The sequence below is a fragment of the Sphingobium sp. Ant17 genome, from assembly GCF_000588875.1.
Lineage (GTDB): Bacteria > Pseudomonadota > Alphaproteobacteria > Sphingomonadales > Sphingomonadaceae > Sphingobium.
In genome coordinates, this window is record NZ_JEMV01000008.1 from 57,672 (window position 1) to 109,474 (window position 51,803).

The 51,803-nt window shown below is 63.5% G+C and carries 46 protein-coding genes, 1 tRNA gene and 5 pseudogenes (1 of these 52 only partly in view); 22 read left to right on the forward strand and 30 right to left on the reverse strand.

All coding sequences use genetic code 11. The annotated features are described in order from the left end of the window. Positions 1-984, forward strand: partial view of a proline--tRNA ligase gene (gene proS, locus BF95_RS05610; protein ID WP_043149912.1) — the 3' portion only. 543 nt of this gene lie to the left of the window's left edge; only the last 984 of its 1,527 coding nucleotides appear in the window; its start codon lies beyond the left edge, outside the window; its stop codon occupies positions 982-984. 9 nt (positions 985-993) lie between these two features. Here proS and BF95_RS05615 read toward each other — a convergent pair whose 3' ends face one another. From BF95_RS05615 to BF95_RS05625, 3 genes are read right to left on the reverse strand one after another with little or no spacing between them, the layout of a single operon-like run. Beyond that, positions 994-1,383, reverse strand: a complete 390-nt coding sequence (locus BF95_RS05615; protein WP_043149914.1) for a nuclear transport factor 2 family protein — start codon at positions 1,381-1,383, stop codon at positions 994-996. A 51-nt stretch (positions 1,384-1,434) separates the two neighbouring features. Beyond that, the gene (locus BF95_RS05620) at positions 1,435-3,738 is read right to left on the reverse strand and encodes a putative bifunctional diguanylate cyclase/phosphodiesterase (RefSeq protein ID WP_235209578.1); all 2,304 of its coding nucleotides are present in this window, start codon (positions 3,736-3,738) and stop codon (positions 1,435-1,437) included. Next, complete coding sequence (locus BF95_RS05625; RefSeq protein WP_235209579.1) at positions 3,735-4,325, reverse strand: cupredoxin domain-containing protein; 591 nt, start codon at positions 4,323-4,325, stop codon at positions 3,735-3,737. Before BF95_RS05625 ends, BF95_RS05620 begins: the two co-directional genes overlap by 4 nt. A 146-nt stretch (positions 4,326-4,471) precedes the next feature. Here BF95_RS05625 and BF95_RS05630 point away from each other — a divergent pair, with 146 nt between their 5' ends. Both BF95_RS05630 and BF95_RS05635 read left to right on the forward strand, forming a co-directional pair. Then, the gene (locus BF95_RS05630; protein ID WP_043149919.1) at positions 4,472-5,344 is read left to right on the forward strand and encodes a DUF3034 family protein; all 873 of its coding nucleotides are present in this window, start codon (positions 4,472-4,474) and stop codon (positions 5,342-5,344) included. Between the two features lie 7 nt (positions 5,345-5,351). Then, on the forward strand, positions 5,352-5,828 hold the full coding sequence (locus BF95_RS05635) for a group I truncated hemoglobin (protein ID WP_327195414.1): 477 nt from the start codon (positions 5,352-5,354) through the stop codon (positions 5,826-5,828). Here the strand turns inward: BF95_RS05635 and BF95_RS05640 are convergent. The 7 genes and pseudogenes from BF95_RS05640 to BF95_RS05670 form a co-directional block, all read right to left on the reverse strand. Then, a tRNA-Arg gene (locus BF95_RS05640) sits at positions 5,829-5,905 on the reverse strand. Positions 5,906-5,977: 72 nt separating this feature from the next. Further along, positions 5,978-6,364, reverse strand: coding sequence for a hypothetical protein (locus tag BF95_RS05645; RefSeq protein WP_043149922.1), 387 nt, complete (start codon positions 6,362-6,364; stop codon positions 5,978-5,980). Positions 6,365-6,421: 57 nt separating this feature from the next. After that, a pseudogene (nth, locus tag BF95_RS05650) lies at positions 6,422-7,112 on the reverse strand (endonuclease III). Positions 7,113-7,131: 19 nt separating this feature from the next. Beyond that, positions 7,132-7,896, reverse strand: coding sequence for a 4-hydroxy-tetrahydrodipicolinate reductase (dapB, locus tag BF95_RS05655; RefSeq protein WP_043149923.1), 765 nt, complete (start codon positions 7,894-7,896; stop codon positions 7,132-7,134). Positions 7,897-7,975: 79 nt separating this feature from the next. Beyond that, complete coding sequence (gene moaB, locus BF95_RS05660) at positions 7,976-8,503, reverse strand: molybdenum cofactor biosynthesis protein B (RefSeq protein ID WP_043149925.1); 528 nt, start codon at positions 8,501-8,503, stop codon at positions 7,976-7,978. After that, positions 8,503-10,290 (reverse strand): lytic transglycosylase domain-containing protein, encoded by a 1,788-nt coding sequence (locus BF95_RS05665; RefSeq protein ID WP_043149926.1) that lies wholly within the window; start codon positions 10,288-10,290, stop codon positions 8,503-8,505. The genes moaB and BF95_RS05665 overlap by 1 nt, the downstream gene beginning before the upstream one ends. Continuing rightward, on the reverse strand, positions 10,287-10,931 hold the full coding sequence (locus BF95_RS05670) for a uracil-DNA glycosylase family protein (RefSeq protein ID WP_235209580.1): 645 nt from the start codon (positions 10,929-10,931) through the stop codon (positions 10,287-10,289). Before BF95_RS05670 ends, BF95_RS05665 begins: the two co-directional genes overlap by 4 nt. 211 nt (positions 10,932-11,142) lie before the next feature. Between BF95_RS05670 and BF95_RS05675 the strand changes: the two genes are divergently transcribed. From BF95_RS05675 to BF95_RS05705, 7 genes and pseudogenes are all read left to right on the forward strand, one after another. Next, positions 11,143-12,795 carry an electron transfer flavoprotein-ubiquinone oxidoreductase gene (locus BF95_RS05675; protein WP_043149928.1) on the forward strand — a complete coding sequence of 551 codons (1,653 nt, stop codon included), beginning with the start codon at positions 11,143-11,145 and terminating at the stop codon, positions 12,793-12,795. A gap of 25 nt (positions 12,796-12,820) precedes the next feature. After that, positions 12,821-14,424: pseudogene (locus tag BF95_RS05680) on the forward strand (tetratricopeptide repeat protein). After that, on the forward strand, positions 14,411-15,292 hold the full coding sequence (locus BF95_RS05685; RefSeq protein WP_043149930.1) for a 4-(cytidine 5'-diphospho)-2-C-methyl-D-erythritol kinase: 882 nt from the start codon (positions 14,411-14,413) through the stop codon (positions 15,290-15,292). The pseudogene BF95_RS05680 and the gene BF95_RS05685 overlap by 14 nt, the downstream one beginning before the upstream one ends. Then, on the forward strand, positions 15,289-16,005 hold the full coding sequence (locus BF95_RS05690; RefSeq protein ID WP_043149932.1) for an N-formylglutamate amidohydrolase: 717 nt from the start codon (positions 15,289-15,291) through the stop codon (positions 16,003-16,005). Before BF95_RS05685 ends, BF95_RS05690 begins: the two co-directional genes overlap by 4 nt. Next, the gene (locus tag BF95_RS05695) at positions 16,002-16,364 is read left to right on the forward strand and encodes a hypothetical protein (protein WP_043149935.1); all 363 of its coding nucleotides are present in this window, start codon (positions 16,002-16,004) and stop codon (positions 16,362-16,364) included. The genes BF95_RS05690 and BF95_RS05695 overlap by 4 nt, the downstream gene beginning before the upstream one ends. Continuing rightward, entirely contained in the window at positions 16,361-17,743 is a 1,383-nt protein-coding gene (locus BF95_RS05700; protein ID WP_043149936.1) for a bifunctional ADP-dependent NAD(P)H-hydrate dehydratase/NAD(P)H-hydrate epimerase, read from the forward strand. The genes BF95_RS05695 and BF95_RS05700 overlap by 4 nt, the downstream gene beginning before the upstream one ends. Continuing rightward, entirely contained in the window at positions 17,740-18,945 is a 1,206-nt protein-coding gene (locus BF95_RS05705; RefSeq protein WP_043149938.1) for a class I SAM-dependent RNA methyltransferase, read from the forward strand. Before BF95_RS05700 ends, BF95_RS05705 begins: the two co-directional genes overlap by 4 nt. 70 nt (positions 18,946-19,015) lie before the next feature. Here the strand turns inward: BF95_RS05705 and BF95_RS05710 are convergent, their stop codons facing one another. The 3 genes from BF95_RS05710 to BF95_RS05720 form a co-directional block, all read right to left on the reverse strand. After that, complete coding sequence (locus BF95_RS05710; RefSeq protein ID WP_043149939.1) at positions 19,016-20,206, reverse strand: decarboxylase; 1,191 nt, start codon at positions 20,204-20,206, stop codon at positions 19,016-19,018. A gap of 147 nt (positions 20,207-20,353) precedes the next feature. Next, complete coding sequence (locus BF95_RS05715) at positions 20,354-21,526, reverse strand: carboxynorspermidine decarboxylase (RefSeq protein ID WP_043149941.1); 1,173 nt, start codon at positions 21,524-21,526, stop codon at positions 20,354-20,356. A gap of 104 nt (positions 21,527-21,630) precedes the next feature. Then, the gene (locus BF95_RS05720; RefSeq protein WP_043150012.1) at positions 21,631-22,836 is read right to left on the reverse strand and encodes a saccharopine dehydrogenase family protein; all 1,206 of its coding nucleotides are present in this window, start codon (positions 22,834-22,836) and stop codon (positions 21,631-21,633) included. Between the two features lie 208 nt (positions 22,837-23,044). On the opposite strand from BF95_RS05720, the gene BF95_RS05725 reads away from it, so the two are divergent. Then, positions 23,045-23,608: a fasciclin domain-containing protein gene (locus BF95_RS05725; RefSeq protein ID WP_043149944.1), complete on the forward strand. Its 564-nt coding sequence runs from the start codon at positions 23,045-23,047 to the stop codon at positions 23,606-23,608. 82 nt (positions 23,609-23,690) lie between these two features. Here BF95_RS05725 and BF95_RS05730 read toward each other — a convergent pair whose 3' ends face one another. Together BF95_RS05730 and BF95_RS05735 are read right to left on the reverse strand one after the other, a co-directional pair. Next, positions 23,691-25,274: a cisplatin damage response ATP-dependent DNA ligase gene (locus tag BF95_RS05730; RefSeq protein WP_043149947.1), complete on the reverse strand. Its 1,584-nt coding sequence runs from the start codon at positions 25,272-25,274 to the stop codon at positions 23,691-23,693. Positions 25,275-25,381: 107 nt separating this feature from the next. Beyond that, positions 25,382-26,377 carry a ligase-associated DNA damage response exonuclease gene (locus BF95_RS05735; protein WP_043149948.1) on the reverse strand — a complete coding sequence of 332 codons (996 nt, stop codon included), beginning with the start codon at positions 26,375-26,377 and terminating at the stop codon, positions 25,382-25,384. Between the two features lie 131 nt (positions 26,378-26,508). On the opposite strand from BF95_RS05735, the pseudogene BF95_RS05740 reads away from it, so the two are divergent. Further along, positions 26,509-27,730: pseudogene (locus BF95_RS05740) on the forward strand (DUF3419 family protein). Continuing rightward, a complete protein-coding gene (locus BF95_RS05745; protein WP_043149950.1) occupies positions 27,727-28,371 on the forward strand; it encodes a class I SAM-dependent methyltransferase in 645 nt (214 codons plus the stop codon). The pseudogene BF95_RS05740 and the gene BF95_RS05745 overlap by 4 nt, the downstream one beginning before the upstream one ends. Before the next feature lie 188 nt (positions 28,372-28,559). Here the strand turns inward: BF95_RS05745 and hemA are convergent, their stop codons facing one another. Beyond that, positions 28,560-29,786: a 5-aminolevulinate synthase gene (hemA, locus tag BF95_RS05750; protein WP_043149952.1), complete on the reverse strand. Its 1,227-nt coding sequence runs from the start codon at positions 29,784-29,786 to the stop codon at positions 28,560-28,562. Between the two features lie 141 nt (positions 29,787-29,927). Continuing rightward, positions 29,928-30,731, reverse strand: a complete 804-nt coding sequence (murI, locus tag BF95_RS05755; protein WP_043149954.1) for a glutamate racemase — start codon at positions 30,729-30,731, stop codon at positions 29,928-29,930. Between the two features lie 100 nt (positions 30,732-30,831). Between murI and plsY the strand changes: the two genes are divergently transcribed. From plsY to topA, 4 genes are all read left to right on the forward strand, one after another. Next, a complete protein-coding gene (gene plsY, locus BF95_RS05760) occupies positions 30,832-31,431 on the forward strand; it encodes a glycerol-3-phosphate 1-O-acyltransferase PlsY (RefSeq protein ID WP_043150014.1) in 600 nt (199 codons plus the stop codon). Next, entirely contained in the window at positions 31,428-32,510 is a 1,083-nt protein-coding gene (gene dprA, locus BF95_RS05765; protein WP_043149956.1) for a DNA-processing protein DprA, read from the forward strand. The genes plsY and dprA overlap by 4 nt, the downstream gene beginning before the upstream one ends. Before the next feature lie 305 nt (positions 32,511-32,815). Then, positions 32,816-33,085, forward strand: a complete 270-nt coding sequence (locus tag BF95_RS05775) for a ribbon-helix-helix domain-containing protein (RefSeq protein WP_043149961.1) — start codon at positions 32,816-32,818, stop codon at positions 33,083-33,085. Between the two features lie 207 nt (positions 33,086-33,292). Further along, positions 33,293-35,881 (forward strand): type I DNA topoisomerase, encoded by a 2,589-nt coding sequence (gene topA / locus BF95_RS05780; protein WP_043149963.1) that lies wholly within the window; start codon positions 33,293-33,295, stop codon positions 35,879-35,881. Positions 35,882-35,891: 10 nt separating this feature from the next. Here the strand turns inward: topA and BF95_RS05785 are convergent, their stop codons facing one another. The 5 genes from BF95_RS05785 to lepB all read right to left on the reverse strand — a co-directional run bounded on the left by BF95_RS05785 (position 35,892) and on the right by lepB (position 39,471). Then, entirely contained in the window at positions 35,892-36,608 is a 717-nt protein-coding gene (locus BF95_RS05785; RefSeq protein ID WP_051519867.1) for a GGDEF domain-containing protein, read from the reverse strand. Between the two features lie 58 nt (positions 36,609-36,666). After that, a complete protein-coding gene (era, locus tag BF95_RS05790; RefSeq protein ID WP_043150018.1) occupies positions 36,667-37,575 on the reverse strand; it encodes a GTPase Era in 909 nt (302 codons plus the stop codon). A gap of 93 nt (positions 37,576-37,668) precedes the next feature. After that, positions 37,669-37,908 carry a GIY-YIG nuclease family protein gene (locus BF95_RS05795; protein WP_051519868.1) on the reverse strand — a complete coding sequence of 80 codons (240 nt, stop codon included), beginning with the start codon at positions 37,906-37,908 and terminating at the stop codon, positions 37,669-37,671. A gap of 43 nt (positions 37,909-37,951) precedes the next feature. Then, positions 37,952-38,635, reverse strand: a complete 684-nt coding sequence (gene rnc / locus BF95_RS05800) for a ribonuclease III (protein WP_037476311.1) — start codon at positions 38,633-38,635, stop codon at positions 37,952-37,954. Further along, positions 38,632-39,471, reverse strand: coding sequence for a signal peptidase I (lepB, locus tag BF95_RS05805; protein WP_043149965.1), 840 nt, complete (start codon positions 39,469-39,471; stop codon positions 38,632-38,634). Before lepB ends, rnc begins: the two co-directional genes overlap by 4 nt. Positions 39,472-39,647: 176 nt before the next feature. Here lepB and pgi point away from each other — a divergent pair. Next, positions 39,648-41,149 (forward strand): annotated as a pseudogene (gene pgi / locus BF95_RS05810) (glucose-6-phosphate isomerase). 188 nt (positions 41,150-41,337) lie between these two features. Continuing rightward, positions 41,338-42,684, forward strand: coding sequence for a glutathione-disulfide reductase (gorA, locus tag BF95_RS05815; RefSeq protein ID WP_043149967.1), 1,347 nt, complete (start codon positions 41,338-41,340; stop codon positions 42,682-42,684). A gap of 53 nt (positions 42,685-42,737) precedes the next feature. Here gorA and BF95_RS05820 read toward each other — a convergent pair whose 3' ends face one another. From BF95_RS05820 to BF95_RS05850, 8 genes and pseudogenes are all read right to left on the reverse strand, one after another. Beyond that, positions 42,738-44,186 (reverse strand): 2-oxo acid dehydrogenase subunit E2, encoded by a 1,449-nt coding sequence (locus BF95_RS05820; RefSeq protein ID WP_043149969.1) that lies wholly within the window; start codon positions 44,184-44,186, stop codon positions 42,738-42,740. Between the two features lie 7 nt (positions 44,187-44,193). Beyond that, a complete protein-coding gene (locus BF95_RS05825; RefSeq protein WP_043149971.1) occupies positions 44,194-45,210 on the reverse strand; it encodes an alpha-ketoacid dehydrogenase subunit beta in 1,017 nt (338 codons plus the stop codon). An 18-nt stretch (positions 45,211-45,228) separates the two neighbouring features. After that, entirely contained in the window at positions 45,229-46,191 is a 963-nt protein-coding gene (locus tag BF95_RS05830) for a thiamine pyrophosphate-dependent dehydrogenase E1 component subunit alpha (protein WP_043149973.1), read from the reverse strand. A 34-nt stretch (positions 46,192-46,225) separates the two neighbouring features. After that, on the reverse strand, positions 46,226-47,434 hold the full coding sequence (locus BF95_RS05835; RefSeq protein ID WP_043149975.1) for an acyl-CoA dehydrogenase family protein: 1,209 nt from the start codon (positions 47,432-47,434) through the stop codon (positions 46,226-46,228). Between the two features lies 1 nt (position 47,435). Next, positions 47,436-48,580 (reverse strand): annotated as a pseudogene (locus tag BF95_RS05840) (thiolase family protein). Between the two features lie 3 nt (positions 48,581-48,583). Then, complete coding sequence (locus BF95_RS05845) at positions 48,584-48,988, reverse strand: Zn-ribbon domain-containing OB-fold protein (protein WP_043149976.1); 405 nt, start codon at positions 48,986-48,988, stop codon at positions 48,584-48,586. A gap of 163 nt (positions 48,989-49,151) precedes the next feature. Then, positions 49,152-49,388, reverse strand: coding sequence for a helix-turn-helix domain-containing protein (locus BF95_RS28785; RefSeq protein ID WP_235209582.1), 237 nt, complete (start codon positions 49,386-49,388; stop codon positions 49,152-49,154). Between the two features lies 1 nt (position 49,389). Continuing rightward, on the reverse strand, positions 49,390-50,046 hold the full coding sequence (locus BF95_RS05850) for a helix-turn-helix transcriptional regulator (protein WP_235209583.1): 657 nt from the start codon (positions 50,044-50,046) through the stop codon (positions 49,390-49,392). Between the two features lie 211 nt (positions 50,047-50,257). On the opposite strand from BF95_RS05850, the gene BF95_RS05855 reads away from it, so the two are divergent. Genes BF95_RS05855 through BF95_RS28795 form a run of 3 tightly spaced genes read left to right on the forward strand, consistent with a single transcriptional unit; the run spans position 50,258 to position 51,730 of the window. After that, entirely contained in the window at positions 50,258-51,469 is a 1,212-nt protein-coding gene (locus tag BF95_RS05855; RefSeq protein WP_161774229.1) for an acyl-CoA dehydrogenase family protein, read from the forward strand. Then, positions 51,420-51,554 (forward strand): Rieske (2Fe-2S) protein, encoded by a 135-nt coding sequence (locus BF95_RS28790; RefSeq protein WP_235209584.1) that lies wholly within the window; start codon positions 51,420-51,422, stop codon positions 51,552-51,554. The genes BF95_RS05855 and BF95_RS28790 overlap by 50 nt, the downstream gene beginning before the upstream one ends. After that, positions 51,536-51,730, forward strand: a complete 195-nt coding sequence (locus tag BF95_RS28795; RefSeq protein WP_235209585.1) for a Rieske (2Fe-2S) protein — start codon at positions 51,536-51,538, stop codon at positions 51,728-51,730. Before BF95_RS28790 ends, BF95_RS28795 begins: the two co-directional genes overlap by 19 nt. The last annotated feature ends 73 nt before the right edge of the window (positions 51,731-51,803 follow it).

The following is a 51,803-nucleotide window of genomic DNA, read 5'->3' on the forward strand; positions in this document are numbered from 1 at the left end:
GCGCTGGAAGAAACGATGAAGATGCTCGAAGTCTATCGTAGCTTCGCCGAGGAATGCGTCGCCATGCCGGTGATCGCGGGTGAGAAGCCCGAAAATGAGCGTTTCCCCGGCGCGGTTGCCACCTATTCGATCGAAGCGATGATGCAGGATGGCAAGGCGCTTCAGGCCGGCACCTCGCATTTCCTGGGCACGACCTTTTCTGCGGCGCAGAATATCAAGTTTCAAAATGCCGAAGGGCAGCAGGAACTGGCCCAGACCACCAGCTGGGGCATGTCGACGCGGATGATCGGTGGCCTTATCATGGTCCATGGCGACGATGATGGACTGCGCGTGCCGCCGCGCGTCGCGCCCTATCAGATCGTTGTCGTGCCGATGCTGCGCGACAATGACGAAGATGCGGCCATCGTTGATTATTGCACCGATCTGGTCGGCCAGTTGAACGCGCTCGACCTCTTTCGTGAGCCGGTTCGTGCGTTGCTCGACAAGCGTCCGGCCAAGGCCGCGACCAAGCGCTGGGGCTGGGTCAAGAAGGGCGCGCCGATCGTCATCGAAGTGGGCGGGCGCGATGTGGCGGGCGGCAATGTCTCGGTCATTCGCCGCGATCGGCTCTATCGCGAAGATGGCAAGCTCGACAGCCAGATCGTGGCGAAGGGGGACTTCGTCGCCGGTGCCACCACCATGCTGGCCGACATTCAGCAAGCGTTGTTCGCCGATGCCAAGGGACGGCTCGACGGCAATATCGATCGCTCGATCAGTTCGTTGGACGCGCTCAAGGCCTATTTCGATGCCAGCGCCAAGCCGGGCTGGGCGCTGGTGCAGTGGAGCAAGCCAACCGGCGATGCGCTCGACAAGGTGGTGCAGTGGCTCAAGGGCGAGAAGCTGACGCTGCGCAACATACCGAGCGATGCGCAGGCAGCGGATGGCGCGTGCATCTTCACGGGCAACACGGCCGTCGAACGCGTGCTCGTCGGTCGCTCTTACTAAGCGGCCCCGTCAGGCGAGAGTGAGGTAAATCTCCGCCTCGATCAGCCAGTCTTCGCCGCTTTGCCGCCATTTGGCGGTATAGACCCCCGATGCCTTTAGTTCTCCGGTCGCGGCGAGAACGCCCTGCCAGTGGCCATGCTCCATCGCGATCGGCTCGACAGTCGATGCCGTAATGCTGTCCGGCGTTCGGGTGTAAACGAGGCGCTCTGCTGCTGCAAACTCGCGCCGCCACGCCAGCATCTGCGCCTTGCGACCCGCGAGAACGGCACTATCCGTCCCCGTCACAAGAATCGCGTCTCGTGCCAGCAGCATTTCGATCGTGCGCAGGTCGGTTTGCGCCAGCGCGCGGTTGAAGCTGGCACGGCGCAGGCGGATGGCGAGGTCGGGGGGCGTGGTCATTGGCGGCGTTCGTAGGTCTTGGCTTCAGCGGATGCAAATGGAAGCCGAACGTCAGGCCGCCATCCTGTCACCCGAAAGCTTTTCGAGTAGCGCCGCGACTTGGCCGGCCGGGATCGGCCGACTGAAGAAATAGCCCTGGATCTGATTGCACCCTTCGGCGCGCAATATCTCCAGTTGCTCGCTACTTTCCACACCTTCGGCTGTGGTTTCGATGCCCAGCGCGTCGGCCAGCGTGGTGATGGCGCGAATGATCGCGGTCGCGCCGTCATGCGCCAACAGATCGACGATGAAGCTGCGATCGATCTTCAACTTGTCGAAGGGGAAGCTGCGCAAATAGCTGAGCGACGAATAGCCCGTGCCGAAATCATCAAGCGCGATCCGCACCCCCAGCGCGCGCAGCGAATGGAGCGAGCCGAGCGTAGCTTCGACATTGTCGATGAACAGGCTTTCGGTGATTTCCAGTTCCAGCCGTTGCGGTGCCAGGCCCGACCGCGCCAGCGCCTGCAACACGATGCTGTTCAGCGTGGCACTGCGGAACTGCACCGGCGAGATATTGACGGCGATGCGGATGTCGTCGGCCCAGGTTGCAGCGATGCGGCAGGCTTCGTGCAACGCCCATTCGCCGATCGGGACGATGAGGCCGGTTTCCTCGGCCAGCGGGATGAACTGGACGGGCGATACCATGCCACGTTCGGGATGGTTCCAACGCAATAGCGCTTCGAACGCCGTCACGCGGTTCTGCGACAGGCCGAACAGGGGTTGGAAATACAGTTCCAGCTCGCCTTTGCGCAGCGCGTCATGCAGGTCGATTTCCATCGCCCGGCGTGTCTGTGCTTCAGCGTCCATCGCGCTTTCAAAGAAGCGATGGCTACCCTTGCCATCATCCTTGGCACGATGTAGCGCGAGGTCGGCATTTTTAAGCAATTCGGTCGCGTCCCGGCCATCTTGCGGCGCGAACACGATGCCGATGCTGGTGCCGGTGACGATTCGATGGCCGTTCACGTCGAACGGTTGCGCCAGTGCTTTGACCAGCGCGCGACCGATCTGATCGGCGTTGCCATTGCCATCGGGCATGATGATGGCAAACTCGTCTCCGCCCAGTCGCGCGACAAGGCCCTGCGGGCAGGTTTCACTCAGCCGCGCGGCGACCTCGCAAAGCAACGCATCGCCGGTCGGATGGCCCAGCGTGTCGTTCACCGACTTGAAATTGTCGAGGTCGAGGCAGAAGAGCGCAAAGTTCGCGTTGCCATGACGGCTCAGTGTCAGTGCAATCTGTTCGCGCAGCAAGGTTCGGTTGGGCAGGCCGGTCAGCGGATCGTGGAAGGCCATATGGGCAATCTGCCGTTCACGTTCTTCCACCGCGTTAACCATGCGATTGAAGCTGCGCGCCAGCCGGCCGATTTCGTCACGGGTCTGAACCGCCACTTGGGCATGCTGACCTGCGCTGACTTTCCGCGCGGCCGCCTCCAGCGCGACGATCGGGCGGGCGAGTCGGCGCGATGCGATGAAAGCACCAGTGATAGCCAGCACCGCGCCCAGCGCACCAAAGCCTAACAAGGCCCATAAAATAGGCGCATAGTCCCGCAACGCGCGCGTCAGGCTATATTCGAGCACCAATATTTGCGGCGCGGATTCGATCAGTGTCGGCACAGCGCGGGCTTGCATCAGGATGCGTTCGCCATTGCGTGCCATTTCCCTGACCGCTCCGGTGCCAATGTTTGAGCCGGCTTGCGGCAGGATGCGGGGACGAAGGTCGATGGAGGAAAGCCGGGCGATCTGCCTGAGGTCGGCTGGTCCCATCGTCCGCGCGAAGATCACCCATCCTGTGAGAACCGGTGCCCGGACCGGCGAGGCTGCAACCATATAGCTTTGCCCGCCCCACCGGGCGATACCCCGTTCCTGGCCCATGTCCAGTGCATCGAATAACTGGTTCTTCTCCATGGCTGACAAGCCCGGCACATGCCCCACAACCGTGCCATCTATGCTGACGAACAGCGCATGTTGTAAATCGAAGCGGCCCTTCAGGCTCTTGAGCGCCGATGTGATTGTCGGCGCATCGCTCGTGCCGACTGCTTCGCGAAACCCGAAGTCGCTTGCCAGCACGTTGCCGGCCTGGGCCATCTGACCAACCTGCATGGCAGCAATCCGGTCGAACAGGGCGCTGCCGACGGCCATCTCCCGCCGGATCGATTGTTCGGCATAATTCTCGATCGCCTTGCGCGTGCCATAAAGCGACAACATCGACACGCCCAGGAAGAGCACACCGTAGAAGAGGGTCATGCGCAGTGTCAGCGTCGATTGCAGTCGCCAGACGGATCGCCGCCATAGTCGCGTCATGGCATGAAGGCGGCTCACCGGGCGCTGCGCAGCGTCAACGGAACCGTCTTGCTGGCCGCACCGCTGCCCGGAATGGGGATGTTAAGCACCAGTTCGTTATCCTTGGTGCGCAGCAAAGGATGCCAGATCGTGACCTTCGCTGTGCCGGTCGCCATTCCCGCAATCCGCGCTGCGCCCGCCGCGTCGCTCTTGGTGGCGAAGGGGGTATCCACAACCTTGATGAATCCGGTCATCTGATCGTGGATATTGCACCCCAGCGCCACGGCACCTGCGGTCTTGAACGTATAACTGCGCGTCTCGTCCTGGCCGAATAATTTGATCTCGAACTTGGCGGGGCGCGAAAAGGAATAGACGTGATGGCGCACCTTATCCTTGTTGGGGAAGCGCACTGTCGCGCCGACGGGCACGACCAGCACATGGGGCACAAAGGCGACATTCTGCTGGATCATGGTGGTGGGCCAGGGAAAGCGGATGGGGCCTGTGGGGATGCCTCCGGCGGGCCGGACGGAAACGACGGCATCGCTCACCGGGCGCCCGGCCGCATCGACCAATTTGAGATTGAGGTCGCCAGCAAGGACTGGCGTGGCCGCACAGGACAACAGCATAAGCGCTAGGCGTGAAATAGGCATAGGCAGGCGTTTAGCGGTAAATATTGAACAATTGCTTATGACCAGACGAAAGGCGCATGCCGATACGCATGCCACTGATCACAGCAAATTTTTCTTAACCATCCTGGGCTAATGCGCGGATCATGATCCGCTTTCTTCTCACCGCCTCTGTGGCGCTTTTTGCTACCTTGTCCCTATCACCTATCGCGAGCGCCAGACCGCTTCGAAATGGCGGCAAGCTTCTGCTTACCAATGGCATCGCGTCGCTTGAAGGCGCGAGCGGGGGCGGTCTGACGCCTTGGGCCGTGATCGCGGGCAACGAAACGGACGAGGGCATCGGCCTGTCCGCCCATGGTACGATGGTCGAGGTCAAGGATTATGACTATTGGAGCGCGGGCATCGCGGTCGGCATTCGGGACCGACTGGAACTCAGCTATGCGCATCAAAATTTCAACACCAACGACATCGGCACCGTGCTCGGCTTGGGCAAGGACTATGCATTTTCGCAGGACATCATAGGGGCGAAGCTCCGGGTTGCGGGCGATCTCGTTTATGACCGGCTGCCCGCCATCGCGGTAGGGGCGCAATATAAGAAAAATGGGCAGGGCGCGATCGTCCGCGCGATTGGCGCGCAGGATGACGAAGGCGTCGATTATTACGCCTCGGTCAGCAAATTATTCCTATCGCGCTCGATCCTGCTGTCGGGCACCGCCCGATTGACCAAGGCGAATCAGATGGGTTTACTCGGCTTTGGCGGCGACAAGCAGGACAGCTACGGCCTGCAATTCGAAGGATCAGCGGCATGGCAATTGTCGCGCCGCGTCGCGATCGGCGGCGAATTTCGCAGCAAGCCCGACAATCTGGGCATTGCGAGAGAGGATGACTGGTTCGACCTGTTTGCGGCGGTTGCGGTGCATCGCAACCTGACAGCTACGGTCGCCTATGCCGATCTCGGGTCGATCGCCACCGTCAAGGGCCAGCGCGGCGTACTCGTATCGCTTCAGGCTGCTTTCTAAGGACTCTATGATGTCACTAATTCTCTCGCTGCTCCTGCTTCAGGCCGCCCCTCATGCCATGCCCGGCGAGGATGCAGTCGATCCCTATGTGCCAAGCGCGGCCCATGCCGGCACAACGCCCTTTACCGGCGACGGTATGGCCCGCGCCTTTCATGGTCAGGAAGGCATTCAGCGCGTCGTCGATGGCATGGTCGTTCGCGCCTATGCCGACCCCATCATCAGCGAGATTTTTGTCGGCCACGACAAGGTGAGGCTCAGCCGGACGCTGTTCGAGCAATTCTGCTACCTGCTGAATGCAGGCTGTTCCTATAGCGGCCGCGATATGGCGAGCGCGCACAAGGATCTGGGCGTGCAGCGGAAAGATATGAACCGCCTGGTCGAACTGCTTCAAGAGGCGATGCGCGAAGAAAAAATCGATTTCCAGGCGCAAAACCGGTTCCTGTCGAAACTCGCGCCGATGCATCATGATGTGGTGAAGCAATAATGGTGCACCCAAGTGGATTCGAACCACTGGCCTTTGCCTTCGGAGGGCAACGCTCTATCCAGCTGAGCTATGGGTGCATGACGCTGGTCAGAAGGGCCGCTTAGCAAAGGCCATACGCCTGCGCCAGCCTCAATTCATCTGCGCCTGTCTTATTTCGTAGCCTTTTCCATCGGCTGAAATTTGCCCAGACCACAGCTCGCGCCCGGTTGCAGGCCAGGCCCTGTGTTCCACAACACGGTGATGATATCGACCGAGCACAGCTGTGAGATACTGGTCCGGTACGAGAAGCGCTTTTCAAAGCCCAGGCTGGGGCAACTGTTGGGCAATATGTTGCGGTAGATTTTGCGGCCGTTCGTGACGAAGTCGATGGTGCGGTCGTCGCGGACATTGGTCGAGCGGATCAGTTGGATCGGGATGCAATTGACCGCCTCGCCCTTCGCCACATAGGGGTCAGGCTTGTCCTTGGCGATGGCCGGGGTCACGGCGGCTGTCAGGGCGAGGCCGAAGGCGAGGTGATAGGCTCGCGAAATGATCATGCTGTCTCTCCTTGGCTTTTGCCGAATCGACGATCTGGCAAGCGCTATCCCGTGCTTTTATTCGCTACCTGCTGAACCGGGCGATAACGGCAATGCGGCAGAGGGTGCTTTTGGTGCGGGAGTCTTGGGCTTGAACCGGCACAGGTCGGCGACGATGCAGCGCCAGCATTCGGGGCGGCGCGCCTTGCACACATAGCGGCCATGCAGGATCAGCCAATGATGCGCGTCGCGCCGAAATGGTCCCGGCACGCGCTTTTCCAGTTTCAGCTCGACCGCCAGCACCGTCTTGCCGGGGGCGAGGCCAGTGCGATTGCCGACGCGGAAGATGTGCGTATCGACGGCGAAGGCTTCCTGCCCGAAAGCGGTGTTGACCACGACATTCGCGGTCTTGCGCCCGACGCCGGGGAGGGTGGTCAGCGTGTCACGATCCTGCGGCACTGTCCCGCCAAAATCGCGGACCAGTATCTCCGACAGGGCAATGACATTCTTCGCCTTGCCGTTGAACAGGCCGATCGTCTTGATATGCTGCTTGAGCGCCTCTTCGCCGAGATCGACCATTTGCTGGGGCGTTGTGACCTCGCGAAACAGGGCACGGGTGGCCTTGTTGACGCCGGCATCGGTCGCCTGCGCCGACAGCACGACCGCGACCAGCAATTGATAGTCGTTGCCATATTCCAGTTCCGTGATCGGCGCCGGATTTGCTTCGGCCAGGCGGCTGAAAAAAGTCGAATATCTGTGCCTTGTTCATGTCATGACTTTCATGGCGGTCAGAGGCCCAGCACGCCTTTCATGTCGTAGCGCCCGGCGGGCTGGTCGGCGAGCCATTGCGCGCCCTTGATCGCGCCGCGCGCGAAGATCGAGCGGTTTTCGGCGCGGTGGCCGATCTCGATGCGCTCGCCCTTGCTGGCGAAGATGACCTGATGGTCGCCCGCCACCGATCCGCCGCGCAAGGCGGCAAAGCCGATCGCACCTTTGGCCCGCGCACCGGTGATGCCGTCGCGGCCGCGCTCGCTATGCGCCGCCAGGTCTATCCCGCGCCCGCGCGCTGCCGCTTCGCCCAGCAGCAATGCGGTCCCAGAAGGCGCATCGACCTTGTGCCGATGATGCATTTCGACAATTTCGATATCCCAGTCGTCGCCAAGGCCCGCAGCCGCCTGTTCCACCAAGGCGGCGAGCAGGTTGACGCCGAGCGATGTATTGCCAGTCTGAAGCACGGGAATGACCCGCGCCGCCTGATCGATCAGCGCGTGATGAACAGCCTCCAGCCCGGTCGTGCCGATCAGGATCGGCTTATGCGCGGCGATGCAGGCATCGAGATGGGCCGAGAGGGCACCGGGGACGGAGAAATCGATCAGCACGTCGCTTGCCTGTGCCAGCGCCACTATATCGGTCGTGATCGCAACGCCCGGCGCAATCTCGCCGCTATCTGTGCGGTCAGTGCCGCCTGCCAAGGTCAAGCCGGCTTCCGTCACGACTGTGGCGATTGCCTGCCCCATGCGGCCCGCGGCCCCGAAAATCCCGATGCTGATCATGAAGACGCCGTCCCTGTTGTGCTGGGACGGCGGATGCCAGAGCGACGCGCTTTTGTCATCCCCGCACGGAAGGGTCTTCTCAGCGCTCGTTGAGGCGCGGCATCAGTTCGACGAAATTGCACGGGCGAAATCGGCTGTCGAGCTGGGTGACCAATATGCCATCCCACGCATCTTTCACCGCGCCGGTGGAGCCGGGCAGGGCGAAGATATAGGTGCCGCGCGCAACGCAGGCGGTGGCGCGGGACTGGATCGTCGATGTGCCGATCTTCTGGTAGCTGAGCCAGCGGAACAGTTCGCCGAAGCCCGGAATTTCCTTATCCTGCACCTGGGCCACCGCTTCGGGCGTGACGTCGCGCCCGGTGACGCCGGTGCCGCCCGTGGTCAGGATCACGTCGATCTCCGGGTCTTCGATCCAGGCGTGCAGCCGCGCCACGATGGCGGACATGTCGTCGCGCTCGACATAGCGGCCAGCGAGAATATGGCCCGCGCTTTCCAGCCGTTCGACCAACGCATCGCCGGAGCGATCATCCGCCAGTCCGCGCGTGTCCGACACTGTCAGTACAGCGATCCGTACAGGCAGGAAGGTGCGGCTTTCGTCGATCGGCATCAGTCCGAACCGCCACCCATGCTGCCGCGGCTATCGACTTTGTTCATCCGCACCAGCTTCATGCCCTTGGATGTGGGGAAGGTCGGCCACAGGCCCTGGGCCATGCCCGTCAGGCAATCTGCGCTGCCCTTGCCCTGGATCTGATACATCCAGTAATTACGCATGACGATGTTCACATAGGCGCGAGTTTCATAATAGGGCAGCGATTCCATGAAGAGCAGCGGGTCGCCCTTGTCCTTCACTTCGCTGTTCCAACGTTCGACCGGTACCGGCCCGGCATTGTATGCCGCCATTACCTTGGGCAGCAGACCGCCGGTCGCGCTCATGTCGCGCAGCGCTTCCAGATAGCGCTGGCCGAATTCCATGTTGGTCGATGGCACGAATAATTGGTCGGCTGACGCCAGCCCCATGTCGCTGCCGGTGCCGGGCCGCACCTGCATCAGGCCGCGGGCACCAGCGCTCGACACGACCTGCGAGCGGAAGCCGGATTCCTGCAGCGTGTGGGCATAGATCAACGCCGGATCGACACGCCAGCCGCCATCGGGCTGCCAGTTGGGAGCGGGAAAGCGGGCGAAACTTTCCGGCTGTTTGCCGGCCGGGCCGTTATGGGCGAGCCAAAGCTGGGTTTCGGGCAGGCTAAGCGCGCTGGCGAGCCGGATCAGCGCGTCATAATGACTGGTGCCACCGATTTTCGCCTGATGCCGTAGCAGTTCCTCAGCGCGGGCCGTTTCGCCGATGGCGCTGAGCGCAATAGCGGCGCGAGCATTGGGGCTGTTCTTGAGCGATTGCCACTCGGACGCGCCAAACCGGCTGGCGACGGGCGCAGCGCCGAGCGGCAGGCCCAAGGATTCGCGCGCGAGCAGGCCGTAGAAGGTCTCGTCAGACCGGCTGGCAAGCCTTAGATAATTTTGGACCTTCTCCGCTTCGCCACACACCATATAGGCGCGCGATGCCCAATAGGCACCGGCTGCCCGCATGTCGGCATTGCCCGCCAGAGCGGCGACGTTGGCGAAGGATGGGGCGGCGGCGCGGCAGTCATTCTGACGCCAGGCAGCCAGACCAGCGGTCCAATGCGCCTGTACGCTCCAATCGCCCCCAGCCCGCGCTTCCAAGGCGCGCGCGGCCATCCGGCGGGCATTGGTATCGTCGCTTTCGATATAATAGGCCCAGGCGACCCGCTCGCGCACTTCACTCAAGCCTTCAGGGGTCAGGCCTGCTTCACCGCTCGCCAGCAGCGCTTCGGCCCCGACGGGATTGTCCGCTTTGATGTACGTCTGGATTTGCCCGGCCAGCGCTTGCGCCAGCATGTCGGCCTTGACCGCTGCAACATATTCGCGGCGGGGGGCAGCGCCCAGCCACACCATCTTCTGTACCTGCGGCAGGGTCGGCAAAATGGTCGCGCCGCGCTTTTGCGCCAGGCGGGAAAGTTGGTCGGCCTTGGGTAGCCAGGCAGCCTTGTTTACCAGATCAAGCAGGTCGAACAGTTCGACCCTCGGCGATCCCTTGGCGAGATAGAGTTCGGAGAGGGCGAGCGGCCGCATAGCATCCTGCGCGTCCAGCGCGTCGATCATCGCCCGCGCGTCGGACCATTTCTGATCGCGCAACGCAACGAAGATGCTGCGATAGCGGGCCTTGTCGCCGTCCGACACGGCCAGCGGCGACGCACTGGCCAACGCCGCCGATGCTGGCGGCAGAGTGTCGGCCGTATCGGCTGAAGCGGAAAAGGCCGTGGCTGCGCCCATTGCGAACAGGGCAAGGCATGTCAGGCGGGTCGCGGCTCGAATCACGGACGGTCTTCCTCGATCAGGCTTTGCAGGGCGCGCCAGCATTGCGCTTTGGCCGCCGGTTGCGTGAGCAACAGGCGCGGGTGAAATGTGGCAGTAACGGGCACAGTGCCGCCATCATGGTTAAATCCGGGTAAAGCATCGGGCGCTTCACCACCGCCCGTCGGTATCAACGCACGGATCGTCCGATCCCCCAGCAAAAGCAGGCGGCGTGGCCGGGCGAGATGGACATGGGTGGCCATGCGCGTCGCGGCACTGGCAATATCGCTGGTTTCTACCATGCCGCCCGGCGGTCGAGCAAAAAACAAGGAAGCCATATAGCAATCCGCGCGGTTGAGGCCAATCGCGCGCAACATCGAATCGAATAAGGCACCGGCACGTTCGGCCAACAGCATGCCCTGTTCGATATCGGCGGGATCGGGCATGTCGGTGACGATCATGAGCGGCGCGTCGATCGGCCCGGTCGGTAAAATCGGGCGGCCCGCCCAACGCCGCTCTGGCTGGCCGGTATCGCTTGCCAGCCAGGTCTGAAAGGCCTGCAGATCCACAGGTTTGGCGACGGGCGGCGCGCTGGGCATATTTGTTTGCGCCGCTGATGCCGTAACGGCGACGGGACGCAGCCAGTTGACGGGCGTTTCCGCCACCGCGCATTCCACGCCGGCTAGCCGCCACCACGCCAGATAGCGTCGGCACTCAGCACCGCTTTATCCTGCATTAATCCCCGCATATGCTCCTAAGGGCCAGAGGTTGACGAGGGGGTCAAGGTGCTTCATCGCCTGTGATGATAGAGTGTTGGAGTAATAAGGCGATCGGATGATCGGGGTGCAGCCCGCCGGACGCCATCATGGAGGGACTATGAGCGAACGGGAATCGATGCCTTATGACATCGTCATCGTCGGCGGAGGACCGGCCGGCCTGTCTGCGGCAATCCGGCTGAAACAGCTTGCGAGCGAAGCGGGTCAGGAACTCGCGGTGTGCGTACTGGAAAAAGGCTCTGAAATCGGCGCACATATTCTGTCGGGCGCGGTGATCGATCCCAAGGCGCTCGACGAATTGCTGCCGCAATGGCGCGACATGGGCTGTTCGCTGGCCGACACGCCAGTGACCGACAACCAGCATTGGTTCCTGTCGAAAGGCGGCAAGATGACCATGCCGCACATCATGACGCCTGGCTGGATGCACAATAAGGGCACCTACACCGGATCGCTGGGCAATCTGTGCCGCTGGCTGGCCGAACAGGCCGAGGGGCTGGGTGTCGAAATCTTCCCCGGCTTTGCCGCCGCCGAAATCCTCTATCATGAAGATGGCAGCGTGAAGGGTGTCGCCACCGGCGACATGGGCGTCGATCGCGAAGGCAAGCATAAGGGCGATTATCAGCCCGGCCTCGAACTCCACGCCAAATATACTTTCTTTGCCGAAGGCGCGCGCGGGCACCTGACCAAGATCCTGAAGCGCCAGTTCGCGCTGGACGCGGACAGCGAGCCGCAGGTCTATGGCCTGGGCATGAAGGAATTGTGGGACATCGATCCCGCGCTGCATCAGCCGGGGTTGGTGATCCATAGCCAGGGCTGGCCGCTGACCGACGCTTATGGCGGTGGGTTCCTCTATCATCAGGCGGGTGGCCAGGTGGCGCTGGGCTTCGTCGTCGGCCTTGGCTATCGCAACCCGCACCTCTATCCGTTCGAGGAATTTCAGCGCTGGAAACAGCATCCCGACATCCGCAAATATCTCGAAGGCGGGCGGCGCGTATCCTATGGCGCGCGCGCGATTAACGAAGGCGGGTGGCAGTCGGTGCCCAAGCTGGACTTCCCCGGCGGCGCGCTGATCGGTTGTTCGGCGGGCTTCGTGAACGTGCCCCGCATTAAGGGGACGCACACCGCCATGAAGTCGGGCATGTTGGCGGCCGAAGCCGCTTTCGCCGCCGTTCAGGCGGGCCGGACGAGCGACAGCCTGGCCGACTATGACGCTGCCGTGCGGTCCAGTTGGATTGCCGATGAGTTGAAGCTGGTCAAGAATGCCGAGCCTCTGCTTGCCAAGTTCGGCGGCACGATCGGCACGTTGCTGGCGGGCATCGACATGTGGATGCGGACGCTCAAAATTGGCCTGCCCTTCACGATGAAGCACAAGCCCGACAATGAGAAGATCTGGCACAAGGACGCCTGCGCCAAGATCGCCTATCCCAAGCCCGATGGCGTGGTCAGCTTCGATCGCCTCTCTTCGGTGTTCCTGTCGAACACCAATCATGAGGAGGACCAGCCGGTTCATCTGCAGCTAAAGGATCCGGCGATCCCGATCAGTTATAATCTGCCGCTTTATGACGAGCCGGCGCAGCGTTATTGTCCGGCAGGCGTCTATGAAGTGGTGGGCAAGGAAGAGGGCAATCCCCGTTTCCAGATCAACGCGCAGAATTGCGTCCACTGCAAGACATGCGATATCAAGGACCCGACCCAGAATATCAATTGGGTCGTACCCGAAGGCGGCGGAGGACCGAATTATCCCAATATGTAAGCGCCTGCTCCTGTCTCTCTCGATGATGATCCCGGCCACCGCCGGGGCATCGGTCGATCCGCAAAGCGCGCTGCACACCTATGCGCAGGCGCGATTGGCGGACAGTGACGGCGCACTCGCCCTGGCCGTTGCCCATTATGGCGCAGCGTTGGCGCGTGACCCCGACAGGGTGGAAATCGCCCAGCGCGCTTATGTCCAGGCGCTGGAGAGCGGGGACAAAGCGCTGGCGCTGCAATCAGCCGCTTTGCTGGACCAGGCGGGGCTTTTACCGCGCGATGGCACGTTGCTGCGGATTGGCGAAGCGCTGGAGCAGCGGGATTGGGCGGCTGCCACGACGCTGACCGACCGGATGGAGCAGGAGGGTAATTTTGCCTTTCTTGGTCCCATCCTGCGGAGCTGGATTGGTGTTGGCGAAGGGCGGGCGGTGCCGCTGGCGATCGACGCGAAGGATCGCTTCGCGGCGTTGGCGCAGCGCTATGTCGATGAGCATCAGGCTTTGTTGGCGTTGAACGCAGGCGATGTCGCAGATGCTGTGGCGCCGCTGCGCCGGGCGATTGCGCTGCGGCCTGCAGATGCGGCGCTGCGCCTGTCCTTGGCGACACACTTGGCAGGACGCAAAGCCAAGGCGGAAGCCTTGCTGTTGCTGCCACCAGGCGGCGCCCATTTCACGCAAGCGCGGGCCGAAATTGCACGACGCAAGATAAAGGCTCCGCCGCTGACCCCGGCTCAGGGCTATGCGCGGCTGCTGGCGCGGCTGGCTGTCGATATCGGATCGGACCGGGAGGGCCTTGGGCTGGCGCTTCGGCTGGCCCGGATTGCGACCTTTGCCGATCCTGGTTCGCCGGAAAATCATATCATTGCGGCCCGGCTGCTGACATCTGCTGGCTTTGCCGGAGCCGCGCTTGCGGAAACAGACAAGGTACCGCCTGCCGGATGGTACGGCGCGCTTGCGCAGGCGGAACGGGTCGACGCGCTGGCTGTCGATGGTCAGATAGATGCGGCGCTGGCACTCGCGCGCACCATGGCCGCGCAACCCGATGCGGAGTCGGAGCGGCACGTGCGGCTGGGCCGCTTGCTTGCCCAGCACCAAGATTTCGATGGCGCGGCAGCGGCGTTTCGCGCGGCGCAGGCCCGTTTTGGCGATGCGGTGGTGCCATGGTCGCTGTTGCTGTTCGAGGGGAGCGCGCTGGAGCAGGGCGAGCGCTGGGACGAGGCGCGGGCGGTGTTGGAACGCGCCGCGGCGCTGGCCCCCAATGAGCCGGTTATCCTCAACTATCTTGGTTATGCGCAGATCGAACGGCGACAAAATGTCACGGAGGCGCTCGACTTGCTCAAGAAGGCGAGCGCGCTCAAGCCGCAAGATCCGTCCATCACCGATTCGCTTGGCTGGGCGCAGTTCGTGACCGGGAACGTCAAAGCCGCCGTTCCGGTACTGGAACGGGCCGCCGCTGGCGCACCCGCCGATACGACGATCAACGAGCATCTGGCGATGCGCTTTGGACGGCTGGTCGCCGCTATGAGGCGCGCTATGCCTGGGGCGCCGCGTCACTTTATGCCGAAGGCGACGTGGCGACGCGGATCGCCGCCAAGACCAAGGAAGGATTGAAGCCCGAATATGCCGCACCATGACGCGGAGCTTGAGGCCGACACGCTTGTCGAAACCGCTTATGCCAAGGTCAATGTCGCGCTGCACGTGCGGGCACGGCGGGACGATGGCTATCATGCGCTGGAAAGCCTGTTCGTCTTTGCCGAACATGGCGACCGGCTGATCGGCCGGGCGACCGACGATGGCGCGATCGATCTGATGATCGACGGGCCGTTTGGCGGCGCGCTGGACGCCGGGCCGGGCAATCTGGTCATGAAGGCGGCGCGGGCGTTGCAATCCTATCTGGGTGAACAGCGCGGCGCGGCGATCCGGCTGACCAAGATATTGCCGGTGGCGTCGGGGATTGGCGGTGGATCGGCCGATGCCGCCGCGACCCTGCGCCTGCTGGTGCGGCTATGGGATGTGCGGATCGACGATGGCGAATTGGCCGCGTTATCGCTCGACCTGGGATCGGACGTGCCGGCCTGCATCGCCAGCGTGACGCAATTGGTCACGGGACGGGGCGAGGGGCTTGCGCGGCATGCGGTCGAGGGGCTGGCGGGCATGGCGATGCTGTTGGTCAATCCTGGCGTAGCCGTGCCGACGGGGCAGGTGTTTGCCGGGTGGGACAGGCAGGATCGCGGAGCGCTCGATGCCGGGAGCTTAAAGGCGCTGATCGAGGCAGGGCGCAATGATTTGCAGGCGTCGGCGATTGCCGTGGCACCGGTGATTGCGCAGGTGCTGACGTGTCTCGAAACGCAATCCGGTTTGACCCTTGCCCGCATGTCGGGATCGGGCGCGACCTGCTTTGCGCTGTTCGAGGATGACGCCGCTTTGGCCGATGCGGCGATGGCGGTGCGCATCGCGTATCCCGATTGGTGGGTGATGGAAACACGGATCGGCGCGGCATGAGCGAGGTCTTTACCCTGATCGAAGCGGGTGGGCTGGACCTGTTGATCATCGCCGATCATGCCTCGGCGCAGGTGCCGGAGGATATTGATCTCGGTATCGATCCTGCGCTGCTCACGAATCATATTGCGATCGACATCGGCGTGGCCGAAGTCAGCCGTCTGCTCGCCGCGCAACTGGGTGGCACGGCGATATTGGGCGGCGTGTCGCGGTTGGTGATCGACCTCAACCGCGAAGAGGATGCGCCTGGCCTGTTGCCGGTGATGAGCGATGGCCACGCCATATCGGGCAATCGCGATGCGGACCTGTCGGATCGGATGCGCCGCTTCTACCACCCGTATCATCAGGCGATCGAGCGGCGATTGGCCACGATGGCCTCGCCCTTCATCCTGTCCGTCCATAGTTTCACACCCCAGCTGGCGAGCGATCCTGACCAGCAACGGCCATGGGAGATCGGCATCCTCTATGGCGCGGACGATCGCGCGGCGCGGATCGCGATTCCCTTGCTGGAGGCGGCGGGGCTTAGGGTCGGCGATCAGCAGCCCTATTCGGGCAAGCTGCTCAATGCGACGATGAACCGCCATGCCGAAGCCAATGGTATCCCCTATCTGGGCATTGAGATGCGACAGGATTTGGTCGCCGACGCAGCGGGGCAGCGGCGTTTTGCCGACCTACTGGGGCCGGCGGTGTTGGCTTGTCAGGGTGCGCTAACATGATGCGTCATGGCTATGGGGCGCTGTTGATGACACTGGCGGCGTGCGATGGCGACCCCTCTGTTTTGGGGAATGAGCCGGACGCTCGCGTTGATGACGGCATGGCGGAATGTGCGATCGGGCCTGATGCGGCGTGGGGGCGGGATTGTGCGATCGAGCGGGCAGGGCAGGCACTGACGATTCGGCATCCCGATGGCGGTTTTCGCCGTTTCACGGTGCTGGACGATGGCCGGGGTTTGGAGGCCGCAGATGGCGCGGAGGAAGCCCAACTGCAGTTGATCGGCAAGGATCAGATCGAGATCCGTATCGGTGGCGATCGTTACCGTTTGCGGGTTCAGGTCGCGGGCTCCGCCACCCAATGACCGGCATACCGATTCTGACCGCTGCGCAGATGCGGGCGGCGGAGCAGGCGGTGTTTGCGTCGAGCGTCCCAGACTATACGCTGATGGAGCGCGCAGGCGCGGCAGCGGCGGCGATCATCTGGCGAGCAGGCGGGCTGCGCGATACGCTGGTCCTGTGTGGGCCAGGCAACAATGGCGGCGATGGTTATGTGATCGCGCGGCTGCTGCGCGAGCGGGGCGTGCCGGTGCGGGTGGCGGCGCTGGGCGAGAGCCGCACGCCGTCGAGCCAGCGCGCTCGTGCTGAATGGAACGGGCCGGTCGAGGATATGGCCGAGGCCGCGCCTTCGACGCAGGTGGTGGATGCGCTATTCGGCACCGGCCTGTCGCGCGGGCTGGACGGGGCGGTTGCCGCGCGATTGGGTGAACTGATCCAGACGGCAAGCCATAGCCATGCCATCGACCTGCCGAGCGGGGTGGAGACGGATAGCGGCGCGCTTCTCTCCGTCGTGCCGCATTTTGGCGTTTGCATCGCGTTGGGTGCGCTCAAGCCCGCGCATCTTCTCTATCCGGCGGCGGGGTGCTTCGATCGACTGATCTACGCGCCGATTGATATCCCCGCGCCGGACCAGGTTCACCGGCTGGAGCCGCCCCGGCTTATGGCACCGGGGGCGGATGCACATAAATATACGCGCGGATTGGTGGCGGTGGTCGGTGGATCGATGTTTGGAGCGGCGCGGCTTGCGGCGCGATCGGCAGCGGTGTCGGGTGCTGGCATGGTTCGACTGTTAGCCATGGATCAGGCGGTGACCGGACCGGATGCCATCATTCATCAGCAGGTGCAGACGGCGGCGGACGTGGCGAAGGCGCTGGACGATGACCGGATCGCCGTTGTGTTGGTTGGGCCGGGGCTGGGACGCGATGCGGTTGCGCGTGACCGGCTGGCGGCAGCGGTGGCGGCGGGCCATCGGCTGGTGCTGGATGCCGACGCGCTGACGCTATTGGCGGTCGACGCCATTCCGCGCGGCGCGATCCTGACTCCGCATGAAGGCGAGTTTCGACGGCTGTTCGGCGACCTGCCCGGCAGCAAGATCGATCGCGCGCGGGCAGCGGCAGCGCAATGCGGCGCGGTCGTTATCTATAAGGGTGCGGACAGCGTGATCGCTGCACCGGATGGACGGGTGGCGGTGGCGGCGGGGGCTTCGACTTGGTTGTCGACCGCCGGGACCGGCGATGTTTTGGCGGGGCTGGTCGCCGGACGACTGGCGGTTACAGGGGATCCCTTTCGCGCGGCGAGCGAGGCGGTATGGCTGCATGGCGATGCCGCGCGGCGGGCCGGCGCGGCGTTCGTTGCCGATGATTTGCCTGATGCGCTGCCAGCGGCTATCGCCACGCGATTGTGACAGAAAGCGACCCAGACATCATCATCCGTATCGCCGCCAAGGGCGATGGCATCACCGCCGATGGCCGCCATGCGGCGCTGACCGCACCGGGCGACCGGCTCCTGCCCGATGGCACAATCCAGCGCGGCCCCCATCATGTCGCGCCGCCCTGCGTCCATTTTCCGGCCTGTGGCGGCTGCGAGTTGCAGCATCTCGATGACGCCAGCCTGTCTGATTTCGTGACCGGGCGGGTGGTCGGGGGGCTCGCCGGACAAGGGGTGACGGCGCAGACGGTGCTACCAGCGCATCTGTCGCCGCCGATGACGCGGCGGCGGGCCTCGCTGCGCGCGGCGCGGTCGGGGCGCAAGATCACCATCGGCTTTGCCGAGGCGGGCAGCCATACGCTGATCGATCTGACCATGTGTACGGTTCTCGACCCGCGCCTGTTCGCACTGCTCGCGCCGTTGCGGGACCTGCTAGGGCTGATCCTGCCGGACAAGCGCGCGGCGCATGTCCGCATGTCGTTGATCGACCAGGGTGTCGATCTGCTGCTGGAAGGCGTGCGGGTCGAGGGGCTGGCAGCGGATGAAGGGCTGGGCGATTTCGCGCGGACGCATGGGCTTGCCCGGCTGACGATCGATGAAGGCGACGGGCCGCAGACACGCTGGGAACCCGAAGCGGCCACGGTGACGTTCGGCGGCGTCGCAGTCGGCTTTCCCGCTTTTTCCTTCTTGCAGGCGACGCCCGATGGCGAAGCGGCGCTCGTCGCGGCGGTGCGCGACGCCATGCCGGAGACGGGGGCGATCGCCGATCTGTTCAGCGGCCTTGGCACCTTCGCGCTGGCGCTGGGCGCGGCGCGGCCCGTCTATGCGGCAGAGGGTGCGCGCGATGTGCTGCTCGCGCTCAAACTGGCTGGACAGCGCGCGCAGCGGCGGATGGTGGCTGACCATCGCGACCTGTTCCGACGTCCGTTGACGCCAGAGGAACTCAACCGCTTTGTCGCCGTCGTGCTGGACCCGCCGCGCGCGGGTGCGCGCGAGCAGGTGATGCAGTTGGCGGCCTCGACCGTGCCGCTGATCGCCTATGTCTCCTGCAATCCGGCGAGCTTCGCGCGTGACGCGGTGCATCTGGTCGCGGGTGGCTACCGCCTGGAGAGCGTGCGCCCGGTAGGGCAATTCCGCTGGTCCACTCATGTCGAGATGGTCGGCATCTTTCGCCGATAAAAAAAGTCCCTCGCCGCAGGGGGAGCGGCGAGGGACTGGCATCCTCTCCAGCAGGGAAACCGAGGTTGGTTTAGCCCAGCTTGATGACGGTTGCGCGACGGCGCGCGGGGACGGCTTCGGCATAGAGGCTGGCCATCGGCGCATCCTCCACTTCGATCGTGGTTTCCGACGTGAAGCCGTTAAAGCCGGTCCGCATGGCCGCGCCATAGGCACCCAGCATACCGATCTCGATATAGTCGCCTACGCCGACATCGGCGGGCAGCATGAACGGACCGACCATATGGTCCATATCGTCGCAGGTCGGGCCATAGAAGGAAAAGCCGGTTTGCTCCGCCAAGCTGTCCTCTTCACGCAGCAGCGCGACGGGGAAGCGCCAACCGATATGCGCCGCATCGAACAAGGCACCATAGGCACCGTCATTGATGTAGAGTTCGGTGCCGCGACGGCGCTCTACCCGAACGATGATGGAGCTATATTCGGCGGACAAGGCCCGGCCGGGTTCGCACCACAATTCGGACGAATAGCTGACCGGCAGGCTTTCAAAACCCCGGTGGATCGCATCGAAATAATTTTCCAGAGCGACTGGCTCCATGCCGGGATAGACCGACGGGAAGCCGCCGCCGACATCGATGATGTCGACCGTGACCGCCGCATCGACGATCGCCGCACGGACGCGTTCGATGGCGTCGCTATAGGCCTGCGGGCTCATCGCCTGGCTGCCGACATGGAAGCAGATGCCCAAAGCATCGGCGGCCTGACGGGTAGCCATCAGCAGATCGCGGGTTTCGCCCAGTTCCGCGCCGAATTTCGACGCCAGGGACAATTCGCTATGCTCGGACGACACGCGCAGACGGACGCACAGTTCCAGATCGGTCGCGTCATTGGTGGCGCGCATGATCTTTTCCAGCTCGTCGATCGTGTCGAGCGAGAAGGTGCGCACGCCATGGACGGCATAGGCTTCGGCAATGGCTTCTTCAGCCTTCACCGGATGCATGAAGCAAAGCTTCGCGTCCGGCAGCGTTTCGGCGACGAGGCGCACTTCCGCGATGGAAGCAACGTCATAGTGCGAGATACCGCTATCCCACAACGTCCGAAGCAAATCGGGCGAGGGGTTCGCCTTTACCGCATAGAGAGAGCGCCCCGGAAACTTCTCGACGAAGAATCGGGCTGCCCGAGCCGCAGCTTGGGGACGAATAAGCGTTACCGGTGCTGCCGGTGTGAGGGCGGTTGCTACCCCCAGCGCGCTAGGATGCTTGTGCAATTCAAGGGACCTCCAGTGTAGTCAAGGTGAAAGAAGCTGCCTTGCGGTGGAAGTCCCATGGGGCAGCGGACGGCCGATATAGTCGGGGGGTCCCCCCTGTAAAGCGCATATGAAAATTTTGTTGCGTGCGCTCGCACGAACCGTGCGTCAGGAGAGACGAGCCTTGAAATCCTGATAGGAAAAGGCCCGGATTTGTTGGAGTTCGTCGGTGGCGGAGTTCCACAGCCAGATGGCGGGCAGGGGGACGCCATTGAAGGTGTTGGTCTTGACCATGGAATAATGGGCCTGGTCAAGGAAGGCGATACGTGCGCCCGGTTCAGCGCCGCCAGGCACGTGATAGTCGCCAATAATGTCCCCAGCAAGGCAGGAGGGACCACCGAGTCGGACCAAAGGTCCTTCGTCAGGTTCATGCAGCATAGCGGGGCGATAAGGGGCCTCGATCACGTCGGGCATGTGGCATGTGGCGGATATGTCGGTGATGGCGACGGGCATGCCGTTGTCGATCACGTCGAGAATTTCACCGACCAAGATGCCTGCGTCGAGCGCCATCGCTTCGCCGGGTTCCAGATAGAGAGTAAGGCCGGTCTTAGCCTTCACGCCCTGGAGAAAGGCCACGAGATCGTCGCGCTGATAATCGGCGCGTGTGATGTGATGGCCGCCGCCAAAGTTCAGCCATTTGAGGGTCGATAGGTGCGGCATGACATGCGGTTCGACCGCCGCCCATGTCCGTTCCAGCGGTGCCAAATCCTGTTCGCACAGGTTATGGAAATGGATGCCGTCGACGCCCGCAAGATGATCGGGCGTCAACTGGCTGATGGGAAAGCCAAGGCGGCTGTGCGGCTGCGACGGGTCATATTTGGCGACCTCGCCCTCCGGGTTTTGCGGGTTGATACGCAGGCCGATGTCGAAATCATGCCCGGCGGCGCGGGCAGCGTCGATTTGCGGCTTGAAGCGGATGATCTGGCCGGGGCTGTTGAAGATGACATGGTCGGAAATCTTGAGGATTTCGGCTAGGTCGTCGGGCTTGTAGGCGGCGCAATAGGTCGCGACTTCGCCTCTATATTCTTCGCGGCCAAGGCGCGCTTCGTACAGACCCGATGCGCACACGCCGTCGAGATATTCGCCCAGGACGCTGCCCAGCGACCACATGGAAAAGGCCTTGAGCGCGCCCAATATCTTGATGCCCGCTCGATCACGGACGTCGGCCAGGATGGCAAGGTTGCGCCGAATCGCGGCCTCATCCACCACGAAGGCGGGCGAGGGGACGCGATACAGGTCGAAATGCGCGAAGGCGGCGGGATCGCCGGCTTTGGTTTCCATGAATCATCCTCCGCCACATCGTCACCCCAGCGAACGCTGGGGTCTCACTTCCTCGTGGCGCAAAAGAAAAGGGAGATCCCAGCATTCGCTGGGATGACGAGGTGTTAAAACGCCAGCGGCGCGTCCAGTTCCTTCACCTGCCAGGGCAGGCCATGCTTTTTGAGCATGTCCATGAACGGATCGGGATCGAACTGTTCGATGTTGAACACACCTTCACCTTTCCACGCGCCCGTCAGCATCATGGCGGCGCCGATCATGGCGGGAACGCCGGTGGTGTAGCTAACCGCCTGGTTGCCGGTTTCGGCATAGGCATCCTCATGATCGCAGACCTGATACAGATAGACGGTCTTGGCCTCGCCATCCTTCACGCCGGTCGCGATGTCGCCGATATTGGTCTTGCCCTTGGTGGTCGAGCCGAGGCTCGATGGTTCGGGCAGCACGGCCTTGAGGAACTGGAGCGGGATGATCTCCTTGCCTTCGTATATGACCGGGTCAATGCGGGTCATGCCGACATTCTGCAGCACTTCGAGATGCTTCAAATAGGCGTCGCCGAAGGTCATCCAAAAACGAATGCGTTTGATTTCCGGATAGAATTTGGCGAGGCTTTCCAACTCCTCATGATACATGAGGTACATATTCTTCTCGCCGACCTGATCGAAGTCGAATGTCTGCTTGTGGCTGAGCGCCGGGCCTTCGACCCATTCGCCCGCTTCCCAGTGACGCGACGGCGCCGTCACTTCGCGGATGTTGATTTCCGGGTTGAAGTTGGTGGCGAAATGCTGGCCATGGTCGCCGCCATTGCAATCGAGAATGTCGAGCGTATCGATCGTATCGAGCAGATGCTTCTTAATGTAGCTGGCGAAGACGCTGGTCACGCCGGGGTCGAACCCGGAGCCAAGCAAAGCCATGATGCCTGCTTCCTTGAAGCGATCCTGATAGGCCCATTGCCAGCCATATTCGAACTTGGGCGTGTCACGCGGTTCGTAATTGGCGGTGTCGAGATAGTCGGTCTTGGTCGCGAGGCACGCGTCCATGATGTTGAGGTCCTGATAGGGCAGGGCGAGATTCACGATCAGCTTGGGCTGCACCTTTTCGATGAGCGCGATGGTGGCCGCGACGTCATCGGCATCGACCTGTGCGACATCGATGGTGACGCCGGTGCGGGCCAGCACCGATTCGGCGACCTTTTCACAACTGACGAGGCGGCGGCTGGCCAGCGTGATGTGCGAGAAAATATCGGGGTTCATCGCCATCTTGTGAACTGCGACAGACCCGACGCCGCCTGCGCCGATGACCAGAACCTTGCTCAAACTCGTCTCCATGTCTTGGATGCGGTGTGCCCGCGAAAACGCCCATATAGGGGCTGCGCGTGACAGCGCCAAGTCAGATGCATGGGGGTGACCGCACCGGGTGTGCGCAGCACATGCCTTAAGGGGCAGTCGCGCAACATTATCCGGTCCGCATGCGTAACAGCAGCGCATCCCTATAAAGTCGATGCGTAGAAGAGGAAGCAAGCCCATGAAATTCTCGAACGTCTCGCTCGCGCTGGCCGCGGCCCTGTTGTCCGTAAGTGGCGCGGCCCTGGCCAATCATCATATGGAAAAGAACCCGATGGTCGGCGGCGCGGCCATGTATCCGACCAAGGACATCGTCGATAACGCCGTCAATTCGAAGGACCACACGACGCTGGTCGCCGCCGTCAAGGCCGCTGGCCTTGTCGATACGCTCAAGAGCGCCGGGCCGTTCACCGTGTTCGCGCCGACCAACGCCGCCTTCGCCAAGCTGCCCGCCGGTACGGTCGACACGCTGGTGAAGCCGGAGAATAAGGCGACGCTGACCAAGATCCTGACCTATCATGTCGTCGCGGGCAAGATGAACGCCGCCGACATCATCGCAGCCGCGCAGGCCGCCGGTGGCAAGGCGACTTTGACCACCGTCGAAGGTCAGCCGCTGACCGCGTGGAAGGATGGCGACGCCGTCTATCTCCAGGATGCCAAGGGCGGCACGTCCAAGGTAACGATCGCCGACGTCAACCAGTCCAATGGCGTTATTCATGTCATCGACACGGTATTGATGCCCTGATCCCTGTCGGGTGACATGAAAGGACGGCGGGCCAGCGACGGGACATTCCCGTCGCTGGCCCGTTTGTGTTGGTGATGCAGGCTCAGCGCACCAGCTTCTTCAATCCCTCCACCGTGTCCGCCTCTGCCGCAGGCTTGTCGTGCCTGATCCTGGCGATGCGCGGGAAGCGCATGGCGAGGCCTGACTTGTGCCGCTTGCTGTCGTGGATACTGTCGAAGGCGACTTCCAGCACCAGCGACTTTTCCACTTCCCGCACCGGGCCGAAGCGCGCTACCGTATTCTGGCGGACGAAGCGGTCGAGCATCTTGAGTTCTTCGTCGGTGAAGCCGCTATAGGCCTTGCCGACCGGATGCAGTTCCCCGTCATCGGTCCAGCATCCGAACGTATAGTCCGAATAGAAGGATGAGCGTTTACCGTGGCCGCGCTGGGCGTACATCATCACGCAGTCGGCGGTTAGCGGATCGCGTTTCCATTTATACCAGAGCGCGGCCTTGCGCCCGGCGACATAGGGGCTGTCGCGGCGCTTGAGCATCACGCCTTCGATCGCGGCGTCGCGGGCGCCGGCGCGAATATCGGCCAGCGCGTCGAAATCGGCGGCGTCGATGATGGCGGACAGGTCGAAGCGGGTGGCGTCGAGCTGCGGCACATAGGCTTCGAGCCGGGCGCGGCGGTCGGTCCAGGTGAGGGCGCGCAGATCCTCGTCGCCATCCAGCAGCAAGTCGTAGAGGCGGACGAAGGCGGGGTAATCGGCCTGCATATTGGCGCTGACGGCTTTGCGGCCGAGCCGTTGTTGCAGGGCGTTGAAGCTGGCTGCCTCGCCGCCCTGAAATTCGCCGCGCACCAGCAATTCGCCGTCCAGCACGGCATGGCCGGTGAAGGCGGCGGCGATTTCGGGGAAGCTCGCGGAAATATCGTCGCCTGCGCGGCTGTAGAGGCGAGTCTCGCTGCCTGTGCCGACGATCTGGATGCGGATGCCGTCCCATTTCCATTCGGCGACATAGTCGCTGAGGTCCACGCTGTCGGCTTCGAGCGGGTGGGCCAGCATGAAGGGGCGGAAGAAGGGGGTGCCCGACGGATCAGGTCGCCCGGTGCGACCCTCCGCCCAGTCGAACAATGCGGCATAGGGCGGGGCTAGGGAATGCCAGACCTGTTCGACGTCATCGACGCCCAGGCCGAACGCCTGCGCGAAACCGGTCTTTGCAAGGCGGGCGGAAATACCGACGCGCAAGCCCCCGGTCGCGAGTTTGAGCAGGGCGAAGCGTCCCGATGCATCGAGATGGTTCATCATCTGCGCCAGAATGTCGGGGGCAGCGGCGCGGCTGGTGGCATGCAGGCGATCGACTACGGTAGCCAGCGTCAGCGTGCCATCATCCAGGTCGGGTGGTTCGTTCGGCGGAGGGGGCCAGAGCAAGGCGACGGTTTCGGCGAGATCGCCGACATAATCGCGGCTCATTTCGTAGAGGACGGGATCGACTCGGGCGCGGATCATCTCCCCGATCGCCGAGGATTTGACCGCCTTGAGGTCGAGATTACCGGTGAGGGCCGCCAGCGCCCAGCCGCGATCCGGATCGGGCGCGGCGCGCAGATAGGCGCCGATCAGTGCCAGCTTGCCATTGCGCGAGCGGGTATAGACGAGCGCGTCGAGCAGTTGGGAGAAGGGTCTCATATATTACATCCGTTCGGGCTGAGCTTGTCGAAGCCCCACCCTTCTCGCGAAGAAGAACGGCCCTTCGACAGGCTCAGGGCGAACGGATTTTTTGGATGCACAGGCCATCACCCTTCCTCCTCCTCATCATCGCGCCCGACCAGCGCCAGCGCACGCGCGCGGATCTGGTGGGTCATGCACCAATGGAGCAGGGCTTCCTCGCGGCCATGGGTGATCCAGGTTTCGGTAGGGGCGACTTCGCGGATGGTGTCGGTCAATTCATCCCAGTCAGCATGGTCGGACAGGATCAGCGGCAGTTCGACATTCTTCTGCCGCGCCCGCTGGCGCACGCGCATCCAGCCGGACGCCATGGCGGTAATGGGGTCGGGTAGGCGGCGGCTCCAGCGGTCGTTAAGCGCAGAGGGTGGCGCAACGACGATCGCGCCGCGCATATCCTTGGCTGCGACGCCGGTGGCGGGGCGCAGGTCGCCCATCTCGACGCCAAGTTCGGCATAGAGCGCGCACATGCGTTCCATCGCGCCGTGGAGATAGATGGGGTCGCTATGCCCGCGCGCGCGCAGTTCGCAGATGACCCGCTGCGCCTTGCCCAGCGCATAGGCACCGACCAGCACGGATCGTTCGGGGTTGGCGTGGAGCGCGGCGAGCAGGCGGTCGATCTCGCTGCCGGTGTCGGGATGGCGGAAGACGGGCAGGCCGAAAGTCGCTTCGGTCACGAAGATGTCGCACGGAACCGGCTCGAACGGTAGGCAGGTCGGGTCCGGGCGGCGCTTGTAATCGCCGGTCACGACGACGCGCTCGCCCGCATGGGTCAGCACGATCTGCGCCGATCCCAGCACATGGCCCGCAGGCACATAGCGGATGGTGACGCCGCCCAGCCGGATTTCCTCGCCATAGCCGACCGGCGTACCCGATGCGGTGCCATAGCGCAGTCCCATGATCGCCAGCGTTTCGCGCGTGGCCCAGACATGGCCATGCCCACCGCGGGCATGATCGGCATGGCCATGGGTTACGAGCGCGCGCTCGCGTGGCATTGATGGGTCGATCCACGCATCGGCGGGGCGGACATAGATGCCGGTGGGGTGGGGTTCGATCCAGTGGGCCATTCCCTCCAGAAGATGTGAGCGCGCCAGCGGTTCCGCAAGCTGGTCATGAGGACGTAACGCTATCGTCACGGCCACGACACGCATCTGCCGTAAGCGCCGCGCACGACCCGACTGCGAGGAGGCTTAACGACATGGCGGCACCGGCACATCAGAACGTCACGCGCGCGGTGCATCGCCACCGGCATCTCTCCAAACAGGGGCTGCTGGAGCGCGCCTTCACCTTCGCTTTTCGCGGCCTTGTCTATGCCCAGATTTGGGAAGATCCCGCCGTCGACATGGAAGCGCTGGCGATCGCGCCCGACAGCCATGTCGTGACCATCGCGTCGGGGGGCTGCAACGTGCTGTCTTACCTGACCGCCGATCCGGCCAAGATCACCGCCGTCGATCTCAACACCGCGCATATCGCGCTCAACAAATTGAAGCTGATGGCGGCGCGGACCTTGCCCGATCATGCCGCCTTCCACCGCTTTTTTCGCGCAGGCGGATAGCAAGGAGAATATTGCGGCCTATCGCGACATCGTCGCACCGCACCTTGATGAAGCGACGCGCCGCTATTGGGAAGGGCGCGACCTGATCGGACGGCGGCGGATCGGCGGATTTGCGCGCGGCATCTACAAACATGGGCTTTTGGGGCGCTTCATCGGTGCGGCGCATCTGCTGGCGCGGGTGCATGGGGTGGACCTGCGGCGGATGCTGGCCGCGACGTCGCGCGCCGAACAGCGTGAGATTTTCGAGCGGGAGGTCGCGCCGATCTTCGACCGCGCCTTTGTCCGCTGGCTCACTAGTCAGCCGGCCTCGCTCTTCGGCCTGGGCATACCGCCCGCGCAGTTCGAGGCGCTGGCCGGCGATGCGCGCATGGACGTGGTGCTGAAGGCACGGTTGGAGAAACTGGCCTGCGACTTCGACCTGAAGGATAATTATTTCGCGGTGCAGGCGTTCGGCCGGGGTTACGACGGCGGTGAAGGGCCATTGCCGCCCTATCTGCAGGCCGCCAATCATGACGCCGTCCGCGCACGGGCGGACCGCGTCGATGTGCGCCACGCCAATTTCACCGACTTCCTGAGTGAACAGCCCGATGCGTCAGCGGATCGCTACATCCTGCTCGACGCGCAGGACTGGATGGATGACGACCAGTTGAATGCGCTCTGGGCGCAGATCACCCGGACGGCCAAGCCCGGCGCACGGGTGCTGTTCCGCACGGCGGGCGAACCCAGCATCCTGCCGGGCCGGGTGGTGGACGCGGTGTTGGACTGCTGGGCGTATCAGGCCGAAGCCTCGCTCGACTATACCGCGCGCGACCGGTCGGCCATTTATGGCGGCGTCCATCTCTATGTGCTGAAGGGCGCGCTGTGAGCGACCATGGGCGGTTGATGGATGGCACCTATCGCTGGCAGCGTCACATCTACGATATTACCCGCAAATATTATCTGCTGGGGCGGGACGGCTTGATCGCCGACCTCGCCCCGCCATCGGGCGGCAGCGTGCTGGAGATTGGCTGTGGCACGGGGCGCAATTTGATCGCAGTGGGCAAGGTCTGGCCCCATGCCAGGCTCTATGGCGTCGATATTTCGCAGGCGATGCTAGACACCGCGCAACTGTCGGTCGAACGGGTCGGTATGGCGCGCTGTGTCCGGCTGGCGCGGGGCGATGCGGTCGATTTCGATCCGATGGCGCTGTTTGGCCGTGCGACCTTCGACCGGGTGTTCATCAGCTATGCGCTGTCGATGATCCCCGAATGGGAAGCGGCACTGGCCCAGGCGGCGCGCTGCGTCGCGCCGGGCGGACGGTTGGAAGTCGTCGATTTCGGGCAGCAGGAAGGTTGGCCGGGTGTGTGGCGGCGGGCGCTGTTCGGCTGGCTGGCGCGGTTCCATGTCACGCCGCGCAACGTGCTGGGTGCGGCGATCGAGAAAGTGGCGGGGGACGTTGGTGGTGAAGCTAGCGTCCGGCCGCTCTATCGCGGCTATGCGCTACGGGGTGGGGTGGCGCTGGGTTAGCCCTACCTTTCGCTGCAGGGAGAACTACTCATCACGCACCAACCTCTCACCCGTTCGGGCTGAGCCTGTCGAAGCCCTGCTCTTCTCCCAAAGAAGAACAGCCCCCTTCGACTGCCTGCAAGGCAGGCGCTCAGGACAGGCTTCGACAAGCTCAGGGCGAACGGATAAAGTGGTCTTGTGGTGAGAATTCAAGCCGCGCGCCGCGCTGCCTTCTCGAGTTCCAGCCGGTCCCAAATCTCGACCAGCGCGCTCACCAGATCGCGCATCATCGCTTCGGTGTGCGCGGGGCCTGGCGTGAAGCGCAGGCGCTCCGTGCCGCGCGGAACGGTGGGATAGTTGATGGGCTGCACATAGGCGCCATATTCGGCGAGCAGGATATCGCTGATCCGCTTGGCCTTGACCGGATCGCCGACCATCAGCGGGACGATATGCGTCACCGACGGCATGACCGGCAAGCCGGCGTCCGCCATCATCGTCTTGAGCATTGCAGCGGCGGCCTGCTGGCCTTCGCGCTCTTCGCTCGACGCCTTGAGGTGACGCACGCTCGCCAGCACGCCGGCGACCAGCACGGGCGACAGCGAGGTGGTGAAGATGAAGCCGGGCGCATAGCTGCGGATCACGTCGACGATCATCTGGTCGGCCGCGATATAGCCGCCCATGACGCCGAACGCCTTGCCCAACGTGCCTTCGATGATGGTCAGCCGATCCGCGACGTCGTCGCGTTCCGAAATGCCGCCGCCGCGCGCGCCATACATGCCCACGGCATGGACTTCGTCAAGATAGGTGAGCGCGTTGAATTCGTCGGCCAGGTCGCAGATTTCCGCGATCGGCGCGACGTCGCCGTCCATCGAATAGACGCTTTCAAAGGCGATCAGCTTGGGTGCTTCAGGGTCTTCGGCGGCCAGCAATTCGCGCAGATGTTCGACATCATTATGGCGGAAAACGCGCTTTTCGCAGCCCGAATTGCGGATGCCCGCGATCATGCTGGCGTGGTTAAGTTCGTCGGAAAAGATGATGCAGCCGGGTAGCAGACGCGCGAGCGTCGCCAGCGTCGCTTCGTTCGAGACATAGCCCGACGTGAACAGCAAAGCGGCTTCCTTGCCGTGCAGGTCGGCCAGTTCGCCTTCCAGATCGACATGATAGTGGGTGTTGCCGCCGATATTGCGCGTGCCGCCGGAACCGGCACCGACATCGTGCAACGCCTCTTCCATCGCGGCGATCACCTTGGGATGCTGCCCCATGGCGAGATAGTCGTTGGAGCACCAGACAGCGATTGGCTTGGGGCCGTTATGGCCATGGAAACAGCGCGCATTGGGGTAGGACCCGCGATTGCGGAGAATGTCGATGAACACCCGATACCGGCCTTCTTCATGAAGACGGTCGATCGCCTGCGCAAAGATATGCTTGTAGTTCACGCTCGCCCTATCCCTTGATGGCCCGCATCCTCTGGGTGCGGCGTTTACCGGTAGATGGCGCGCATTACCAGCGCTAACCGCTCGCAGACATAGGGGGAAATACCGATCAGTGATATCGGACCTTTTGTCCAAGCCCTTATATTATAGCTGTTCCAGGCGGGAAAGACCGTAGCGCGCGAGTGCCGGGGCGAGGGCGCGGACCTTGTCATCGACGCGAGTAAACACCGCTATGCCCGGCGGCGGTGTATCGGGCCAGAGCTGGCCCTGCGTCAAAAAAGCGATGCGCCGGGCAATGCCGTCGCCGCCATGGACGAAGGTAAGCGGACGGGGCGTGGCGGCGGCCAGTTCGGCCTCGACCAGCGGAAAATGGGTGCAGGCGAGCGCCACCACATCCATTCGATCGCCTTCCGGCTGCTCAGTTAGCCCCGCCAGCGCGGTGCGGGCGATGGCAGGATCGAGCGGTTCGCCGCGCAGCTTCGCCTCGGCCAGTTCGACCAGCGCCGCGCTGCCATGGCGCAGCATGATGCAATCTGCGCCATGTTCGGCCGCGAGCCGATCGACATAAGGCTGGCGCACAGTGGCCGCGGTGCCGAGTACGCCGAACACCCGGCTTTTGGACGCCAGCGCGGCGGGCTTTATCGCCGGGACGGTGCCGACGACCGGAATGTCGAGCGCGGCGCGGACATGCTGCAGCGCAATGGTGGACGCCGTGTTGCAAGCGATGACGGCAAGGCGCGGCCGATAGCGTTCGACCAACCGCCCCAGCAATGCGGGCACCCGCGCCGCAATCTCCGCCTCGCTCTTGGTCCCGTAGGGAAAGCCCGCGCTGTCGGCGGCGTAAACCACCGGTGCCGTGGGTATCAGCGCGCGGGCGGGCGCAAGGATGGATAGTCCCCCGACGCCGGAATCGAAAAACAGGATCGGGGCGGAGGATGCGACGGTCATTATGCCAACCATGTCGCGGGATCGGGCGAGAGTGTCAACACGCCCATTGCCCGTGCCGTTCGTCACGCTATGGTCTCGCTTTCCTTCTATCGGCGAGATCATGATACTTCCCTGGCTGCTTCCGCTCTTCGTGCTGGCTCTTGGCTATCTGCTTGGCTCCATCCCCTTTGGCCTGGTGCTGACGCGCATGACCGGGGCGGGGGATTTGCGGCAGATCGGGTCGGGCAATATCGGCGCGACCAATGTGCTGCGGACCGGGCGCAAGGGGCTGGCGGCGGCGACCTTGCTGCTGGATTTGCTTAAGGGCGCGGTGGCGGTGCTGATCGGCGCGGCGCTTATCGAAGGGGGCGGGCCGATGGCGGGCGCGATGGCCTTTATCGGTCATTGCTATCCGGTCTGGCTGCGCTTTGCCGGGGGCAAGGGTGTAGCGACGATGATGGGCGTGGTGACGGCGCTCCATTGGCCCGCCGGGTGCATCTTTGCGGCCGTGTGGCTGGGCGCGCTGTTCGGCACCCGGTGGTCGTCGGTCGGCGGCATGGCGGCAGCGGCCAGCGCGCCGATCGTTTTGTGGTTCATGGGGCGGATCGACCTGGTGCCGGTGACGCTCGCGCTGACGCTGATCCTGTTGTGGCGGCATCGCGCCAACATCGCGCGGCTGATGCAGGGCACCGAGCCGAAGATCGGGGCCGCGAAAGAATGAGCGAGGGGGAGCGGTTCGACCGGCTGCGGTTGATCCGGTCGCCCCGGATCGGCCCGGTCAGCTATCGGCAATTGCTCGCCCGCTTCGGCACGGCCGGGGCCGCGTTGCGTGCCATTCCTGACTTGGCAGCGCGCGGTGGCGGCAAGGCCAGCGTGGCGGACGCGGGCGCGGTGGAGCGAGAGATTGCCGCGTGTCAGGCTTTGCGCGCGCGCTATCTGATGATGGGCGATGCGGACTATCCCGCGCTGCTCGACCAGATAGAGGGCGCACCGCCCGCGCTGATCGTGCGCGGCAGTGCGGCACTCGCCGATGGCCAATGTATCGCGATGGTCGGCGCGCGCAATGCCTCGGCAGCGGCGGTGCGCTTTGCACGGGTGTTGGCACAGGATCTGGGGCAGCGCGGTGCGGTGGTCGTGTCGGGCCTGGCGCGCGGCATCGACACGGCGGCGCATCAGGGATCGGTGGCGAGCGGGACGATCGGCGTCATCGCCTGTGGGCTGGACGTCGTATTCCCGCCGGAAAATCGCGACTTGCAGGCGCAGATTGCGGACGAAGGCTTGCTGGTGACCGAACATCCGCCAGGCACCCAGCCATTAGCGCGGCATTTCCCCGCGCGCAATCGCATCATCGCCGGGTTGGCGCTCGGGACCGTGGTGGTGGAGGCGGCACCCAAGTCCGGCTCGCTCATTACCGCGCGACTGGCGGGCGAGGCGGGGCGCGAGGTGATGGCCGTGCCCGGCTCCCCGCTCGACCCGCGCGCGCAGGGGTGCAACCAGTTGATCCGCGACGGCGCAACGCTGATCCAGAATGCGGCTGATGTGCTGGAAGCGGTCGGCCAGATCGACCCGCGCATGGTGCGGCAGGGCAGCTTCGACTTTGCGGGCGAACCCGTTTCGAGCGACGTCGCGGCGAGCGAACGCGACGCGGTGATCGCCCTGCTCAGCCATGCGCCCGCGCCGGTCGACGATCTGATCCGGCTGAGCGGCTTTAGTCCGGCGGTGGTGCAGACGGTGCTGCTGGAACTGGAACTGGCCGAGCGGCTGGATCGGTTGGCGGGCGGACGGGTGAGTTTGCGGTGAAGAAGGGTCCGTGATTCCGTAAATCTGGTTTGAACTACAAGCCGATCTGTCGCGAAGGACATTTGGTCGCGTTGGCGATGTTTGTGCCAGTGTTGCCGCTCGGATTTGGCTTCCTCTATCTTTCGAGGAGTAATCCTACCCTGAGTTGGATATGCGGCATCGCTGCAATGCTATTCGTTTTCGGTTTTCATGCCATTGCAGCCTATATGTCCGAAGACGATTTCTGAGTCGATTAAGTTTACATCGCCATGCCCGTAAAAGCTGAATCTCGGAGGGAAAATCCACTTGCTTCATGGCTGCCATTCTTGCCGAATTTTGCCAGATTCGCTAAAGCGGATGCCATGAGCACGATGAACATCTTCCTGCCTGAAACCCTCAAAGCATTTGTCGATCAGCAGGTTTCCGGCAAGGGCTTTGGTACCAGCAGTGAATATGTCCGGGAACTGATCCGCAAGGATCAGGATCGGCAGAATCTGCGCCGCCTGATGCTCGATGGTGCTACCAGTACCCAGACTCAATCCGTCGATGAAAGCTATTTTGCGGACCTGCGTGATCGCGCTCGTCATTCACGCTAAAAAATGAGCTTGAAGATTGTGGTGCCTTGCGTGTTCGCGAGAGGGATGTCGCGTTATGCTTCATTCATGCCCTGAGCCGTGCCTATAAGGCGGTAGGGGCTGGCCATCCCCCGTCATCTCCCCTAATCACACGCACCGCTTGACGCCCGCCGTCATCGCCTTCCAGACTCGCGCGTACGTGTGAGGCATCAAAGTTCGGGGCCGTAAATGCAGCTTGTCATCGTTGAATCGCCGGCCAAGGCGAAGACTATCGAAAAATATCTGGGCGGGGATTTCCATGTGCTCGCCAGCTATGGCCATATTCGCGACCTGCCGCCCAAGGACGGATCGGTCGACCCGGACGACGGCTTTGCCATGTCGTGGGAAAATTATGGCGACAAGGGCAAGCAGCTCAAGGCCATCAGCGATGCTGCCAAGAAGGCGACGCGCTTGATCCTCGCGACTGACCCTGATCGCGAAGGGGAAGCGATCAGCTGGCATGTGCAGGAAGTATTGCGCGCCAAGAAGGCGCTGCCGGCCGTCGTGGACCGGGTGACGTTCAACGCGATCACCAAGGCGGCGGTGCTGGACGCGATGGCCAAGCCGCGCGCGCTGGACGAGGATCTGATCGACGCCTACCGCGCGCGCCGGGCGCTCGACTATCTGGTCGGCTTCACCCTCTCGCCGGTGCTGTGGCGCAAGCTGCCTGGCGCCAAGTCGGCGGGCCGGGTGCAGTCGGTCGCGCTGCGGCTGGTGGTCGAGCGTGAGCGTGAGATCGAATCCTTCAACCCGCAAGAATATTGGTCGGTCGCGGCCGAGATGGAGCAGGACGGCACCGCCTTCACCGCGCGCCTCGTCCGCTGGAAGGGTGAGAAGATCGAGCGGCTGACGATCGGCAAGGAAGGCGACGCGATGGCCGCCAAGGCCGATGTCGAAGCCGGGCGCTTCACTGTCGAACGGGTCGAGACCAAGCCGCTTACCCGCAACCCGCCGCCGCCTTTCACCACTTCGACGATTCAGCAAGAAGCCGCGCGCAAGCTCGGCTTCTCGGCCAGTCATACGATGCGGATCGCGCAGCAGCTCTACGAAGATGGCGCGATCACCTATATGCGAACCGATGGCGTGCAGATGGATGGCAGCGCCATTTCCGCCGCGCGCGCCGCGATCGCGCAGCGCTATGATGGCGGCTATGTGCCGGACAAGCCGCGCATATACCAGACCAAGGCGAAGAATGCGCAGGAAGCGCATGAAGCCATCCGCCCGACCGATTTTTCGCGCGACAAGGTGGGCAGCGGCGACCATGCGCGCCTCTATGATCTGGTGTTCAAGCGCGCGCTGGCGAGCCAGATGGCGTCCGCACGGCTGGAACGCACCACGATCGACATGAACGACGTCACCGGCACGCATACGCTGCGCGCGACGGGGCAGGTCGTGATCTTCCCTGGCTTCCTCGCTTTGTATGAGGAAGGCCGCGACGATAGCGATGACGAAGACGGCAAGCTGCTGCCCCGCATGGCGGAAGGCGATGCGCCAGCGAAGAAGAAGGTCATGGCGGACCAACATTTCACGCAGCCGCCGCCGCGCTATTCCGAAGCCAGCCTCGTCAAGCGGCTGGAGGAGTTGGGGATCGGGCGTCCGTCCACCTATGCCTCGACGCTTCAGGTGCTCAAGGATCGCGACTATGTGCGGATCGAAAAGAACCGCTTTTTCGCTGAGGAGAGCGGGCGGCTGGTAACGGCCTTTCTGGAGCGTTTCTTCGAACGTTATGTGTCCTACGACTTCACGGCTGGCCTTGAGGACGAGCTGGACGATATTTCCGGCGGCCGAGCGCAGTGGCAGGAAGTGCTCGAAGCCTTCTGGCGCGATTTCAAGCCCAAGACGGCAGAAATCATGGAGCAGAAGCCGTCGGACATCACCGCCGAGCTGGACAAGTTCCTGGAGCCGATGCTGTTCCCGCCCAAGGCCGATGGCAGCAATCCGCGCGCCTGTCCGCTGTGCGCGGACGGACAATTGTCGCTGCGCGGCGGCCGGTTCGGCGCGTTCATTGCCTGCTCCAACTATCCCGAATGTAAATTCACGCGGAAATTCGGTCAGCCGGGCGGCAAGGATGGAGAAGATAGCGGACCAGAGGTGCTGGGCCAGCATCCCGACACCGGGCAGGACATCGTCAAGAAGGTCGGTCGCTTCGGCCCCTATATCGAGATGGGCGAGGGCAAGGAGGCCAAGCGCGGCTCGATCCCCAAGGATCTGCCCGATGGCGAACTGACGCTCGATTGGGGCATCAAGCTGCTGAGCCTGCCGCGCGAAGTCGGTTTGCACCCGGAGACGGGATTGCCGATCGTCGCGAATATCGGCCGCTTTGGTCCCTATCTGCTGCATGACGGCAAATATGGACGCCTGGCCAATACTGCCGAGATTTTCGAGGTCGGCATGAACAGCGCGGTCGTGAAGCTGGCTGAGGCGGCGACACGCGGGCCACGCAGCGCCGGGCGCGAGCCTTTGAAGGTGCTAGGTGCCCATCCGCGCACCGAACTGGATATCAAGCTGATGGAAGGACGCTATGGCGTCTATGTCACCGACGGCACGACCAATGCGACCCTGCCCAAGACGATGGACAAGGATGCGCTGACGCTGGAGGAAGCCGCGCAGCTGATCGATGCCCGCGCGGCGGCGGCTCCGGCCAAGAAGGGCGCGAAGAAGAAAGCCCCGGCAAAAAAGGCTGCGCCCAAAAAAGACGCGGCCAAGAAGGACGGGGCGGCGAAGAAGCCCGCCGCCAAGAAGGCACCTGCGAAGAAGAAGCCCGCGGCGGGCGAATAGACGCGCGCCGTCAGGCGGCGAGGCGCACTTGGTTGCGGCCGCCTGTCTTCGCGGCATACATGGCGATGTCCGCGCGGTGCAGGCTGACTTCGATCGGCACCGCCGGATCGCCTGCGCACAGGCCAATGCTGGCGGTGGCACGCACGATCCGGCCCGATGGCGCGCGGACGCGCAGCGCCTGAATGGATGCGCGAACAAGTTCCGCCTGCCGCGTGGCCAATAGCCTGTCGCAATCGGTTAGGCATATGGCGAATTCCTCGCCACCCAGCCGACCACAGATAGGGTCATCGTGCAGCGCTTCGCGGATCGCCTGGCCGACGGCCTGCAACACCGCATCGCCGGCCTGATGGCCGTGATCATCGTTAAGTTGTTTGAAATGATCGATGTCGATCAACAGATACCAGTTGTCCGGTCGGTCATGCACCGCGCCCGCGCGATCGAAGAAAGCGTTGCGGGTCAGCAATCCCGTCAGTCCGTCGATCTGCGCCAATTTGGCCAGTTCGGCGACACGCTGTTCCAGTTCCTCCCGCAGTTGCCGATTCTCCTCCGCCTGACGGATCAGGAGCAGGCAGACCGGCGTCGATAGGCTGCTGGCACAGAATATACCGACAGCAAAATAGCGCAGCGGGATGGACATGCCAGGCACCATCGACACGATGGCCATGATGACCACCGTCCCGATGACCGAGATGCTGACACAGGATGCGATCTTTTGTTTCGGACTCATGCACCGGCTGCGTAACGACATAAGGTAAATAAGCCCTTTCCCATTTAGGGAGGCAAGGTCATTCCACCCAGTCGAGGCCGATGTCGCGGTAAATGCCGCGATCATTCTCCCAGTCTTCCTTGACCTTCACATGCAGATAGAGGTGGACCTTCACCCCCAGCAAGGCCGCCAGCTCTTCCCGCGCCTTCGACCCGATTTCCTTCAATCGCTGACCGCCTTTGCCCAGCACGATCGCGCGTTGCGTCGGGCGACCAACCAGAATCTGCTGGTGGATTTCAACCGACCCGTCCGGCCGTTCCTTATATTGTTCGGTATCAACGGCGGTCGCGTAGGGCAGTTCGGCGTGCAGCTGGTGATAAAGTTGTTCGCGCGTGATTTCAGCAGCCAGCATCCGGTCCGTGGCGTCGGACACCTGGTCTTCGGGAAAATGCCACGGGCCTTCCGGCATGGCGGCGGCAAACGCAGCCTTGAGTTCGGGCAAGCCGTCGCCCGTCGCGGCCGACACGAAGAAGATTTCGTCGAAGCCCAGCGTCTCGTTCAGCTTCTCGGTGTGAACGAGCAGCTTTTCCTTGATGGCGATATCCACCTTGTTGAGGATCAACCATTTGCGTTCGCAGCGATGCTTGAGCGACTCGATGATCGGCTCCAGCTTGGGGCCGCGACCCGCCTTGCCATCCACCACCATCGCGATCAGGTCCGCGCCCTGCGCGCCACCCCAGGCAGCCTGCACCATCGCGCGGTCCAGCCGACGCTTGGGCGCGAAAATACCAGGCGTATCGACCAGCACGATCTGCGCAGTGCCCTCAATCGCGACGCCCATGACGCGGGTACGGGTGGTCTGCGCCTTGGGACTGGTGATCGCCACCTTCTGCCCCACCAGCGCATTGACCAGCGTGGACTTCCCCGCATTGGGCGCGCCGACAACGGCGATGACGCCACAGCGTTGATTGGTTTCTGAAACTTCCAAACCGTCCAAAATATACTCCGTTCGCCCTGAGCCTGTCGAAGGGCTTTACTTGTCTGTCTTTGATCGCGCCAATGTGGAGATCAAAGACCAATCTTAACGGATCAGCGCCAGCTTCTTTGCCCGGCTCCAACCCTTGATCTGCCGCTCGGCCTCTAAGGCCTCTATACGTGTGCCGAACGATTGCGACCAGACCAGTTTCACTGGCAGGCGCGCTTGCGTGTATCCGGTGATCTGGCCCGCTTCATGCTGACCGATGCGTGTTTCCAGATTATCCGTGTGACCCACGTAAAAGCTGCGATCGGCGCAATGGAGCATGTAGGTCCAGAAGGGCATCGGAACATCAAGCCTTCAAAAGAAACGGGCTTTTTAGATTTCTCTACCCCGCCAGCTTCTCCAGCAGCGCCGCCGCTGCCGCCGTTTCCGCTTCCTGCTTGGACCCGCCGGTCGCACTTGCCTCGCCCGCGCCCTTGATGCTCACGGTCACGGTGAAGCGCAGAGCGTGGTGCGGGCCGGATCGGTCCATCATCACATATTCAGGCGGCTTGCGCTTGTTGGCGGCGGCCCATTCCTGCAGCGCCGACTTGGGATGGCGTGGGGCAGCGGTCTGGGTATCGACCCGGTCGGCCCACAGGCGGCGGACCAGTGTGCGCGCTTCCTCCAACCCGCCCTCCAGATAGAGGGCGCCGATCAGCGCCTCCATCACGTCGCCCAGGACATTGTCGCTATTGGCCGCGCCATCGTCGCGCGCCTGCTTGCCCAGCACCAGATGGGTCGGAACGCCCGCCGCCCGCGCAACCTCGGCGCAGGTTTCGCCCGATACCAGCGCGTTGAACCGGCGTGACAGCTTACCTTCGGGTTCGCCGGCAAAGCGTTCATACACCCATTCGGACACAAGCAGGCCCAGCACCCGGTCGCCCAGAAATTCCAGCCGCTCATAATTATCCGGCTTGGCGCTGCCATGGGTGAGCGCCTGGTGGAAGGGCGCAGGGTCGCGCGGCGCGCGGCCGATCAGCGCCTTCAGCCAGCCCGTGGTATCAGGCCCATGGACGCTCAATTTCAAAAGCCTTCCCCGATGCGGCTCCAGCGCGCAGCGGTAAACCAAGTCCAGGGCAGCAGCCAATTGGCGCTGCCATCGGTGGAGAAGACCGAGATCATCGCCTTGCCGACCAGATTTTCCTCCGGCACCAGCCCGATGCCGCCGCCTTCAACAGCCGGGAAGCGGCTGTCGGCGCTGCGATCGCGATTGTCGCCCATCATGAAGAGATGGCCTTCGGGCACCAGCACCGTGTCGCGATCGTCCGCCGCGCCATCGGGCACGAGGTCGAGGACATTATAGCTGCGCGCGGGATAATCCTTGCCCGCAGGCAGCGTCTCGCGGAACTGCGGATAACGGCACTGCTTGCCGCCGCCTGCCGCCGGTTCTTCGAAATCAGGGCGATAGCAAGGCGAGACCGCGCCTTCCTTGGCAGCGGCCTCGATCATATTGGGGGTCACCGGAATGACGAGGTCGGCGACCTTCTGCTTGGGGACAGCGGTGCCGTTCAGATAGACCGTGCCGCCGCGCACGGCGATCATGTCGCCAGGCAGGCCGATCACACGCTTGATATAGTCGTTCTTCTGCGTCGGGGGCGCCTTGAACACCACCACATCGCCGCGTTCGGGCGTCGAGGCAAGGATGCGGCCGGGGATCAACGGGACGCTAAACGGCAGCGAATAGCGCGAATAGCCGTAGGGCCATTTCGCCACCAGCAGATAGTCGCCGATCAGCAAGCGGGGCTGCATCGATTCCGATGGAATATTGAACGGCGAAATGATGAAGCTGCGCAGGATGAAGACGAACAGGCCCAGCCTGGCGAGAAACCATAGGAAGTCCCGCGTTTCCGATTTTGCAGTCATGGGTGGTCGTCTTGTCCCTTGGATGCGCCGACAACGCGGCCGTGGCGGCTTGTGAAGCCTGGTGTCGAACACGTCAAGCATGTCCTTGACCATGCAAAGCGCGCAATAATTGGGTAAGATAGAGAGAATCGACCGGTGCAGCGTCGATCTCGACCAACGTCATAAGGGACCATCGCATGCCCAGCACTGCACTGGCGGCCATCGCCGCACTGCCGATCGCCGACCTCAAATCCATTTTCGCCACTGATCCCGACCGCCTGTCCAAGCTGGTCCTGTCGCAGGGACCGATCCGGTTCGACTGGTCCAAGACCCATCTGACCGACGAGCTGATGGCGCACTATCTCGACCTGGCGCAGGATCAGGGCTTCGCCGAGCGCCGCGATGCGCTGTTCGCGGGCGAGGCGGTCAACAACACTGAGGCCGCGCCGCCGAACATACCGCCGAGCGGGGCGAGGGCAATGCCGACAGCGTGGCGCAGGCCAAGGCGCTGCATAACCGCATGCGCGCGCTGATCGACGCGATCGAGGCGGGCGCGCTGGGCGAAATCCGCCACATATTGCATATCGGCATCGGCGGATCGGCGCTCGGTCCCAAACTGATCGTCGATGCGCTTGATGGCGGTGGCGTGCGCTATGATGTGGGCATCGTCTCCAATGTCGATGGCACCGCGCTGGAGCGGGCGATCGAGGGGTTCGACCCGAACACCACGTTGATCGCGATCGCTTCAAAGACCTTCACCACCAGCGAAACCCTGCTGAACGCAGCGAGCGCGATCAACTGGATGGTCGAAGGTGGAGTCGAAGATCCTTATGGCCGGGTGATCGCGCTCACCGCCGCGCCCGACAAGGCGATCGAATGGGGCGTCGATGAAACCCGCATTCTGCCCTTCGCCGAATCGGTCGGCGGCCGCTATTCGCTCTGGTCCTCGATCGGCTTTCCCGCTGCGCTGGCGCTGGGTTGGGATGCGTTTGAAAGCCTGCTGGAGGGCGCCGCCGAAATGGATCGCCATTTCCGCCTGTCGCCACCTAGCGAAAATATCCCGCTGATCGCCGCCTTCGTCGATCAATATTATAGCCGCGTCATGCATTGCCAGACCCGCGCTCTGTTCGCCTATGACGAGCGGCTGGCGCTCTTGCCCTCTTACCTCCAGCAACTGGAGATGGAGAGCAATGGCAAGGCGGTGCAGCTGGACGGATCACCGGTGGACGGTCCTACCGCCGCCATCACCTGGGGCGGGGTCGGCACCGACGCGCAGCATGCGGTATTCCAGTTGCTGCACCAGGGGACGATTCTCTCGCCAGTCGAATTCATCGCCTCGATCGAGCCCGGCCATGCGCTCGACCCGGCGCATCATCGCGCACTGTTGGTCAATTGCTTCGCGCAGGGCGCGGCGCTGATGCGCGGCAAGGATAACGACGCCGACCCCGCCCGCGCCTATCCCGGCAACCGGCCATCGACCACGATCCTGCTCGAAGACGTCACCCCGCACGCGCTGGGCGCGCTGATCGCTTTCTACGAGCATCGCACCTTCGCCAACGCCGTGCTGATGGGCATCAACCCGTTCGACCAGTTCGGCGTCGAACTGGGCAAGGAGATCGCCAAGTCGATCGAGGCGGACGGTGCCAAGGGGTTCGACCCTTCGACCATGGCGCTGATCGAACTGGCGCTGGGCGAGTAATTCCTCCCCGGAACGGGGAGGGGACCAGCCGCAGGCTGGTCGAGGGGGTGGGCGGCTAAGGCTGTGCTTAGGGTAGCCCCCTCCACCACCGCCTGCGGCGGCGGTACCGCTCCCCGCAAGCGGGGAGGAAGTGATTGTAACCCGCCACCGCAACCGCCATATCCCCCGCAACCAATCGGAGGCCAGGCATGAGCGACTATGATTTCGACCTTTTCGTCATCGGTGCAGGATCGGGCGGCGTGCGCGCCTCTCGCGTAGCAGCGGGGCATGGCGCAAAGGTCGCGGGGGCCGAGGAATTTCGCGTCGGCGGCACCTGCGTCATTCGCGGCTGCGTGCCCAAGAAGCTGCTCATCTATGGCTCACATTTCGCCGAAGATCTGAAGGACGCACGTCGCTTTGGCTGGAACGTGCCCGATTGCGGGTTCGAATGGGCGACGCTGCGCGACAATGTGCTGGGCGAGGTCGACCGGCTCGAAGGTCTCTATAAAAATACGCTCAGCAGCCACAAGGTCGAGATGATCCCCGAACGCGCGACCGTGACCGGCCCGCACAGCGTCAAGCTCGCCAGCGGCCGCGAAGTCACGGCGAAATATATCCTCGTCGCGACCGGAGCCTGGCCGATCCTGCCGGACATCGAAGGCGCGGAATATGGCATCACCTCCAACGAGGTGTTCCATCTCGATGAATGCCCCAAGCGCATCGTCATCGTCGGGGGCGGCTATATCGCCAATGAATTTGCCGGCATCTTCCATCAGTTCGGCAGCCATGTGACCATCGTCAATCGATCGGGTACGTTGCTGCGCGGCTATGACGAACAGATTCGCGACCGGCTGCTCCAGATTTCCATGACCAAGGGGATTAATTTCCGCTTCAACGCGCAGATGGAGAAGATCGAGAAGAATGAAGACGGCACGCTCTGCGTCCGCTTCAAGGATGGTGATCCGGTCGCGGCCGATGTCGTGCTGTTCGCTACCGGGCGCAGGCCGCACACTGAAGGCCTCGGGTTGGACAGCGCGGGCGTTGATCTGGCCGACAATGGCGCGATCAAGGTCGACGAGTATAGCCGCTCCAGTTGTGAAAGCATCTATGCGGTGGGCGATGTGACCGACCGGCTGCAACTGACCCCGGTCGCGATTCGTGAAGGCCATGCCTTTGCCGACACGGTGTTCGGCGATAATCCGCGCACGGTCGATTATGACTGCGTGCCCTCGGCCGTGTTCAGCCATCCACCCTTGGCAGGCGTCGGCCTCACCGAAGCGCAGGCCAAGAACAAGCTGGGCACGGTGCGGGTCTATACATCTGATTTCCGGCCGATGAAATATGTGCTGGCAGGCCGTGAGGAGCGGGCGCTCTACAAGATGATCGTGGACGCGACGACGAACAAGGTGGTCGGCCTGCACATGATTGGTCCTGACGCGCCGGAAATATTGCAGGCTGCGGCCGTCGCGGTGAAAGCGGGCCTCACCAAGCAGGATTTCGACGACACCGTCGCGCTGCACCCCAGCATGGCCGAAGAGTTGGTGCTGTTGAAATAGACAGGATGCATGCGTGAATGCCTCTCCCCGCCAAGGGAGAGGCATTCGCGTGACTACCCCACCAACAGAGTTGGTTGCTCGATCAATCCCTTGAGCGTGCGCATGAAGTCTGCGCCCACCGCACCGTCGATCGCGCGATGATCGCAGGACAGGGAGAGCTGGACGATGGTGGCGAAGGCGAGGGCGTTGCCGATTTCGATCGGTTGGCGACTGCCCGCGCCCACGGCCAGGATCGCCCCCTGCGGCGGGTTGATGATCGCATCGAACTGGTCGATGCCGAACATGCCGAGGTTGCTGATCGAAAAGCTGCCGCCCTGAAACTCGTCCGGTTGCAGCTTGCCGGTGCGGGCCTTGTCGGCCAGCGCCTTCACCGTGCGCGAAATGGCGGCGACGGAGAGGGTGTCAGCGCCTTTCACGATCGGGGTGATGAGGCCCTTGTCGGTCGCCACGGCGACGGCGATGTCGGCGCTGGCGAAGCGATGGATCTCATCGCCATGGACCTGCACATTCACATCGGGATGCCGCGCGAGCGCCAGGGCGCAGGCGCGCACGAGATAGTCGTTGATGCTGGGCGCTTCGCCGGTCGCCGCCTTCGCCTGCGCGCGCAGGCCCAGGATCGCGTCGATCCTGACGGCCGAGCGCAGGTAGAAATGCGGGATAGTCGATTTGCTGTGGCTCAGCGCCTTGGCGATGGCCTTGCGCATCGGCGACATTTTGACGATTTCCGTGCTGCCTGCGGCCGGGCGGGCGAAATCGACTGCTGCCGGGGCAGGGGATGCAGCGGCGGGGGCTTCCATGGGCTTGACCCTGGCCAACACGTCGGCTTTGCCGATCCGGCCCTTGGGGCCTGTGCCGGTCAGGCCATTGAGGTCCACACCATGTTGCACCGCCAGGCGCTTGGCGAGCGGGCTGGCGAAAACCTCGCCCAAGGCGTTGCCGACCGGGGTCAGATCCACCGTTGCGCCGCCGCCGACAGCGACCGGGGGCAGGCTGGCCTGCTGCACGTCCTGAAAGGTCAGGCGACCATTGGGACCGGAGCCGGTGAGCGCGGTGATGTCCACGCCGTTCGCCTGCGCGAAGGCGCGGGCGGCAGGGCTGATATTCGCATCGTCGGCGATGGCGACCTGTGGTGCCGGTTCCGGTTGAGGTTCAGGGGCGGCGGGCGGCGGGGCCGCACCAGCCTTGGACGCGACCTTGGTATCAGCGGGCTTGAACCCGGCGACAAAGGCATCGACCTCGTCGGCGCTGACGTCATCGTCAGGCCCGGCCAACACGGCGATCAGTTCGCCGACGGCATAGCTGTTGCCCTGCTGGGCGATCAGGCGCGGGAACATCCCGTCAGCCTCGGCCTCGATCTCGTTGGTAATCTTGTCGGTTTCGATGAGCGCGAGCAGGTCGCCCTTTTTGAACGGCACGCCTTCGGCGACCATCCATTCGGCAACGACGCCTTCGGTCATTTCTATGCCCCATTTGGGCATCGCATATGCGCGCAGAGTGGCCATGATATGCTTATCCCCGCCGATAGGATAGGAGCTGCACCGCCGCCGCCACGATCTTGTCGGGCGAGGGCAGATAGGCGGTTTCAAGTTCCCGTGCGAAGGGGACGGGGCTGTGCGGCGGCGTCACCATCTCGATCGGCGCCTTGAGCGAAGCGAACGCCTTTTGCGCCACCAGCGCCGACAGGTCGGTCGCAAAGGAGCAGCGCGGCGGGGCTTCGTCGACGATCAGCAGGCGGCCGGTCCGCTCGACACTGTCGAGGATCGCCTCGACGTCCAGCGGGCTGGTGGTGCGCAGGTCGAGCAGGTCGCAACCGATGCCATCCCGGGCAAGCTGCGCCGCCGCCTTTTCGGCAAAGCCCACCATCATGCCGGTGGCGAGGATTGTGATGTCGTCGCCTTGCGTCACCTGCCGGGCATGGCCGAAGGGGATAGTATAGTCGCCATCGGGCACTTCCCCCTTCACGCCATAGAGCGCCTTATGTTCAAGGAAGATCACCGGGTCGTCGTCGCGGATCGCCTGGGTCAACAGCCCCTTGGTATCGGCGGGGGTGGAGGGCATGACCACCTTCAGCCCCGGCATGGCGGTGACGAACTGGTGGATCACCTGGCTATGCTGGGGCGCGGCGTTGAAACCCGCGCCATAAGGCATGCGGATGACCAGCGGGCATTTGGACTTGCCGCCGAACATGTAGCGGAACTTGGCCGCCTGGTTCCAGATCTGGTCCATGCACACGCCGATAAAGTCGGCGAACATGATTTCGGCGATGGCGCGCTTGCCGGTCAGCGCCGCACCCGACGCCGCGCCGATGATGGCGCTTTCCGAAATGGGGGTGTCGATCACGCGGTCTGAACCATATTTGGCCCATAGCCCGCCCGACGTGCCCCATATGCCGCCGATCGCTTCGGGGCCGCCGGGTGCGCCATGACCGCCGACAATATCCTCGCCCAGCATGATGACGCTGTCGTCCCGTTCCATTTCCGCATCGATCGTGTCGCGAATGACGTCGCGGATCATCTTGATAGCCATGTGTCGATCCCTCTGGCGTCAGTAGCTGATATAGACGTCTTCCAGGACGTCTGCAGCGGTGGGGCGGGCGGCGGTCTGCGCTTCGGCAACCGCGCGGTCGATGAGGTCGGTGACTTCGGCATCGACCGCGTCGAGTTCGGCCCCGTCGAGTAGCTTGGCTTCGGTGACCCGCGTACGGAAGGTCTTGAGACAGTCGCGTTCCTCGCGGATGCGGTCGAGTTCGCCGGGGCCGCGATAACGCTGCGGATCGCCCTCAAAATGGCCGTAGAAACGCTCGCAATCCAGCTCGATCGAGGCGGGGCCGTTGCCCGCTTTGCAATAGTCGATCAGCTCGCGCATCGCGTCATAGACGCTGAAGAAATCGATGCCGTTGGCCTTGATCGCCTTCATGCCGAAGGCGGCGGAGCGGACGGTCATGCTTTCCGCCCCGACCGCATAGGCTTCGCCGGTATGTTCGGAATAATGGTTGTTTTCGAACACGAAGATGACCGGCAGTTTCAGCACCACCGCCATGTTCATCGCTTCAAAGGTCGTGCCCTGGTTGCAGGCGCCATCGCCCGAAAAGGCGATGGAGACGGTGCCATTGCTCTTGGCGGTGATGCCAGCGCCCACCGCGATCGGCGCGCCCGCGCCGACGATGCCGTTCGCGCCGAGCATGCCGACGCCGACATCGGCGATGTGCATCGATCCGCTCTTGCCCTTGCACAGGCCATCGCGCGATCCGTAAATCTCCTTCATCATTGCCATGACGTCGCAGCCCTTGGCGATGCAATGGCCGTGGCCCCGGTGGGTCGAGATGATATAGTCGGTTGGTCCCAGATGCTCGCACACGCCCACGGCGCAGGCTTCTTGGCCCGCATAGAGATGGGTGAAGCCGGCGATTTCGCCCAGCGCGATTTCATCGTGCAGGCGCTCTTCGAACAGGCGGATCGTCTTCATCTGACGATAGGCCCGGATCAATGCCTCGCGGCTCAATTGCATCTATTCTCTCCTGGTCGATCGACTCCGGTGGCGGTCACAGCCCCAGCACCGTTTTGGCTATGATATTGCGTTGAACCTCATTGGTCCCGCCAAAGATGGTCCAGGCGCGCGAATTAAGATAGCGCGGCGCGGCAAGTTGCGCGGGCTTGCCATGCAGGGCAGGCGGCGCCTGATTGCCGTAGAGCGGCCGCTGTTCCTCCAGCGCGATGCCGGCATAGCCGTACAACTGGACCGCGAGGCCATCGACCTGCTGGCGCAGGGTAGAGGCGACCAGCTTGGACAGCGAGGTTTGCGGGCCGGGCGGCAAGCCCTTGGCCATTTCGGCGAGCACCCGCATCTCGGTCATTTCCAGCGCCTGCGCCTCCAGTTCCGCGCGGGCGAGGCGGGCCATGTAGAGCGGATCGTCGGCCATGCAGCCGCCCTTGCCGTCGGGTTCGGTCAGGGCAGCGGTGCGCAGCTTGGCGATGTCCGACAGCAATTTGGGCGCGTGGCAGGCCCCGCCCCGCTCATTTTCGAGCAGGAATTTGGCGATGGTCCAGCCTTGGCCTTCTTCGCCCACCAGATGATCAAGTGGGGTCACGGCATCGTCGAGATAAACTTCGTTCACCTCATGGTCGCCCGCCAGGCCCATGATCGGCCGCACTTCGATGCCGGGCTGGGCCATGTCGATCAGCAGGAAGCTGATCGCGCGCTGCGGTTTGGCGGTCGGGTCGGTCTTGGCCAGGCAGAAGATGTGCGAGGCGTGATGCGCGTGCGTGGTCCACAGCTTGCGGCCGTTGACGACATAATGGCCATCCTTGCGCTCCGCGCGCGTCTTGAGGCTGGCAAGGTCGGAGCCGGAGCCGGGCTCGGAGAAGCCCTGGCACCAGAAATCGGTGCCATCCAGGATGCGGGGCAGGAAATAGGCTTTCTGCTCGTCAGTGCCGAAATGGCAGATGACCGGGCCGAGCAGCTTGAGGCTCAAGACCGGCAGGCTGGGCGCGTCAGCGAGCGCACATTCCTTTTCGAAGATATAGCGCTGGATCGGCGTCCAGCCGGTGCCGCCGCAATCGGTCGGCCAATTATAGGCGAGCCAGCCCTTGGCGCGCAGGATCGCCTGCCACTCGCCACCGATGTCGGGTTCCACGAACACGCCGGGCGTCGCGCGCATGCCTTCGCGCAGATGCTGGGGCAGATTATCGTCGAGGAAGCGGCGGACTTCGGCGCGAAAGGCCTGATCCTGAGGGGAGAAATCAAGGTCCATCTTATCGTTCCAAAATGGTCACGCCGGAAATGCCGGGCGCGCCGTAAACATGGGAATAGGCCGTGCGCGGATCGCCGGGCACTTGCCGCCCGCCGCCAAGCCCGCGCAGTTGCAGCGCATTTTCATAGACCTGGCGCAGGCCCGACGCGCCGATCGGCTCGCCACAGGCGAGGCACCCGCCATCGGTGTTGACCGGCAGGCGACCGTCGACATTGGTCCAGCCATTGGCCAGCCATTCTTCCTGGTCGCCATCGGCGCAAAAGCCGTTTTCGGCCATGTGCATGATTTCCGCGCCGGATTCGGTGTCCTGCAATTGCGCGAGGTCGACATCTTCCGGGCCGATGCCTGCCATCTCATAGGCCGCCTTGCTGGCGAGCAGGGTCGGCGCGCCGCCGCGTTCTATGTCCATCGACGGGGCGAAGACCTCGAACGATCCGGGCGGGCGGGTGCGGATGACCGCGGCCTTGATCCGCACCTGATCACGGCCCAGTTCGCGCGCCTTCTTGGCGCTGGCCAGCACCAGCGCTACGCCGCCTTCGGCGGGCGAGCAAAACATATATTTGGTCAGCGGATCGCTGATCATCGGGGCATTGAGGATGGTGTCGAGATCGACCGGCGACCGTCGCCAGGCATGGTCGGCATGGACCGCGTTGCGAAACGCCTTTTCCGCGACGCGGCCGAGCGAGGTCGGGCTGATGCCGTGCAGCGCCATATAGCGTTGCAGCTTCATCGCGAAGAACTGCGTCGTGACCATGAAGCCCGCTTCGCCATACCATTCGGGCAAGCTATATTCGGCGGGCATGGCGTTGAAAGCACCGCGCGGATGCTTGTCGAAACCGATGGCGATGCCGACATCATGCGCGCCCGACGCGATCGCTTGCCAGGAACCGATCAGCGCCGATCCGCCGGTGGCGCAGCCATTTTTGACGTTGATGAAGGGCAGCCCGGTTAGCCCCAGTTCGTTGACGATCGTGTCGGCATTGCCCGCCGAATCCGACCCGCCGAACCCGAACTGCATGTCGGGCCAGGCAAGCCCTGCGTCGGCCATGGCGGCGCGGGCGGCGTTGGCTCCCTGTTGCAGGCCGCTCAGGCTTCGGTGCGGCCAAAGGGGTGGATGCCGATCCCGACGATATAGACGTCCTGCATCGCTCAGGCCTCCGTGGTGGGGGTGAAGGCGTAGAGGCGGATCGCATCGCCATTGGCGGCGGCGGCGAAGTCGGTCGTGACCAGCTTCATCGCCATGCCGATCGTCAGGCTATCGAAGTCCGCGCCGACGATCTGCGTTTCTACGATCGTCGCACCCGGCAGTTCGACATAGCCGATGGCGAAGGGGGTGAAATCCTCCGGCCCGATATAGGGCGGCGATTTGGGGCGGAAGCGCTGGACCGTCCAGGACCAGAGCGTGCCCCGGCGCGGCAGGTCGATCGCCTCCCAGCGCGCGGCATCGTCCGGGCAGGGAAAGACGACCCGCCCCGTATCCCGGTGCCGCCCGCCGATCAGGGTCGGTTCGGGTGTTTCCCGGAACAGTCCCTGCGCTATCGCTGATGCGCCCAACGTCTAAGCCCTCTCATTCTTGTGTGGGGCCACTATGGGAAGCGGAACGGGCGAAGGCTTCTGTAAGAAAGCATAGGTTGGCAGCATCGTTGGACGCGCGGGCACAAAAAAAAGGGCCAGCCGGTCGCCCGGCTAGCCGTGAACTTTCTCAGGGGGAGAAACTTTATTTCGCGGCGGCCGACGTCTGCGTTTCGTGCGGCAGATGCGGGACCATGACGGCGGCGACATTGCCGAGATAGCCAAGCTGCGTCGCCTTGAACACGGTCTGGCTGCGGTTGACCGCCTCCAGTTTGATCGCGGCATTATGGATGTGGAAGCGCACGGTGGCGCAGCTACGGCTGAGGATCATCGCGATTTCGGCGTCCGTCTTGCCCACCGCCGCCCAGCGCAGACATTCCACTTCACGCTTGGAGAGGCGGCAATTTTTTGGGAATCCACGGGCGCTGGCTGCTGACGCGGGTATAGCCGTTGACGAAGCGACGGGCATGATATTCGAGCTGGTCGCTATAGAGATCGAACTCGCGCGACAGGTCGTCGCGCTTGTCGTTGATCGGCGAAAAGCTGATCGCGGCGATCTGACCAAAGGACATATGCACCGGCACGACGATCACCGCCTTGGCATTCACTTCGCCTTCGAAGAGGCTGAGGTCAATCTGGTCGAGCAGCGGATTGGGCGCGCGGGTATGGATGCCGTGCGCATTGGCCCAGAAGGGTTCATTTTCATAGCGGCAGGCGAAGGGCAGGGGCGAACTGAGCGCGAGCAGCGGCTTTTGCCACCATTGTTCCTTGGTCGAGGGCCAGCCGAACACGGCGCTGGCCAGCACTTCGCCTTCCGCATCGGTCATCGGCGATCGCGACGCGATATTGGCGCAGGCCGCGACGCGGAAATTGCCCAGGTCGCGGGCAATATCGCGCAACGCCTCCGCCGCCGGCCTTATGTCGGCGGGCGCGAAAATAGCGGTTGGAACCTGCCTGCCCGAACGGAAATCGGTCGCCACTTTTGCGGCTTGTCCGGTATCCTTGCGGGGGGCGACGAGCGTGTCACCTGATCTCTCCATGGGCCAGATGCTATTATGGGCAGGGGGTGCGGGCAAGCGACAAAAACCTATGACTAGCGTTAGGTTTTCGGGGCGCCGGGTGCCCATGGTGAAACTAGCGGAATATCCAGTCCACGCCCTGCCCGCTGCCCGTGCATAAATGCGTCATGAAACAGCAACAGCCGGACGGCGCAGCGCGCGGTCCAGCCATGACAATCCGGGGGATGGTGGCTTGAATTTCGATCTCAGCGATGAGCAGGCCATGCTTCGCGACCTGGTGCAGCGGTTCGGGGCGGACCGCTATGACGCGGCCAAGCGGCTGGCCTATCTGCGCGAACCGCGCGGCTTTGCCGACGCCAACTGGGCGATGCTGGCCGAAACGGGCCTGCTGGCCTTTGCCCTGTCCGAAGAGGCGGGCGGCTTTGGCGGTTCGCCGGTGGACATCATCACGGTGATGGAAGCGCTGGGGCGCTTCGTTGCGGTGGAGCCGGTACTGCCCGCACTGATCCTGAGCGCGGGGCTGGTGGCGGCGGCTGGCACGCAGGACCAGAAAGACGCGCTGCTGCCCGCCATTACCGGCGGCGAAGCAATCGTCGCGCTGGCGCTGTTCGAGACGCAGGCGCGTTTTGGCCTGGACCGGTTGCGGACGCGGGTGACCGCGGGACGCATCAGCGGGGTCAAGCAGATGGTGCTGGGCGGCGGCCATGCCGACCGGTTCATCGTCGCCGCGCGCACCGGGGACGGCGCGCCGCTGACGCTGCATTTGGTCGAGGCCGACGCGCCGGGGGTCAGCATAGACCCCTATCGACTGGTTGATGGATCGCATGCCGCCGATGTCCGCTTTGCCGATACGCCTGCAGAACCGATGGCGGGTGGCGAGGCGGAACTGGCAGGCGTGATGGATCAGGCACGGCTGGCGGTCAGCGCCGAACTGCTGGGCCTCATGGAAATGATGTTCGCCGCGACGCTCGATTATCTCAAGACGCGTCAGCAATTCGGCCAGCCGCTCGGCAGTTTCCAGGCGTTGCAGCACCGCATGGCCGATTGCTATGCGCGGCTCGAACTCAGCCGGTCGCAGCTCTATCGCGCGGCGGGCGCTGGCGCGGACGGACGCGCGGCGGCGATCATCGGCGCCAAAGCCTATATCGCTCAGAGCGCAGTGCATATCGGTGAGGAATCGGTGCAATTGCATGGCGGCATCGGCACGACCGAAGAATTATTGGTGGGTCAGGCGTTCAAGCGGGTGATGGCGCTTGTCACGCTGCTCGGCGATGTGGATCATGACATGGACGCCTATAGGACGATGACGACCAAGGCCGCACGAGAGGATCAGCGCGCGCATGACGGAAAGCTATCATCGGGTGGTCGAGGCCAGCGCGATCGAGGATCGGGCAATGATGCCGTTCATCGTCAATGGCTGGCCCGTGCTGCTCTGCAAGGATGAGGGGCAGGTCCACGCCCTTATCAACCGGTGCAGCCATGCCGCCGCGCAACTGGCGCCCGGCGGCGCGTGCGGCGCGGCGCGGTGATGTGCCCGTTGCACGGCGCGCGCTTCAAGCTCGACAATGGCGAATGTCTGGGGGGGGCGGGCTATAAGGCGCTCAAACTCTACCCCTGGCGCGAGAGCGCGGACGGGTGGATCGAGGTGGCGGTGCCGGACGAGGCTCCGGGGGCCGAGCATCTGCCGGTCAAGCCGTTGGGGTGAAGCGGGCCTAAATCCTCCCCCACAGGGGGAGGGGGACCGCCGCGTAGCGGTGGTGGAGGGGTATCACCCTATC

What these genes read in the sequence shown, in the direction of transcription:
- BF95_RS05615 (WP_043149914.1), bottom strand. Translation starts at nt 1,383, where the DNA reads ATGACCACGCCCCCCGACCTCGCCATCCGCCTGCGCCGTGCCAGCTTC.
- BF95_RS05625 (WP_235209579.1), bottom strand. Translation starts at nt 4,325, where the DNA reads ATGCTGTTGTCCTGTGCGGCCACGCCAGTCCTTGCTGGCGACCTCAAT.
- BF95_RS05630 (WP_043149919.1), top strand. Translation starts at nt 4,472, where the DNA reads ATGATCCGCTTTCTTCTCACCGCCTCTGTGGCGCTTTTTGCTACCTTG.
- BF95_RS05635 (WP_327195414.1), top strand. Translation starts at nt 5,352, where the DNA reads ATGATGTCACTAATTCTCTCGCTGCTCCTGCTTCAGGCCGCCCCTCAT.
- BF95_RS05645 (WP_043149922.1), bottom strand. Translation starts at nt 6,364, where the DNA reads ATGATCATTTCGCGAGCCTATCACCTCGCCTTCGGCCTCGCCCTGACA.
- dapB (WP_043149923.1), bottom strand. Translation starts at nt 7,896, where the DNA reads ATGATCAGCATCGGGATTTTCGGGGCCGCGGGCCGCATGGGGCAGGCA.
- moaB (WP_043149925.1), bottom strand. Translation starts at nt 8,503, where the DNA reads ATGCCGATCGACGAAAGCCGCACCTTCCTGCCTGTACGGATCGCTGTA.
- BF95_RS05675 (WP_043149928.1), top strand. Translation starts at nt 11,143, where the DNA reads ATGAGCGAACGGGAATCGATGCCTTATGACATCGTCATCGTCGGCGGA.
- BF95_RS05685 (WP_043149930.1), top strand. Translation starts at nt 14,411, where the DNA reads ATGCCGCACCATGACGCGGAGCTTGAGGCCGACACGCTTGTCGAAACC.
- BF95_RS05690 (WP_043149932.1), top strand. Translation starts at nt 15,289, where the DNA reads ATGAGCGAGGTCTTTACCCTGATCGAAGCGGGTGGGCTGGACCTGTTG.
- BF95_RS05695 (WP_043149935.1), top strand. Translation starts at nt 16,002, where the DNA reads ATGATGCGTCATGGCTATGGGGCGCTGTTGATGACACTGGCGGCGTGC.
- BF95_RS05700 (WP_043149936.1), top strand. Translation starts at nt 16,361, where the DNA reads ATGACCGGCATACCGATTCTGACCGCTGCGCAGATGCGGGCGGCGGAG.
- BF95_RS05715 (WP_043149941.1), bottom strand. Translation starts at nt 21,526, where the DNA reads ATGGAAACCAAAGCCGGCGATCCCGCCGCCTTCGCGCATTTCGACCTG.
- BF95_RS05725 (WP_043149944.1), top strand. Translation starts at nt 23,045, where the DNA reads ATGAAATTCTCGAACGTCTCGCTCGCGCTGGCCGCGGCCCTGTTGTCC.
- BF95_RS05730 (WP_043149947.1), bottom strand. Translation starts at nt 25,274, where the DNA reads ATGAGACCCTTCTCCCAACTGCTCGACGCGCTCGTCTATACCCGCTCG.
- BF95_RS05735 (WP_043149948.1), bottom strand. Translation starts at nt 26,377, where the DNA reads ATGGCCCACTGGATCGAACCCCACCCCACCGGCATCTATGTCCGCCCC.
- murI (WP_043149954.1), bottom strand. Translation starts at nt 30,731, where the DNA reads ATGACCGTCGCATCCTCCGCCCCGATCCTGTTTTTCGATTCCGGCGTC.
- plsY (WP_043150014.1), top strand. Translation starts at nt 30,832, where the DNA reads ATGATACTTCCCTGGCTGCTTCCGCTCTTCGTGCTGGCTCTTGGCTAT.
- dprA (WP_043149956.1), top strand. Translation starts at nt 31,428, where the DNA reads ATGAGCGAGGGGGAGCGGTTCGACCGGCTGCGGTTGATCCGGTCGCCC.
- topA (WP_043149963.1), top strand. Translation starts at nt 33,293, where the DNA reads ATGCAGCTTGTCATCGTTGAATCGCCGGCCAAGGCGAAGACTATCGAA.
- BF95_RS05785 (WP_051519867.1), bottom strand. Translation starts at nt 36,608, where the DNA reads ATGAGTCCGAAACAAAAGATCGCATCCTGTGTCAGCATCTCGGTCATC.
- BF95_RS05795 (WP_051519868.1), bottom strand. Translation starts at nt 37,908, where the DNA reads ATGCCCTTCTGGACCTACATGCTCCATTGCGCCGATCGCAGCTTTTAC.
- lepB (WP_043149965.1), bottom strand. Translation starts at nt 39,471, where the DNA reads ATGACTGCAAAATCGGAAACGCGGGACTTCCTATGGTTTCTCGCCAGG.
- gorA (WP_043149967.1), top strand. Translation starts at nt 41,338, where the DNA reads ATGAGCGACTATGATTTCGACCTTTTCGTCATCGGTGCAGGATCGGGC.
- BF95_RS05820 (WP_043149969.1), bottom strand. Translation starts at nt 44,186, where the DNA reads ATGGCCACTCTGCGCGCATATGCGATGCCCAAATGGGGCATAGAAATG.
- BF95_RS05825 (WP_043149971.1), bottom strand. Translation starts at nt 45,210, where the DNA reads ATGGCTATCAAGATGATCCGCGACGTCATTCGCGACACGATCGATGCG.
- BF95_RS05830 (WP_043149973.1), bottom strand. Translation starts at nt 46,191, where the DNA reads ATGCAATTGAGCCGCGAGGCATTGATCCGGGCCTATCGTCAGATGAAG.
- BF95_RS05835 (WP_043149975.1), bottom strand. Translation starts at nt 47,434, where the DNA reads ATGGACCTTGATTTCTCCCCTCAGGATCAGGCCTTTCGCGCCGAAGTC.
- BF95_RS05850 (WP_235209583.1), bottom strand. Translation starts at nt 50,046, where the DNA reads ATGGAGAGATCAGGTGACACGCTCGTCGCCCCCCGCAAGGATACCGGA.
- BF95_RS28790 (WP_235209584.1), top strand. Translation starts at nt 51,420, where the DNA reads ATGATGCCGTTCATCGTCAATGGCTGGCCCGTGCTGCTCTGCAAGGAT.